We start from the raw sequence: 57,671 nt of genomic DNA on the forward strand, positions 1-57,671 counted from the left end.
AAATTTGAACAAATTTACAACCAAAATGAATTATTAATCCTGCAAAGTAAACTGTCCGTCTAAAATGGACCACCTCAAGCCTACTATTACATTACTGCCGTTTTTGAATTCTAATTATTGTGTAGGAAGCTCCATTCCTGTATCATTTACAAGTAATTTACCCAACGGTACTACCTTTATTGTTATTCTTCGAAGTGGTAGTACAATTATTACATCAATTAAAAGTACTACAAGTCCTGTCAATTTAAGTCTCAATTTCAATAATGGTATTTCCTATGACTCCGACTTCACCATTCAAATATCGGCATTGGGAGTAAATTTTAGTAATCTTAGCCCTAACTTGAGTATTGGTAACATATCAAAAAGCCAAATAGTGGATGTAAACGAAGATTTGTTATTTTCTCCTGATTACCTTTGCGTTGGCAGCACTAAGGTATATAATGCTTTAGCTAAAGATTTATTAGATAATAGTATTACTTCAGGGCTTAAGTATCAATGGCGTAAAGATGGAGTAGATATTAGTGGGGCAGTTAATCAGAGTATGTCTGCGTCACAAAGTGGAATTTATGATGTAATCATTACACAAGCAGGATGTAAACACACAGCTTCATCTATTCAACTGATTGTTTCATCTTCACCATTCGTGATTTTAAAAAAATTTAGTGATATGGTGGCCTGTGTGGGGACTGCCCAAAAAATAGAAGCTGCTTATTATAGCAATACCGCCACTTATCAATGGCAGAAAAATGGAAACGATATTGGTGGGGCTAACAAAAGTGAGTATTTCGCCTTTGAAACTGGGCTATATAAAGTTAATATCAAAGACGGAGGTTGTGTACTGAATTCATATGAATCCAAAGTAGTATTTAGTACAGGAATATCCGCTGACATATTTGTAAGAACGGGTGATACAACAATATGTGGTAAATTTCAGGGAAAAACTCTTGGAACATCTAACAATCCGTTTAATCCAAATCAATATGAATATCAGTGGAAAAAAGACGGAATAGATATTATAGGGGCTACTTATCCTACATATACCACATTAGAGGGCGGAGTTTTTAGTGTTACGTATAAACAAGGTAATTGTGTATCAACAAGTCGAGGAGTTACGATTTTAAACTCTAATAAAGCTCAAAAGCCAAGTATCACAGCAGGGGAAATAACTAATTTATGTAGTGGAAGTGTTATGATTAGTCAGCGTAAAAATGATGATACTTTTATTAGTTTATCCGGTATTTGGTACAAAGATGGTGTAGCAATTTCCAATATTAGTAGTACATCGTACACTGCTATTTCTTCAGGAGTCTATAAAATGGTTAATGGCATAGGAAATTGCGCTAATGAATCAAATGAGGAAAAAATCTCTATTGGCACAATTTTATCTCCGAAAATATACGTTCCATCTTCCTTTAACAGCAAAACAAATCTATGTGGCACTGGAGATTTTATTCTGCTACAAATTGACAATCGTAATTTAAGTGGAGGAACTTTTAATTATCAATGGCAGAAAAATGGATTGAATATTTTAGGGGCAACAAGTGGAGCTATGTATGTATATACTCCTGGCAATTATTCATTATTGGTAACCAATGGTAATTGTACAGCTATTTCAAATACCATTATCATTACCAATAATGCGCCTATCCTTTATATTTCGACCAGTGATAACAACCTTAGCTGTACTAATCGAGCAGTTCGCTTAGATATAAGAGGGGGAACCAGTTCTTTTACCAGTCCTATTCTTTGGAAACGTGATGGTGTAATGATTACGGGTGAGACATCAAGCTTCCTGTATACAAGTCAAAAAGGGAATTATACAGCAACTATTAATCAAAATGGGTGTATAGGAACTACCACAGGATTATTACTTAATACTGCACTATCTGTAAATTTAAGCATTCAAGCACCAAGTAGCGTTGATTATGGCCAAACGGCTACACTTACTGCCAGTAATTGTGCAGGCACTGTCAAGTGGTATGATGCTGCTACGAGCGGCAATACCTTGGGTACAGGCAGCAGTTATACTACTCCTGTACTTTCTGCAACAACCACTTATTACGCTAGTTGTACAGTCAATGATTGTGAGAGTACAACGCGTGGGAGTGCTGTAGTAACGGTCAATGGTTCGAATCCCTGTCCGCCAACCATCACGCATACGGGTAGTATCGCAAGTGGCACTTACTCAGCTTCGGGTACAATTATAAGCACGGTCAATGTTCCCAATAATACCAAATATTACGCAGGCCAATCTGTCACCCTTTCAACAGGTTTTTCAGCGGGGCCTAACGAGAATTTTGAGGTTAGGATTCAGGGGTGTAACACTACGCCTACCGCACAAACACCGCCCCCGCGTATTGATTAATAGATATCTTTCAGCCCAGCCGCGTTGGTTGGGCTGTTTTTATAAAATGAAGAAGGTATTAAAGGGATGTGAGCGGGGGAATAGCCTGAGTGATAAGCCTCAAAAAATCTTCGGCTTTGATGGTAGTAATGGGAGGAAAAGGAATTTGAGCCAAAATATCGTAGTGGCGGTCGTTGGTAACTAAATAATCTGCTCCACAAGTCACAGCACAGTCACAGAACTTGTTGCGGTCCGTCGCTACGGGCATCCGGGTCAGCCTCAATGAGTTGCCAATTATAAAAAGGCTCAATTGAGTGTACGTTGGAGAGATTGAGAAGTTTTTGAAGTTTCAGGTCTGTACGGGCAGTACCGAGTTTTTGAGCAAAGATTTCCTCGTATTCAGTCAAGATTTCGTTGCTCACAAATAAATCAAACCTTTTGTTGAGCAGTGCCTGATAAATGGGGTAGTATTTGGAGTGAGTAGGAAGCGAGACTAATAAGACATTGGTATCCAATACAATATTCATGCAATGGCTTATTGGTTAGGGTCGTTCAAAATTGCATCCATATCTTGGTCTGTCCAAGCATTGCGTTCCCAAGCTTCATCTGCTATGCTGCTCAAACGCTTGGCAAAAAAACTGCCCAATAAGGTCTTTGATTTGGATTAAGTCTTCTTCACTTACCTGATGGGCGTACAACCTCAACAATTCGATTGGAAGATTGGTAAAAGGTGTTTTTAAGGCGTTCATAGTCATATTATTTTTAGTAAATATAACGAAAATGAGACGAATTATTTCGTTCTTACTTTTTATGTAGAGGAACTTGCATAGTCAAGAGAGGGAATAAATTTTGAAGCTTTTTTATCCGTTTTCAGCCCAGCCGCGTTAGTTGGGCTTTTTTGTGGGTATCACCGAGCGTACTGCTTTTTTCGATTGTCCTGTGGGGGCGGTGTTGTTGGCTAATCCTAAAATTAGTTTTGCCATAGGTTTCAATAAAAGTAAGTACTTGAGGCTTTTGGCGAAGGTAATCTACGACAATATTAGTATCAAGCATCAAGATTTCCTTTTCCATGCTTGTTTTCTTAATTGTTTGGCAAACTCAACGGTGTCAATATCGTTCTTAAAAATAGGGGCATCGTCAATAGCCTCATCACCAAGAGGTTCATCAATAATTTTTATGTACTGTCGATAGTCCAATTTAGGTACTTCAAAAGGAAGTGTTTCAAGACTCACTTCTTCTTGAATTTTTTCGACCACAATGTCTTTGAGCATCTCTTGTACAGACTTACCAATCTTGCGCGCCTTTTCAACGATTTTCTGTTCTAGTGAGGCATCGTTAATTTCGAGTATAAGCATGGCTTTTAATGTCAATTTTGACAAATATAATACAAAATCGAATAAACCTTACTCCACCAGTCGCCGTAACTCATTGAGTTTGAGCAGGGCTTCGATGGGGGAGAGGGTGTTGATGTCGAGGGTTTTGAGCTTCGATTTAAGTTCTTCGATTTTAGGGTCTTGGGGTTCAAAAAGCGTCATTTGGTAGTTCACTTTTGGCATTTCCTTTACAGCCTTGGTGGTTTCTTGCTTGCGGTGGCTCTTTTCGAGGCTGTGCAAAATATCGTTGGCGCGCAGTACCACTTCTTGCGGCATTCCTGCCATTTGTGCCACGTGAATCCCGAAGCTGTGCTCGCTGCCACCTTCTTTGAGCTTGCGCAAGAAAATGACTTTATTCCCCATCTCTTTCACGGCCACATTGAAGTTTTTGACGCGAGGAAAATCTTCCGCCAACTGATTCAGCTCGTGGTAGTGGGTTGCAAAAAGCGTTTTGGCGCGGTGGCGCGGGTGGTTGTGTAAAAATTCGGCGATGCTCCACGCAATACTTACCCCGTCGTAGGTGCTCGTTCCGCGCCCGATTTCGTCCATAAGTACCAAACTGCGCTCGCTCAGGTTGTTGAGGATACTGGCGGTTTCGGTCATCTCGACCATGAAGGTACTTTCGCCGCGACTGAGGTTGTCGGAAGCGCCTACACGGGTAAAAATCTTATCCACCAACCCAATTTCGGCTTCCAGGGCGGGGACAAAACTGCCCATTTGTGCCATCAACACAATCAAGGCCGTTTGACGCAGCAAAGCGGATTTACCTGCCATATTCGGCCCCGTAATGATGATAATTTGTTGGGTGGTGTCGTCCAAATATAAGTCGTTGGGTACGTAGCTTTCGCCCAACGGCAACTGCTGCTCAATGACGGGGTGGCGTCCTTCCTTGATTTTGAGCGCTTTATCGTCGCTGATGACGGGTTTGTAATAGTTGTTTTTCTTGGCAATCACCGCAAACGACGACAGCGCATCCAACACCGAAATAATCCGAGCGTTTTGCTGAACGGCAGTCACATAATCGTTGGCTGTCATGACCAAATCGTTGAAGATGCGCTGCTCTATGACAAACAGTTTTTCTTCGGCACTCAAAATTTTATCCTCGTATTCTTTGAGTTCGGGCGTGATATAACGCTCGGCGTTGACGAGGGTTTGTTTGCGAATCCAGTCCGACGGAACGCGGTTTTTGTGGGAGTTGGTCACTTCGAGGTAATACCCAAAGACCTTGTTGTACGCAATTTTTAGCGACGTAATTCCCGTACGTTCAATCTCACGGTTTTGAACTTGAATCAAATAATCTTTACCAGAAAAGGCCAGTTCTTGCAAACGGTCTAACTCGGCATCAATACCCGCTTTAATCATACCTCCTTGGTTGGTCAACGTCGGAGGATCGTCGCGGAGCTCGGTTTCAATTTTTTCGAGCAAAAACTCGCAAGCGTTCAATTGGTCGGCGTATTTGCGAAGTGGCCCCAATGCGGAAGGAGCGTTTTCGTTTTCGTTCCAGGCTGCTTGCAACAACTCTTTGACGGGAGCAATGTGGCTCAGCGATTTTTTCAACTGCACCATCTCTCTTGGATTGATGCGTCGAACGGCTACCTTAGAAATAAGGCGCTCTAAATCACCAATTTGTTTGAGGTGCTGGGTGAGCGTTTCCAGCATTTCTTCGTGTTTGAGAAAATGCTCGACGGTTTGGAGGCGCTCTTCAATAGGCGCTTTGTCTTTGAGAGGCAACACCAGCCATTTGCGGAGCAAACGCGCTCCCATGGGGGTCACGGTTTGGTCAAGAATCTGAATGAGTGGAACGCCCCCTTCTTGCTGAGGATAGACCAACTCAAGGTTGCGAATCGTGAAGCGGTCGAGCCACACGTATTTTTCTTCGTCGAGGCGGGTAAGGCGCGTAATGTGCTGGATTTCGCGGTGCTCAGTATCAGCCAAGTACCTCAAAATCACCCCAGCAGCTACGATGCCTTCGGTCAGTGCTTCCACTCCAAATCCTTTCAAGGAAGCCGTATTGAAGTGCTTGGTGAGGAGTTCGTAGGCAAAATCGTGGGTGTAAGCCCAGTCCTCAAACGAAAAGGTATGAAACTTGTCGCCAAAAAACTCGGTAAACTCTTGGCGGTGTTTTTTGCAGTACAAAACCTCCGAAGGTGCAAAGCTTTGGAGAAGTTTTTCGATGTAATCTTTGGTGCCTTGGGTGGTCAAAAATTCACCCGTTGATACGTCCAAAAAGGCAATGCCGAAGACGTTGTTTTTGCCAAAATGAACCGAGGCGAGGTAATTATTGCGCCGAACGTCCAACACGTTGTCGTTGAACGAAACCCCTGGCGTGACCAATTCCGTTACACCTCTTCGGACGATTCCTTTGGCAACGGCGGGGTCTTCAAGCTGGTCGCAAATGGCCACCCGTTCCCCCGCACGAACCAGCTTGGGCAGGTAGTTGTCCAACGAATGGTGGGGGAAACCCGCAAGTTCTTCCTGCGAACCGCCGTTGTTGCGGCGCGTCAAGACAATCCCCAAAATGCGACTAGCGCGTACGGCATCTTCCCCAAACGTCTCGTAAAAGTCGCCTACTCGAAAGAGGAGCATGGCGCCTGGGTATTTCGACTTTATTTGGTTGTACTGACGGTTGAGGGGTGTTTCTTTGACTTTAACGGGTTCGGTTGCGTTTTTTGCAGTGCGGGCCATGCCTAGTTCGTAATTTGTAAGGATTGGCCGCAAAAATAGTCAAAATATCAAGAGGAAAGATGCTTCCTTTTTATTGTTTGACAACCGCAGGCTCCACACTTACGCCCATGCTCATGATGCCAGGCAGGGGGTCTTGGCGCATGTATTGACGCACTTTGAAGGAATACTTTCCTGCTTTTGGGAAACGGTAGTTTTTGAGTGCCACGATTTTATGGTCAAACAAATCGCCTAGCCCGTCGCCCATGGGTTTGCCCGTACGTTCGTCCATCAAAATCAATTCGTTGAGGGCTTCGTTGACAACTTTATTTTTGTCATTCAACAAAAAACGTTTTACGAATAAGTTGTAATACGGGTAACCAATGCTATTTCGTACCAAATAATAGACGTTGTAAGGCTGCGAAATGTCGGTGATTTCGAAGGTAAACGAAGGCTCGTTTTTGACGAACCACATGCCATCGTCGATGTCTTCGTGGTCTTTGAAAACAGCGTTAGAATCGCAAGAAAGGAAGCTAGTAACGGCTAAAAGAAGAACAAATTGAGTGATTTTTCTTGCGTAAGCGGTAAAAAACATGGCAAAATTGGTTTAGCTCAAAAACGGTATTTTTCGACGGATTTTCAAAGGTATTGATTCTCGCTCAACGAGCAAAATGCCCAATCCGTACAGCACACATAACGCTAGATGGTACGGAACCGATACCCAGAAGCTGGAGATTTTTACAAAGGTGGAGAAATAGATCAACAGTCCTGCGCTGAAAATATACCCCAGTGCCGACCCTACATTGTAGGGAACGGAATAGTATTTTTCTCCCAACAAATAACAGACCACACACATGGCAATGCTCGACACCAAAAAGGCGTAAGCGCAGCCAAGGTAGCCCATTTGAGGAATGAGCCATACGTTTAGCCCGACGGTCAAAGCAGCGCCAATGAACGTAATAAGCGTGCCAAAGTGGGTTTTATCGGTCAATTTAAACCAAAACGCCAAGTTGTAATAGACGCCAAGGAAAAGGTTGGCTAATAATAAAATGGGCACAACCTCCAGTCCCACGCGGTAGGCTTTGGAAAGCATAAAATGCCCTAAAATATCAATGTTTAAACTAACCCCGACCCAAAGCACGACGCACACAATCACAAACCATTTCATGACAAGTGCCAACAGCGCGGGAGCGTTTTTGTCTTCGGCTTTGGAGAAAAAGAAGGGGTCGGCGGCGTACTTGAACGACTGAATCGCCAACGACATAAAGACCGATAATTTATAACAACTGCCGTAAATGCCCAGGGCGTCTTCGGAGGTGAGTTTGGGATAAAAGCCTGCGGGGAGCAGGTGGCGTAAAAACCAGCGGTCGGCCATTTGGTTGACGGTCCCTGCCAAACCCAAAATTAAAATAGGGTAGGCATACACCCACATTTCGCTGAAAACAGGCCCTTTCCACGTAAACTGAAAACCTTTAAACGCCTCGCGAAGTAAAAGCAAAAAACACGCATTGGCAATCAGGTTGGCAATGAAAATATACCCTGGGCCGATTTCAGGACGGTACAAGTATGCGCCAATTGGTTGCAGCGAAGTCAGATACTTTCCCAAAGCAATGTCACGGCAAAGTACTAAGAAAAAGACGTTGAGAAGGACGTTGATGGCAATGTTGATGATTTTGACCGCCACAAATTTCTTGGCTTTTTTCTCCAACCGAAGTCGAGCAAAGGGAATCGCCACGATGGCATCAATGGCGACAATGAGGGCAAGAAAAATGATGTTAGACGATTCCCCAGGGTAATTGAGCAATCGACTGAGCGTGGGTGCCATAACAATAAGCAAGCCCGAAAAAATAAGGCTAACGACCGTAATTGCGGTCTGTGCCTGATTAAAATATTCTTGACGACGTTCGGGATTGCGGTTGGCAAAACGGAAAAAAGCCGTTTCCATCCCAAACGTAAAAATAACATTGAATAGCGCTACCCAGCTGTATAATTCGGTATTGGAAGAAAGCTCACCAGGGCGAAGAAAAACGTGGGTATGAAGAGGAACTAAAAACCAGTAAATTACCCTGCCTAAAATGCTACTCACTCCGTACAGGGCGGTTTCACCAGCTAATTTTTTGAGGACACTCATGTAGTAAATCTGAAAATTATGTAATGGTTTTGAACGAAACCAAAATCAAAGATAAATTACTTTTACGGTGGAGAAAAATGGTAATTGTATTTTTACGAGGAAAAGGGAACTGATAACTGATAGATTCTGCTTAGTTTTAAAACATTAACCAATATTGATGTCATGCCCACTCTTTTAGATTTTGTAGGAAATACTCCGTTGGTGGAGTTGAAAATGATAAATCCAAACCCCAAAGTAACTCTTTTGGCCAAACTCGAAGGTCATAACCCAGGAGGAAGTGTCAAAGACCGAGCCGCGTATAGTATGATAAAAGGAGCTGTTGAGCGCGGTGAAATCAAACCAGGGATGAAACTCATCGAAGCCACAAGCGGGAATACGGGCATCGCGTTGGCGATGATTGCCCGTTTGTACGACATTGAAATTGAGCTAACCATGCCCAAAAATTCTACCCGTGAGCGCGTGCTTACGATGGAGGCGTTTGGGGCAAAAGTGATATTGACAGACACCATCGAGTCGGCTAGAGACTATGCCGATGCCAAAGTGGCCGAAGGTGGGTATTTGATGTTGAATCAGTTTGCTAATCCTGACAACTACCTTGCGCATTATCGAAGTACGGGTCCCGAAATTTGGCGAGATACCGAAGGAAAAGTAACGCATTTTGTGTCGTCCATGGGGACGACGGGCACAATTATGGGCACGTCGCGCTATTTGAAAGAACAAAACCCTGACGTGCAGATTGTTGGCTGCCAACCTACCGATGGGTCGAGCATTCCAGGGATTCGGAAGTGGCCGCAGGAATATTTACCAAAGATTTTTGAACCAGCGCGTGTGGATAGGGTAATTGAGGTTTCGCAAGACGATGCCACGCAGCGGGCGCGCGATTTGGCAAAAGTGGAAGGTGTTTTTTCGGGCATGAGTAGCGGAGGAGCAGCTCATGCGGCGATTCAGTTGGCCAATGAACTCGAAGAAGGCGTGATTGTCTTTATTGTGTGCGACCGTGGCGACCGCTATTTATCAAGTGATTTGTTTGGGTAAAAATAAAAAACCTCCCGAAAGTTTTGAACTTTCGGGAGGTTGATTGGAACTTATAGTAGCAAAAAGTCTAGTAGCCTGGGTTTTGTTTTAACGTTGGCTGGCCTCCTTTTTGGCTGTTCAAGATTTCGTCTTGTGGAAGTGGGAAGTACAAGTTTTTAGAAGCAAAAACTTTTCCTGCCATGTACGAACGCTTGTTGAACTTACGGCCAGAAGGTTCAGTTCCTTGTACTGATTCTTCGGCAGCGTATTTGTTCAATACTTTTTCGGCGATGCCCCAGCGTACCAAATCAAAGAAACGGTGGCCTTCCATCGCAAACTCAAGGCGTTGTTCCATCCGAACGGCGTTACGTGCATAGTCAGCGCCTTTGCCTGCAAACGTACCTGTTGGATACGGTTCCACTTTGTAAGTAACCGTCGGGTCTTGTACCGAACCTGTTTTTGCCCGTACACGAATTTGGTTTACGTAACCTTCTGCTGCCGCTAAGTTACCAAGCTCTACTTCACATTCTGCCAACCACAACAATACGTGCGAAAGTTTGATAAGACGATAGTTGTTGTTTACGTTACGGCGGCTAGTTGAGTGAGTCGTGCTGTTTTCTTCGGCCAAGTAGTACATCCATTTTTTACCTGTGAATGGCCCTGCATACGCTTGGTCACGAATCCAAGTAGAACCTGGCATTGGCCCCCAGTCAAGGAAGTTTACGCCACGGCGGCCTACTGTCCAGTCTAAACGAGGGTCAACAGGGATGGTTTTGTCAAGGGTAAAAGCAGTTGCAGCGACGATACCTTGGTCACTAGGTAAATCTACTTTGTTGTATGTATCGAGCGTGCCGTCAGCGGCGGCGCCAATCATTGGCAAACCATCCTCTGTTTTGAACGCGTTAACGAGGTTATGCGAAGGTTGGTAAAATCCGCAGCAGCCACGACCTGGGGCAGTTGCCGAATAAGGCCAGTTAAGGTTGTCACCAGCGTTACCGTTGTTACCCGTTGTACCGTCGTTTACTGAGAACTGAACTTCAAAGATAGACTCCGAGTTGTTGTTAGTTACGGTACGGTAGTTGTCGTGGTAGTTGGCTACTAATTTCTTGCCTGAGTTTTTCACGACATCTTCTAACAACGTTTTTGCCGCTGCCCATTTCTTTTGGAAAATGTAAGCTTTGGCTAAGTACGATTTGGCAGCCCACTGGGTAGCTCTTCCTTTTTGAGCCTGTGTTACAGGAAGGTTTTTGGCAGCAAAGTCAAAATCAGCTTCGATGTTTGGCCAAATGTCTTTGTCGTTAGGAATCTTTGTAGAGTTTGGATCATCGCGGTTATAGACTTTTTCGTCGATAAACGGTACGTTGTTCCACATTTTCTTTGCCTCAAAATGGTAGTGGCCTCTCAAAAAGCGAGCTTCTGCAATGGCCTGCGTTTTTTCAGCATCGGTCATGTCTTTTACGTTGGCTACGATTTGGATTACTTCGTTACAACGGGCAACGCCGTCGTACGAGTGCCACCATTTTCCTAAGAAGTAAGTATTGTCTGACAACCAGTTGTATTGTTCGATAAACGACTGCTCAGGTTGGTCACCTGCATCAGTGCCTTTTACGGCGTCGTCGCTACTGATACCACCGAAAACGTAGTTCGAGATCGTTGATTGACGACCTGTGTTACCCGCACCAACCCCGTCGAGCAATGAATAAGCGCCAATCAAAAGGGCATTGATACCGTTTTTAGTAGATAATTGGTCCAAAGACGCACGTCCTTGGGGTTTGAGGTCAAAGAAGCTCTCAGAACAAGAGAAGCTTAGGCCGACCAAAAGCGTTAGTATGATTACTTTTTTCATTGTTGTTTCAAAAATGTTTTGCTTGTTGTTGACTAAGATTAGAAACCAAAGCGTAAACCTACAAGATATGACTTCGCAACAGGGTACGCACCTTCGTCGATACCCATGTGGATGTCTTGGTTGTCGTTACCTGATCTTCTCAAGTTGATATCTGGGTCAAGACCAGTGTATTTTGTAAGTGTAAAAACGTTCTGGCCTTGGATGTAAACCTGAGCAGAGCTCATTCCTAGTTTTTTCAACAAAGTGCTAGGTAAAGTATAAGTCAACTGGATGTTTTTCAAACGCAAGTATGAGCCGTCTTCCAAGAAATACGAAGAAACTTGCTGGCTTGTAGCATCCCCAGAGTTCAAACGAGGAAGTTTCGCATCGTCCCCTGGTTTTCTCCAAGAGTCGTACAACATTTCTTTTGAGCGGTTGCCTTGGAATACGTTGAAGTCTGTCCAGTAACGAACGTAGTTGAACAATTGGTTGCCTTGAACTCCTTGACCAAACATGGTCAAATCCCAGTTTTTGTAACCTAAATTGATGTTGAGACCATACGTAAATTTAGGGTGAGGGTTGCCCATGATGGTACGGTCAGCGGCAGTGATGACGCCGTCACCGTTAATGTCACGGAATTTGAATACCCCTGCTCTGGTGTATGTTCCAAACTTAGGAGCAGCAGCTGCTTCTGCATCGTCTTTGATGATACCATCTACGATATAACCATAGTAACTAGCGATTGGCAAACCAGCTTTCGTTGCCGAAATGGCAGGAAGACGCGTCGTGAAACCAAACACCGTAGCGTTCGGGTCGTCGTTCAATTTCTTCACTTCGTTTTTGTAGTGACCAAAGTTCATGCCCACTTGGTAGCGGAAGTCTCCTTTTTTGTCACGGAAGTTGATACCAAGGTCAATCCCACGGTTTTGTACCGAACCAATGTTGGTGTATGGGATAGTACCAGAACCTGCCGTACGTGGAATCGCAATCTGGGTAAGCATGTTGCTTGTTAGACGGTTGTACCAGTCCACCACCAATTCCACTTTGTTGTTCAACAACACCGCGTCAATACCGATGTTTGTAGAGGTGTTGGTTTCCCATTTACCTTGAGGGTTACCAAACTGCACAAGGTCAAAACCTCCAACGATGGACGTTCCAGTACCGTTGATGTCGTAGGCGTTGTTGGATGGGTCTGCTGCGTAAAGCGTGTAAGCGTTGTAAACGTTAGGAATTAACTGGTTTCCTGTTTTACCCCAACCTGCCCGTAATTTCAAGTCGTTGATAAACTTCACTTCTTTCATAAAACCAAGCTCGGTCATACGCATACCCACCGAGAATGCAGGGAAGATGGCGTAGCGGTTGGCTGCTGAGAAACGTGAAGAACCATCACGGCGAAGGGTGAAGTCAGCAAGGATGAAGTCTTTGTATGCGTAGTTGATTTTTCCAAACTGTGAGAACAAGGCACTGAGCGTTGCGCCACCACCTGCGTTGCTCAAACCTGAGGCCGAACCTGCATCAAGGTAGCGGTAATCCAAATCATCGAAAGCAAAAGCACTTCGACTGGCTTGGAAACCAAACGCATACGTTTTAACAGCTTCTGTACCTACAAGTACGTTGAAATTGTGGACGCCTATTGTTTTGCTGTAGTTCAAGGTGTTAAACCACGTCAACGAACGGTCGAATTGATTAATCACGTTCAAACTGTTGGCGTTACGTGCTTCGGCAGCTTCAATGTCGCGGTGGAAGTACTCTGAGCGGTTGTATTGGTTATATTCCAAACCAAGGCTTGTGCGTGCTTTCAATCCAGGAAGGATGTCTAACTCTGCAAATACGTTTCCGAATACGTGCGACCCTTTGGTAATGTTGTCTTTTTCACGGTACAAACGTGCCAATGGGTTAGGGGCATTCCCGAGGTTACTACCTCTACTTCCCGCAAAACCATTGTAAGGAGAGGTGTTGGTTCCACCCAATTCGGCAGGGCCGCCAGTGATGTCAAACACAGGGATAATCGGGTGAACACGAATGGCAAACATAATCGGGTTTGACTCGTCGTTGTTCGTAATCCCTTGTCTTTCGTCGTAAGAGAACGTAAAGTTTTCTCCGATGGTAAGTTTTCCTTTGGTAAACTCCGTGTTGGCACGGACAGAGTATCTGTCGTACTTGGTATAGCGTAAGATACCGTCTTGTTTGAAGTAGTTGGCCGAAATGGCGTATTTACCTGACTTCATACCACCCGTAGCTCCTATTTGGAAGTTGGCGATAGGAGCAGGGTCAAAAATCACATCTTGCCAGTCAGTCCCTTCTTTGTTGGCTTTCGTAATGTTGAAAGCCGTCTTACCTAAGTTAGGGTCAGCGATGTCGTTGGTATAGGTATAGTTGGAAGGCAGCGCCCCAAATACGTTAGGGTAGATGTAATCTGCAATCGTTTGCTCACCGTTAGGGCCAAATTTGTACTGTGCCGAAGGCGATGCTGCCGAAGGGTTTTTTCCCGCTCCCAACTCAGACTCGTACAAATACTGTCCAAGCTCTTGGGTGTTCAATAGCTTCAGCATTTTGCCTGGGCGTTGCGTACCGCTGTAGAAGTCAAAAGTAATGCTTGGTTCGCCCACTTTGCCTTTTTTGGTCGTGATAATCACAACCCCGTTGGCGGCACGCGCTCCGTAAATAGAAGCCGCTGAAGCATCTTTCAACACCTGCATCGACTCGATGTCGTTGGGGTTCAATTGGTTCAACGTACCTTGGGTAGGAACACCATCGATTACGTAAAGTGGGCTGTTGTTGTTAATTGAACCAAACCCGCGAATACGCACCATGGTACCACCACCAGGTGAGTTATCGTTTCCGACTACTACCCCTGATGCACGACCTTGAAGCATTTGAGTGACGCTGGCCGCAGGGGTTGCCGTAAGTTCTTTGGCACTTACCACAGTTACGGCTCCCGTAATGTCTTTTTTACGCTGAGAAGCGTAGCCCGTTACAACCACTTCCGAAAGCGACTTTACATCGACGGCCAAAGCCACATCAATTGTCGTACGGTTTCCAATCGCAATTTCTTGCGTATTGTATCCAATGTAGGATACCACAAGTGTTGCGCCAGCAGATGGAGGGGTGAGTGTGAAGCGGCCTTCGCCGTCGGTGGTAACACCTGTGTTGGTTCCTTTGATGAGTACACTAACGCCGGGTAGTGGATTCCCATCATTTGAGTCAGTAACGCGGCCAGTGAGGCGGCTTTGTGCCCATGTTGTTAGTACAACAAGCCACAGCAACGCAGCTAGGTAGAGCTGTTTTTTCATGTGTTAAAAAAAAAGTTAGATAGATAGAATGAGCAATAACAAAGAACAGTAAACCATTCTTACCGTAAAACTAGGAAAAATGTCATTTTTACTTTAAAAATTCAAAAAAAATATTTTTCAGAAAAATATGATTTGGTCGAAATTAGTGACCTGTATGTCGATAAATAAGGTGGGGATGGCAGATTTTGGTATAAAAAAATAGCACAAAGGGCCTAAATGGCAAGGGAGCCTATCCATTTTAAGAATAGGCTCCCTTGTGCAAGACATGCTTGAAGGCTGTTATTTAATCAGGAACTGTACCCGACGGTTGCGTTGGCGATTCTCTTCCGAATCATTGGGAGCAATGGGTTTGCTTTGGCCTTCGCCACGGTGGGCTATGTTGGCTTCGGTCGCACCTTGATTGATAAGGTAGTTGGCGATTACTTTGGCGCGTTGCTCCGAAAGGGTTTGATTGAGCCTAGGGTCGCCTATATTGTCCGTATGGCCTACGATTTCGATTTTAATGTCAGCATTTTTTGCCATAATCGCTGCTAGGCGGTTTAGTTGGCCGTAAGCTTCTGGCCGTAAGATATAGCTACTTTGGTCAAAGTAAACATTATCTTCAATCGTCAGCGTTTGGCCTGCTTTGATGTTGTCAAAGATTTTTTCGTTTACAACAGGTTTGCCCTTAGCGGCAGCTTTTTTGTGAGAAATCAACGAAACATTGGTCAAGTATTCGCCTCTTTTTGCCCAATCACCCGCGTCGATACGCATGGAGTACATTTCGTAGCCGTCGGCCTCGGCTTCCACCAAATAGGCTTGGTCGAGGAAAAGTTGGGTGGTCACAAAGGCATATCTCACCTTGGCAGGAATCGCTTTCTGAGTGGCAATACTGGTGACGCGAAAACGGAGATTAGGGATACTTCGTCGCGATTGGGCATCTAACACTTTAAACGTGAATACATGTGAAGGCGAGGCGGCAGGTTTGGCCGCGTTGGGTGTAAGTTTGGCTTCGTACGAAAACACTTGACCTACCTTCATTTCTTCGGCATCAAGGTCGTGGGTAACCGATTGATAACCATTTGAAACAACTTCAATTTTATAAATATCAGGTTCTTTTATTTTATGTTTGGCAATGGTTGAGGTTGTTCCTCTTACTTCCGTCGTTTGTTCGGTGAGGGAGGCCGTAATTTTAAAAATGGCTGGGATACGTTGTCCTGTGTTGGCGTCAGTTGCGGTGAGGCTGAGGTAAGTATCGTCGATTTTAGCCAGTTTGACGGTTAAGTCGCTTGTTTCAGTAAGGAGTGGGAGTACTTTATCCAGCGGTTGTTGGTACGACATAAAACCCTTGGCTTCTGCTTCAATAATGTATTGACGACCAGGGCTAATGGGTGTGACAGCTTGTCCTTCTGGTGTTCCTTTAATGTTCAGAATGGCACGTTTATCGGCTTGGTCAATCACCCGTAAGTTGGCCACGATTGGCTGTCCAGATTGTTCTTCAATGATTTTAATTTTTAGGATAACATCTACTTTTGAGAGCTTAATTACTTGTGGAGTAGCGGGCGCGGAGGAGGTGGTTGTAATCGAAAGTTTTGATTCGTAACGTCGGTAACCGCTGGCAGTAACTGACAGATTATAAGGTTGTTTTTGAACGACTACGGTGGGGTTAAACAGTTCTCCATCTGCTTTGGTGGTCCCTGTATAGCTTTCTTTTATTTCGTCCGAAAGCTTAAATTGTGCCGCTACAGGTTTATTGGTAAGGGCGTCAATGGCAACAAATTTTAGCTCTTGTTTGGGGATTCGATTAAGAACCACTTCCGTGGCTTCCCCTGCTTTAATTTTTAGCGAGCTCTTGTAAGTTTCATACTCGGGAGCGCTGACTTCGAGGGTATATTGCTCAGTATCTTTTAATTCAGCCAGCCAGCTACCCCCAACGTTAGGATTCTTTTTGGCGGTAATAAATTGTCCACTTCGTTCGTCTTTGATGGTGACTACCGCTTTGGCAACGACAGAGCGCTGTGCTTTGTCAATTACTAAGATGGTATGCCCAGCATTGGTAGTTGTGGCCACCGCAAATGTTTTTGGGGGATTGAGTGGTTCGAGGTCAATCACAAAAGGAAAATAGCCTGTGGAGGAAGGAGCACCTGCCTCAAACGTGTGCGTTTGGCGGTAGGTTTTGTACTCTTGAAAAGCAACAAATACTTGATATTGAGTACCTGGATTTACTTTGACAACGTAAGCATCATTGACCATTTGGCCTGGTAATTCGGATTCGGTATTGACGGCCAAAACCGAGACAATCGGCACAAGCGGACGCTTGGTGTATTTGTCTCGAACTTCGACGCCAAGACGGAATTCTGTTTGTCCCCAGAGGGAGGAGGAATACAAACTTGCCAAAAAAACTAAAAAACTGACTGTAAGACGCATAGGTTAGGGGAAATAGGAGAATAGGCAAATTTAAGTACTTTCCCTTAAAAAATGATAAAGCTGCCGTAAAACCCTATGTTTTTAATGGAGAATACCCTTGTAATAAAAAATGGAATGCTCTTTTGAAGAACATTCCATTGGACGGAAACCTTTAAAATAAAGTAGCTAAACGACGTGAGCTTACTCTTGCTTCGTGTCTTTTGCGTCTTTTTTCTTTTCAACCTTTTTGCCTACCAACGTACCTGCTTTAAGGCGTTTGGAGACTTCGATAAACGGCCCAGAAATGATTTCTTCTCCTTCTTTAAGCCCTGAAATAATTTCAATGTTTTCAAAATCACTGATGCCAGTTACTACCTCACGCGTAGCCGCTTTGCCTTTGTCGTTGATGAAAACTAGCTCTTTCAACTTCTCTTCTTTCTTCGCTTTGGATTCGTTGTTGTTTGACGAAGCAGGAGCTTCCTCACCTTCTTTTTTCTCGCCGTTTTCATCTTCTTTTCCACGGGTTGTGACGGCCGAAATTGGTACTGATAAAACGCCCAACTTACGTTCCGTAATGATTTCAACGGCGGCAGTCATTCCTGGTTTGAAAGGGTATGATTTTTTGGCACGTTTAGCCATCAAATCACGATACGATGAGTTCAGAATCTTGATTTTTACTTCAAATTCAGTGACGGCATCCGCAGAGTTAGAAGCGGCCGTGGCCGTTCCGACGCCGTTGGCTGTGTTGGCAATTTCAGTGACCATCCCCTTAAACTTACGGTCAGCGTAGGAATCAACTTCAATCTCAACGGTATCGCCCAAATTGACTCGCACGATGTCGTTTTCGTTAACATCCACGCGAACTTCCATGTTGTTGAGGTTGGCAATACGCATCATTTCGGTACCTGCCATTTGGGAGGTTCCTACGACACGGTCGCCTAGTTCTACGTTTAGTTTTGAAACAGTTCCGCTTTGGGGGGCGTAAATGGTGGTTTTGCGCAAGTTTTCTGCCGCATCGCGGAGTGCTGCTTCGGCACTTTGTACGTTAAACTTTGATGCTTCAACGGCAGCTTTAGCCGCTTCTACGTTTTGTTGTGCCACACGATAGTCGGCCTCACTGCGCTGAAAATCAGCTTCTGCTACCACTTTGTCAGCTAGTAGTTTCTGATTACGTTCATATTCTGTTTTAGCACGAATCAGCTGCGCATTCGACTGAGCAAGCGATGCTTTTGAACGTTCTACTTCGGCCTTACTTGAGTTGACCGACGCCTGCGAACGTGCCAAAAGCGCTTCGTAGTTGTCGGGGCGAATTTTGGCTAACAATTGGCCTTTTACGACCGAATCGCCTTCTTCGACGTACAAGCCAATGATTTCTCCAGGAACGTCAGGGCTGATTTTTACTTCTATTTCTGGCTGAACTTTTCCCGACGCACTTACGCGTTCAATGATGTCAGAGCGTTTTACTTTGGTAAATTCTACTTCGGTGGGCTTTACTTTGCCAATCCATCCAGCTTGTTTGGCAATAAACAGTCCTGCACCGAGGGCAACGACAACGCCTCCGAGTATCCACCATATTTTTGAAGAAGATTTTTGTGCCATGGCCTACGATAAAGTTTTGATTTTAGTCAGTTCGGTTTCGGTTGATGCGGTTAGGAAAAGAGGGGATTTACTACTCAAGTGACAATGGTTTGTTTTGGTAGAAATCCAAAATCTTTGTACGGAAAATGTACTCGTATTTGGCCTGAACAAGGCTTGCCCGTGAGCGGTCGAGGTTGTTTTTTGAAATGTTGTATTCAACGGCGTTGATGGCTCCTGCATTGAGGCGTGCCTCGGCGGCTTTGAACGACAACTCCAACGATTCGATTTGCTTGGCCGTAGCCTCGTAGCGTTTGGCGGCGTTGAGCATGGTATAGTATGCCTGTTCTATGGTTTGGCGTACTTGGTTACGTACGATTTCGGATTGATATTCGGCATTTTTCTGCTGAATTTGGGCATTCGCAATGCGGTACCTTACTTGATAAGCGTTGAAAATCGGTACACGAAGCGATAGCGACAACGAAGCGTTGCGGTTGAAATTTAACTGGTCGAGGTACCCAAAGTTTTGAATTGACCCGCTCGGGATGGTTGTTTTTTCAATCACAGGAACGGTAAATCCAGCATAAGAAACGTACTTGGTTGTCGAAGGAACATCCACGACCCTAGAAGCCCCACCGTCGCCTACAAAACGTTGTTTAGGGGCTGCACTTGAAAAAGACGAACTTAAACCTCCACCGAGCGACAACGAGGGCAGTTTGGCACCGCGCGCAATCTCAATGCCTGTTTTGGCACTTTCAATCCGAAGCGTGGCTGCTTCCATATCAGGTAGGTATTTGATGGCGGCATTATAGACTTGCTCCAACGTTGCATCATAAGGCGCTGACGTTGAGGGAAGCGGTAGGTTAATAGGGATAAGGTCAAAATTTTCGCTGGCAGGCAAATTGAGGTACTGCTTGAGGGTCAATTTCGCAATTTCGATGCTGTTTTGCGCATTGACAATCGACAACTCATCATTGGCCAATTGCGACCGAATATCGTATAGGTTGATTTCGGGCAACGAACCTGCTTTTACCAATTTCTCGGTACGTTCCAACTGAAACCGCGTTGTTTCGGCTTGGCGACGGGCAAACTCCAATTGCTCTTGGTTATTAAGTACGTTGAGATACGACGTAGCCACGTTCAAAATAAGTGCGTTGCGATTGCTTTCAACGTCTTTTTGTAGCGCCTGAAGGTTTTGTTGGTTTTGCTTAATGGTATTTTTAAGTTGGTACCCATTAAACAGATTGACACCTGTATTTAACTGGAAGCTTGAAAAATTGACCGTTTGCTCCACAAATTGGTTGGTAAAAGGGTCGATGTTACGTCCCGATTGTAAACCTTGGTTGGCGCTTAAATTGAGGGTAGGGAATTTCTGCCACTTCGATTGGTCGAGGGTATTTTGGCCAGATTGCACCTGAAGTCCCTGTTGTTTCAGTTGCAAGTTGTTTTCCAACGCTATACCAACGCACTGTTGGAGGGTATATTTTTGTTGAGCCTGGGTATATGCACTAAAACCCAGCGCAAAGGCGAGTAACCATTTTTTCATCGCTGTATCGGGATTTTCAGTTCAAGGTTACAAAACAATGTTTGCTCGCTCTACGAAAATTGGATAAACGGTGAAATAAATGGATTAGTAGGAGGATATAAAGGATGCAGGCAGTGAGCTACTTAGCGGGGGGAGATACTTTTTTAAACTCAATATCACCCGCGTTGGCTATCCCAACAACCATACGGTCGATGGCTCCTTGTGAGTCGATTTTAAACTCAAACTTGCTTTGGTCAAACGTGCCCGTTCCTTCAAAAACATCGTAATGATAATGTTGCAAACGAAATGATAATCCATGAAATGCCCCTACGTAGTCGCTTTCTCCGCGGGCTTCGAGCGTGATGCTGCCGTAGGCAGGGTGTGTATAAACGCCGCTATATGCTTCCGCAGGGTGAGAAGGACGGGTGTCGGTTTTGCGTTTGGCGGCGTTGTCAGCTTTCGCTTTATCAGTTTTTGCCTTGGCTTCGGCTTGGGCTGTTTTTAAACGCGGCGACCAGTCGATAATCGAAAGCCCTAACCATTGGTCAGAAACATAGTTACTAATGGCATTGACAAAATAATAATCCGCAAATCCTGTATTGGTCAAGACCACTACGCCGAGGTTGTTATTGGGAAAAAAGGTCATCTGTGAGCGATACCCTTCGATGGAGCCATTGTGGGCCAATCGCAAATGACCACGATAGGTGTTGATACTCCAGCCCATGCCGTAGCTTGCGTACCCAAGTTCGCTAAATGTAACTTCGGCGGGTGCAACGATGGTTTGGGGGGTATGATTTTCTTTGAGATTGGCGGCGGATACGATTTGCTTTTCCCCAAAACTTCCCTTGTTTAATTGCATCAAAAGCCAATTGGCCATCTCTGTAGCACTCGACTTGATAGAGCCCGCTGGACCAATCGCATCGACGTTACTACCAAAACCTTGCTCGACCCATTGACCGTTGTTATCGCGGTACGACAACGAATAGTCTTTGCTCGTAAAAAGCTCAGGGTAGGTCAATACCGTTTGATTCATTTCTAAAGGCGTCAGGATTTTTTCGCGGACAAAATCTTCCCAGCTTTTTCCCGAAAGGCGTTCGACCAAAATACCCGCCGTCATGTACATGAGGTTGTTGTATTGGTATTGGGCAAAAACGGGTTTTGACAAGGGCAAAAACTTGAGACGTTGGTAAAGCGCTTGTCGGTCGAGGTTGGCATACAACCACGTCCAATCGTGGCGAGGCAATCCCGTACGGTGTGATACCAATTCTCGGGCAGTGATGGTTCGGGTGGCGTATTCGTCGGCCAGTTGAAAATCGGGCAAATACTCTTTGATGGGTTTGTTCCAGTCAAGCTTTCCTTCATCGGCCAGAATCGCCAATGCCGCCGAAGTGAACGATTTGCTGCACGAGGCAATGGGAAAGAGCGTGTTTTCAGTAACTGGTAAGTTATTTTTAACGTCCTTGAGGCCGTATCCCTTGGCATACAGCAATTTGCCATCTTTCACAATCGCCACCGAGGCCCCTGGCACTCTCCATTCGGTCAGCATCCGATTCACAAACCCATCGAAACTTTCAAACGGGGTGGGCGCGGGTACTTTCGACGTTTTCTTTTGGGCAAAAAGAACGTTGGTAACAACCAACAAGAGCAAAAACAGGGAACGGAATTTCATACAAGGTGGGGAGGGAATGACGAGTTGATGAATGACGATTTAGGAATGCCAAATATAGTAATTTTAGCCCTCTTTCCTGCCTCAGCGAGGCATAACCTTTGTCGATATTCGGTAAAAACGAATCGTCAGGAAAACCGCCGAGAAAGTTAACCCCGCCGATAACGACACCCAAACCCCTTCTACGTCCATTTTGAACGTAAACGCAAGGAAATAACTCAGCGGCAATGAAATGACCCAATACGCAATGAGCGTGATAACCGTTGGCACATTGACGTCTGTCAGCCCCCGTAGCGCCCCCAAAGCCGTTACTTGTACGCCGTCCGACAACTGGAAAAAGCCCGCGTAAATCATCAACGTGGCTGCGATGGTTGTTACCTCAGGACTATCTTTGAGATAGAGCGAAACTAAAAACTCGTTGCAAGTAAGGAACGTAACGCACCAAACACCCATAAAAGCGATGGTAAGAAGCAGGGCTGCTGTACCCGCTTGTTTGACCTTGAACGGATTTTTTTCGCCATAAGCCCTCCCCACGCGGATAGCACCTGCGGAGGCAATGCCCGTTGCCATCATGTACGTCGTAGAGGCCATGTTGATGGCGATTTGGTGGGCGGCAAGTTGGTTTTCACCCAGCCAGCCAATAATGACTACCGCCAAGGAGAAAGCGGCAATTTCAAAGAAAAACTGAAACCCAACGGGAATCCCCAGTTGAAAAACTTTTTTTATCAATTTTCCTAGTGCCTGCTGATGGGAAGCCGTGAGGTATGGCGTGAAGTTTTTGCTTTTATAAATATAAACCAAAATAGCGACCGCCATGTAAATACGCGACAAAAGCGTTGCGAAAGCAGCGCCGTTGAGCCCCATTTTTGGAAAAAAACCAATGCCATTAATGAATATCCAATTGAAAAAAGCGTTGAAAATCAGGGCAGAAACGGTAACTGCCATAGCCACCCGCGTGAGCGAAAGCCCGTCGGCCAACTGACGCGCAGCGACAAATACGAGCAGTGGAAGTGTGGAGGCGCTTAAAATGTACAAAAATGGCTTGGTAAGGCGGGTTACTTCGGGGGTTTGACCAAAAAGGTGTAATTCGATGCCTATGAGCATACCCGCTAGTCCCAGCCCTATTCCAAGAATGAGGGAAACGATAAGACCTGCTCTGAAAAGCTTTCCAATTTCGGCGGTGTTGTGTTGACCTTTGGCCTGAGAAATCAATGCCGCCACTACGCCCAAACCACCAACGCCAATACTTGACATCAAAAATGATAACGAATTGGCCAAGCCCGCCGCCCCAAGTGGTACGGCGCCAAGATAGCGGCCTACCATTAGGTTGTCGGTCATTCCCATGAGCGTTACTCCAAGTTGGGCAATAATAATAGGGATACTTAACTTAATGGTTTCACTGATTTCCTTGCGCATTCTATTCTGATTTTGGCTATTTGTCGGCTGATGATCGTCTAAACAAGACGGCAAAGGTAGAAGATGCAAGCTGAATTGTTTGAATTAAATAGTAATTTTGAGGCTTCAAGCTTCCTTATTGAATGGCACATAATCTCAAACTTAGAAAACCTTTGGCGTTTTTCGATTTAGAAACAACAGGGGTAAATATCCAAAAAGACCGCATTGTGGAAATCAGTGTGGTGAAAGCGCTCATCAACGGTGAGATAGAAAGCAAAACCTTTCTAGTCAATCCTGGCGTCCCAATTCCGCTCGAATCAAGCCTTATTCACGGGATTTATGACGAAGACGTGAAGGACTGTCCAACCTTTAAAAACTTTGCCAAAACGCTCGCGCAGTTTTTGCAGGGCTGCGATTTGGCAGGATTTAATTCCAATCGCTTTGATGTGCCGATGTTGGTGGAAGAATTTTTGCGTGCCGACGTCGAATTTGACATCAAAAACCGCCGATTGGTGGATGCACAGCGCATTTTCCACATGATGGAACCCAGAAACCTTGCGGCAGCCTATAAGTTTTATTGTGGCAAAGACCTCGAAAATGCCCATAGTGCGCACGCTGATACGGTGGCTACGTTTGAGGTGTTGTGCGCTCAAGTGGAGCGATATGCTGGGGTGAAAATCAAGAACGACAAAGGGGAGCTGTATGAGCCTGTACAAAATGATGTAGAGGCATTGCATAACCTGACAGCGGCAAAAATTGTAGATTTTGCCAATCGAATGGCCTATAACTCAAAAGGCGAAGAGGTTATCAACTTTGGAAAGCACAATGGGAAACGAGTAGTAGATGTGTTGGCGCAAGAGCCTAGTTACTACGATTGGATGATGAAAGGTGACTTTACGTTGGATACCAAACGGAAATTGACCGAGATAAAAATGCGAGCTGCCTTTGGGAAAAAATAGGTAGTGGTTAGTCCATGGTTGGTGGTTGATAGTCCACAGAATGCTATTAAGAGGGAGACATTCCAAGTTTTTGAAACTTGGAATGTCTTTTTTTTATTGACCATAGACCATGGACCATGGACTATCGACCATTGACTATGTTTTCAACTTCTTCTTTTTGGCTGCTGGGAACAAAATGTTGTTCAAAATCAGACGGTACCCTGCTGAGTTAGGGTGTAAGTTTAAATCCGTAGGTTCTTCATTGATTTCGTGGCGGTAATCTTCGGGGTCGTGGCCACCGTAGAACGTAAAAAATCCTTTGGCATACGTACTGTGAATGTAACGTGCTTCACCCGCTGCACGATTTTCGGCCAAAATAATCACTTCTGGTTTGATGTACTGCTTTTTGAAAGCGGTGGTTTGACCCATAAACCCTTTGATGATTTGTTGGTGGTTTTGTGTCAACATGGTAGGAACGGGATCCCATTTAGCCGAAAACTGAAACAACGTAAAATAGTCGTTGGCTTCGGTCATACCCCGTTCGTTGGGTTGGCTATCGACCGACGAAAACTCAATTTCGTACGGATTGGTCACAACTTGAAAGTTTTGGAAGGCAAACGTCTGGCTAAAATCTAGCTTCTTTTGGGCAGTGGGGTCAGTAGGGTCCCCGTCATAAATCACGTCTGCAATGTCGGTATTTTGAGTAGCCAAAGCTACATCGTACGTGTCGGTGGCATTGCACATGGCAAACATATATCCGCCACCTGCTACGTACTCTTGTACTTTTTTAGCCACGGCCAGTTTAAGTTTAGATACCTTAGAAAATCCCCATTTTGCCGCAATATCCTCAGCTTCTCGCTTTTGCGCGCGGTACCAAGGGTAGTCGCGGAAGTGGAAAAACTTACCGTACTGTCCCGTAAAATCTTCGTGGTGAAGGTGTAGCCAATCGTATTCCGACAGTTTGCCCTCCATAAGGTCGTCGTCATAGACAATGTCGTAGGGGATTTCGGCGTAAGACATCACCAGGGTGACGGCGTCGTCCCAAGGTTGTTTGGTTTTAGGCGAATACACGGCCACTTTGGGCGCTTTGTGGAGCTTTACATTGTCCATGTTGGCATCAGGTTGGGCAATTTCGCTTAAAATACCGCTTCCTTGCGCGTCAGAAATCACCTCGTACGAGATCCCGCGGACGACCATTTCGTTGATGATTCGCTGGTTCCAATCCATCATAAAACTGCCTCCTCGGTAGTTGAGAAGCCAGTCAATTTCAGTATCGTAGGTGCGCAAGACCCAGTACGCCAGTCCGTACGATTTAAGGTGGTTTTTTTGGGATTCATCCATCGGAATCAGAATCTTAGAGGCCCAAGCCCCGTGTACTACGCCCAAAAAAATGATAAGTGGTAGGATGAACCGCTTCATCGGTTTGTGGATTTAAATTTTCAGAATGACTTTTGTAATAACGAATATATTGCAAAAATCGTGCAGAATCAACCATTGCCATGAACCTTATTGAGAACTTTCGTGAAGGACTTCGCTCTATTCAATCAAACATGCTTCGGACTGTCCTGACGGCGCTGATTATTGCCATTGGTATTACATCGCTGGTGGGGATTCTGACGGCCATTGATGGAATGCAAAGTTCGGTGAATAATAGTTTCGCCGATTTGGGCGCCAACACCTTTGACATCCGAGGGCCGCAGCCTTTTCGCCGAAGAAACGGAGGAATGCGCTCTAAAGATTATCCCTCGATTACCTACCGTCAGGCTAATCAGTACAAACGAGAAATCAAAGACACGTATAATGCCCAAGTGTCGATTTCGTCGAATATTAGCGGTGCTGTACAAGTCAAATACAAATCCATCAAAACCAACCCCAATACGCGCGTCGTTGGCATTGATGATAACTATATGGCGATTAAGGGCTATAAGCTTGTGAATGGCCGTAATTTCTCCCCAACCGACTTAGACAATGGCCTTAATGTGATCATTATTGGTTCGGAAATAGCTCAAAAACTGTTTGAGGGAAAAATAAGTCCAATCAACGAAGAAATTATCGTTCGAGGGAATCAATATAAAGTAGTAGGCGTACTGGACAAAAAAGGGTCATTGACGGGAGGAGGAGATGACCGTGTGCTGCTGGTCCCTCTTGAAAACGGCCGAGCTTTGGCTGCAAACCGCGAATTGACTTTTGATATTACGACATCTGTTAACAGCATGGAAGACCAAGAACTCATCATGGGAGAGGCTAGGGGAATCATGCGGCGAGTTCGGAAAGACCTAATTGGGAAGCCTGATTCGTTTGAAATAGAAAGCGCCGATGCACTGGCTAAAAACTTTGAAGAAATATCGGGTTACTTGCGCATGGGAGGCTTTGGAATCGGCATCATTACGTTATTGGGAGCGGCCATTGCGTTGATGAATATCATGCTCGTATCGGTAACAGAAAGAACGCGCGAAATAGGTATCCGAAAGTCGCTAGGGGCAACTCCACGGCTGATTCGCTTGCAGTTTTTGATGGAAGCCATTGTGGTGTGTATTTTGGGGGGAATCGGTGGACTTATCTTAGGAATTATCGTCGGAAATATCATTGCCAAGGTCATCAGCCAGAATGCAAGTTTCATTGTGCCGTGGTTTTGGATGATGATGGGGATATTGGTGTGCGTTGTAGTCGGAATTCTTTCAGGAATTTATCCAGCGATAAAAGCCTCACGCTTAGACCCTATCGAAGCTTTACGCTATGAATAATGAAAATTTTTGCACTTTTTTTGGTGTAAAAATTTGGAATTAAAATCTCAACTGCTACCTTTGCAGTCCCGTTTACACAACGACTTGCCCAGATGGCGGAATCGGTAGACGCGTTGGTCTCAAACACCAATGAGGTTACACTCGTGCCGGTTCGACTCCGGCTCTGGGTACTCGGGTAAAACTCGAAGCGAAAGCTTCGAGTTTTTTGCTTTTATAGGCTTGCTAAAAGAGCGCGCTCGGGGGGGAGGCCATAAAAAAACGGCTCAGAAATTGCTCTGAACCGTTTTTTTGTTTGGATATAAAACAAGGTTTATTCTTAGTCTTCGCTATCGACATGGGAAGCGCTAGGTGCCTTAATAATCCCACGCTCTGAACTGCGAATGAAGTTGACAATAAGGTCGCGCTCAGACGAAGCAGGAAGGTCTTGCTCAATATGCTCTAAAGCCTCAGAGTTATTAAAGCCTTTGAGATAGATATAACGATACACCTCTTGAATGTCGTTAATCTGCTCATTGGTAAAACCACGACGACGTAAACCAATCGAGTTTACTCCCGCGTAACACAGGGGTTCTCTAGCTGCTTTGGTAAAGGGTGGAACATCTTTCCGAACCAGTGAGCCGCCCGCTACCATGGCATGTGCACCAATCTTTACAAACTGCCGTACCGAACTTGAGCCCGCAATAATCGCCCAATCTCCCATGTGGACGTGCCCTGCCATTTGCACGTTATTGACGATAATGCAATTGTTCCCGATACGACAATCGTGGGCTACGTGCGAGTAGGCCATGATGAGACAATCGCTACCAATTTCGGTTTTCCAGTGTTCTTCCGTTCCCCGACTGATGGTAGCGTATTCACGAATAATCGTATTGTCGCCAATATAAGTGAGGGTATATTCTCCCTTGAATTTTAAATCTTGGGGGGTAGAAGAAATTACTGCGCCAGGATAGATTTGGCAGTTTTTGCCAATTCGAGCACCATCATTGATGACGGCATGTGAACCTATCCAAGTGCCTTCGCCAATTTCTACATCTTTGTGAATCATGGCAAATGGCTCAATCACAACATTTGGGGCGATTTTTGCCTCTGGGTGTATGTATGCTAACGGTTGAATCATGTTGGGTTGATAGTTTCCAAAGCACCGTTCTCAGAAAGAAGTACTTTCATCTGAACTTGCTTTGTTTACCATTACTTTTTTCTAACTAGGCTTGCGGTCATGTCAGCTTCACATACAAGTTGTCCTGCCACGTACCCTGCGCCGTGCATTTTTACAATTCCTCGTTTGATAGGTGCTGTAAACTCACATTTGAAGATAACGGTATCTCCAGGAACGACGTTGCGACGAAAACGGCAGTTTTCGATGGCAGCCAAGAAAGGCCAATAGTTCTCAGGATCTGGTTGCGAACTTAAAGCAAGAATAGCTCCTGTTTGTGCCATGGCTTCCATTTGTAAAACTCCTGGCATGACAGGATTGTTTGGAAAGTGTCCCGTAAAGAAGGGCTCGTTCATGGTAACATTTTTGAGTCCTGCCACGCTGTTTTCGTCCATATAAACGATTTTGTCAATCATCAAGAATGGATAGCGGTGGGGGAGAAGCTCACAAATACGCTTCAGGTCCATCACAGGAGGCATTTTGGGGTCGAAGTGAGGCACTGGGCTCTTCGACGACTCCATCAGCTTTTTGATTTTTTTCGCCAAAGCAACGTTGGCAGCGTGGCCAGGGCGTGCTGCCAAAATTTGACCTTTGATAGGGCGTCCCACGAGTGCTAAGTCACCTACGACATCTAGTAGTTTGTGGCGGGCCATTTCATTGGGATAGTGCAGTTCTAAGTTGTTCAGAATCCCTACTTTTTTGTTGACTCCAATGGTAGGTTTGTTGAGCAACTGAGAAAGATAATCTAGTTCGCCTTCTTCCACATCACGGTCAACGATTACAATGGCATTGGTCAAGTCGCCACCTTTGATGAGGTTGGCTTTGTAAAGCGCCTCAAGCTCGTGCAAGAAACAGAAAGTTCGGCACGAAGCAATCTCACGTGAGAAGGTAGTGAGGTCGTTGAGCGAAGCGTGTTGGCTGCTGATTACTTGTGAGTTGTAATCTACCATCACCGTGAGGCGGTAGTCGTTGAGGGGTAAAGCTACCATCTCAATGTCTTTTTCCGCGTTTATGTAGCGTACAGGTTCTGAAATTTCGAAGTAGTTGCGCGAGGCATTTTGTTCAATAATTCCAGCTTCTTTTAGCGCTTCTACAAACTTGATAGAGCTGCCGTCCATGATAGGAGGCTCAGGGCCATCAAGCTGAATCAGTACGTTGTCAATTTGTAACCCAACAAGTGCGGCGAGGGTGTGCTCAACCGTGTAAACACGGGCTCCGTTTTGTTCGAGGGTAGTCCCTCGTGAAACATCTACCACATTGTCCACGTCAGCATCAACGATAGGCTGACCTTCCAAGTCAATACGTTGAAATTTATAACCGTGATTGATAGGGGCGGGCACAAAAGTCATGGTAGCCGAGACACCAGTATGCAACCCTACACCCGATACCGACACCGATTTTTCGATGGTTTGTTGTTTAATGTTCAACATTCCTAGTGTTTATCTTCTTTGTTTTGTTTCTCTAATTCGTGTACTCTTTTTTCCAAGAGCGGTAATTTACGGAAAATCGCCGCCGAACGTAAACTGTCTTTGAGTTCGAGGGCAGGAGTTCCGTTAAGGGAAAGTCCTTCTTCTTCCCATGTTCGGGTAACGCCCGCTTGGCCACCCACTTTGGTTCCTTTGGGCACCGTAATGTGCCCGTTAAAACCAGCTTGTCCGCCTATGACGCAATTTTCTCCGATTTTGGTCGAGCCCGCTATGCCTGCTTGGGCAGCAATGACGGTATTTTTACCAATTTCGACATTATGCCCTACCTGTACTAAGTTGTCCAGTTTTACTCCTTGGCGAATAACAGTCGAGCCCATTGTGGCGCAGTCGATTGTGGCTCCTGCACCTATACTTACGTTGTCTTCGATGACGACGTTGCCTAGTTGGGGAATTGTTTTGTACGTTCCGTCGGGAAGTGGGGCAAAACCAAATCCATCGCTTCCGATAACGGCATTGGCAAAAAAGGTACAATTTTGACCAATAATGGTATTGTTATAAATTCGGACGCCCGAATGAATCACCGTACCATCGCCAATTTTGACGTTATCGCCCACGTAAGCATGGGGATAAATTTTTACATTTTTCCCAATCTTACAATTTGTTCCAACGTAAGCAAAAGCACCTAAATAGGGATTTTCGCCCAGTTCAGTGCCTTGTCCAAGGTAAGAAGGTTGCTCAATTCCTCGTTTGTCGCCCTTGATGATTCGTTCGTATTGTTGTAGAAGTTGAGTAAACGCTGTATAGGAGCTTTCTACCCGAATAAGGGTAGTTTTAAACGCTTTTTTAGGTTCAAAGCTTTTATCTACAATTACTGCCGAAGCCTCGGTTGTGTATAAATAAGGCTCGTATTTTGGATTGGATAAAAAAGAAATACTACCAGAGATACCCTCCTCAATTTTTGATAACTGACTGATTTTTAGGTTCTCTTCGCCTTCTATTTCTCCTCCGAGCAGTCCAGCAATCTGCTTGACGGTAAATTCCATACGGTCACAATTAAGACTGCAAAGTTAGGGGTTTCATCCAACAAACATAATACTTTCGGACAATATTACTCAGTGCCTTAATTGTCGGTAAATCAGAGGCATCAGCAATATCGCATACGCTGCCATCTTTCATTTTGATAAGAATGCGTTCTTTGCTCGAAACATAGGCCGCATTGCTCGATTCGCCCAGCACCAAAAAATAGTCATGCCAACTGTCCGAAATGCCTTGTTGGCGCAGTTGTTCGTGGATTTCTTGCAACTGATTTTGGTCAAATGGCGTGCTTGAAAACTGTATTTTGTACAATTTTCGGTCAAGTAAATGTTGACAAATCATGGAAAGTACGCGGTCATTGTGAGCAGCCCATACTTTCAAACAACCCCAGACGTCGTAATCGTCGATGTTGGTAAAAGATTGCAAGCACTGAGGGTTTTCTTTGAATTGTTGCAAGGTAATGTTCTGACGAAGAAATAGCCCAAAATCCTTGGGCGCAAAGATGTCTTCGCCACTTCTGGCCAACTCGCGTGCGCGCCTGATGGCCTGAATTAACATGGTTTCGGCACAAATGGATGTTTTGTGAAGATACACTTGCCAATACATGAGACGCCGCGCATTTAGAAAATTTTCGATGCTTAATATGCCTTTGGACTCTACAACGAGTTGGTCGTCAACCACATCCAGCATTTTGATAATGCGCTCGGTACCGATGGCACCTTCAGCTACGCCCGTAAAAAAACAGTCGCGGTTGAGGTAATCCATACGATCCATGTCCAATTGGCTGGAAATCAGTTGGTGAAAAAACTGCCGTGGATAGCTACCCTCAAACATCTGAATGGCCATTTCGAGCCGCCCGTCCAGCTGGCGGTTAAGTTCTTTCATAATTTCCAGCGAAAGGTATTCGTGGTGGACGTCGTTTAAAATGGTTTTTTCCAACACGTGAGAAAACGGCCCGTGCCCGATGTCATGCAGCAAAATCGCGATTTGGGCGGCTTCCCATTCGGCTTCCCAAATCAGGTGGCCTTTGGTGCGTAAGGTGGAGAGGGCTTGCCCCATGAGGTGCATGGCGCCAAGGGCATGGTGAAAACGGGTATGCAGTGCGCCAGGATAGACCAGTTCGGCCATCCCTAGTTGCCGAATGCGCCGAAGCCGCTGGAAAAAAGGGTGTTGGATAAGGTCAAAGACCAAATCAGACGGAATGCTGATGAATCCATAAACGGGGTCGTTAAAAATCTTTCGTTTGTTCACGTCTGAGTAAATTTGGGAAACGGAATTTTTGAGTGCAATTTCGTGAAAAAATACCTCCATTACCTAATGAAACACGTTGCTCTTTCCTTTTTCGTCGTCTTGAGTACGGTGGCTTTTGCTCAAAAAAAAACCAAAAAAGCCGAAGTGGTCACAATTCACACCTCGTTTGGTGACATGGCAGCCATTTTGCACGAGCAGACGCCGCTTCACAAGGCCAATTTTTTAAAATTAGCCAAAGAACACTTTTACGATAGCTTGCTTTTTCACCGCATCATCGAAAATTTTATGATTCAGGGGGGAGACCCTAATTCTAAAAACGCCAAACCAGGCGACCGCTTGGGTGGGGGCGGGGGCAATATGGAGCGAATTCCTGCGGAGTTTCGTCCCGATTTGTTTCATAAGAAGGGGGCGTTGGCAGCCGCAAGGGATAATAACCCCGAAAAAAAGTCATCGGCTTGCCAGTTTTATATTGTCCAGGGAAAAGTATATAACGATACCGAACTCGATGCTCAGTTACGTCGGGCGGTAGGGACACGACAAGCAACACCTGCGCAGCGAGAAGTGTATAAAACAATAGGTGGTACGCCGCATTTGGACGGGAATTATACTGTTTTTGGGCAAGTGATAAGTGGTATATCGGTGCTCGATAGCATTGCTCATCAACGCCGCGATGGCTCCGACCGACCATTAAAAGATGTGCGGATGAGCATGAGCGTAGAGAAAATGAAAAAGAAAAAAATTGCCAAACGCTACGGGTATCGGTTTGAATAAGACCTTCATACTGGGTGCAGTTATCTGTTAGCGGTTATCCGTTACTCGTTCTGATCAGGGCTAAAGCCCTAAGTTGTACTTTTGCTTAGACCCCAGCCTAAAGGCGAGGGGTTTAAGGAGTCACAGATTATTGACAACATCTAGTTTGATTTTGTATGATTGCTTAGAAAGCCCCATGGGGGTGACCTCTTTCACCGAGTATTGGCCGCCCCGATGGGGCTTTGTGGAGGGGGGTATTTACATTTTCTACAAATGTTTCGCATCTCCGAGGCTGTTTCTTTAAATGCGTTTAACCTGTTATTCGTTTGAAGTTTTCTAAATTGTTGGAAAAGTAACTTTCTTTCGCGTTATTTTCCCGATGGGTTTACTAACTTTGCCCATTAACTTATTTCTACGACTGATGGCAAAAATCCTGATTGTGGATGACGAGAAAAGTATCCGTGCTGCCCTGCGTGATATTTTAGAATACGAAGATTATGAGGTTGAAGAGGCCAAAGATGGAGAAGAAGGTCTCTATATGATTCTCAATAATCATTACGATGTGGCGCTCTGCGATATTAAAATGCCAAAACTGGAGGGCCTTGAGGTGCTTCTAAAAGCTGGTGAAGCAGGCCGAGCGACGCAATTTATTATGATTTCGGCTTTTGGTAGTGTCGAAAATGCCGTAGAGGCTACCAAGCGTGGTGCGTATGATTTTATCACCAAACCACCTGATTTGAATCGCCTGCTGGTTTCGGTTCGTAATGCCATTGAGAAAGCCAAATTGGTCGCGGAAACCGTTGATCTCAGAAAACGTATTTTCAAAATCAACGAAATCGTGGGTGAGTCGGCCCCGATTCGTAAGGTCAAAGAAACCATTAGCCGCGTGGCACCTACCGAAGCGCGTGTGCTCATTACTGGAGCCAACGGTTCGGGGAAAGAAATGGTAGCCAAGCAAATTCACGAGCGGAGCAACCGCGTTAATAAACCTTTGATTGAGGTAAACTGTGCCGCAATTCCGAGCGAATTGATTGAAAGTGAGCTTTTTGGCTATGAGAAAGGGGCGTTTACGGGGGCTGTAAAACAACGTATCGGAAAGTTTGAACAAGCCGATGGTGGAACACTCTTTTTGGACGAGATTGGTGATATGAGCTTGTCGGCGCAGGCCAAAGTGTTGAGAGCGTTGCAGGAAAGTAAAATAACCCGCGTGGGTGGAGATAAAGAAATCAAAATTAATGTTCGGGTGATTGCGGCGACCAACAAAGACCTCAAACGTGAGATTGCAGAAGGAGGTTTCCGCGAAGACTTATACCACCGACTGAACGTTATCCCGATTCACGTACCGCCGTTGGCCGAACGCCGCGAAGATATTCCTTTGTTGGCCGAAAAATTCTTGTACGATATTTCGCAAGAATATGGTGGTGTGCCCAAAGAAATTATGGAAGATGCCATGACCCACCTAAAATCCTTGCCATGGACGGGTAACGTCCGTGAATTGCGCAACGTCATTGAGCGTTTGGTGATTATGTGCGGCGACGAAATCTTGCTCGAAGACGTCCGTTTGTATGCAAGCTTTGGGAGTTAGTCTAACTTATTAAACGTTTTTTAGTAACTGGTGCTTTGGCACACATGATAATGGAAATCAATTTTTCAAAATCTCCCGACGGTTTGGTTCCTGCCGTTGTTCAAGATGAAGAAACGGGGAAAGTACTCATGGTTGGGTATATGAACGCGGAAGCATTGGCTAAAACCGAAGCCGAAAAAGTAGTCACGTTTTTTAGCCGTTCTAAGCAAAGACTTTGGACCAAAGGTGAAACATCAGGTCATTTTTTACAAGTAAAAACAGTTTTGGTGGACTGCGACCAAGACACGATTTTGGTAAAAGCACATCCAATTGGCCCTACTTGCCATACGGGTGCGGATACTTGTTTTTTTGAGAAAAATGAAGGCAAAGCTTCGTTTTTGAATTACCTACAAAAGCAAATCATTCGCGACCGTAAAAATAATCCCTCGGACGCGTCATATACGAGTAAACTTTTTGCCCGTGGAGTCAATAAAATTGCCCAAAAAGTGGGCGAAGAAGCCGTGGAATTGGTGATTGAAGCCAAAGATTCTAACGATGACTTGTTTAAAGGGGAAGCAGCCGATTTGTTATTCCATTACCTGATTCTTCTCGAACAACGTGGGTTGGATTTGGACGATATTGTGGACGTATTAAAAACGAGACACAAATAAAAACATTTTGTGCATCAGGGTACTCATACCCTGATGCACAAAATGTACAAAAATCACGTATTGCTACCGTAAAATTCTCAGCTTCGCAAAACTCAGTAGTAGGGTTTTTTCTCCTGTTGTATCAAAATGAATAATGGCTTTGCGGTCGGTGCCGTTGACGTCCATTTTCTTCACCGTTCCTTTCCCAAATTTCGGGTGTTCTACTCGATTGCCTTCTTCCAAAGTTGAAGTATCACTTGCCACAAAAGGCTCGCTCGATGTATTGGCGCCGTTGGTCGTTGGGGGAGGAGTCGGCACCTTGGGACTGGATACTCCAGCTGAACTTTTAACCGTTTCGGTCGCTCCTTTTGGAGTTTGAGAAGTACGGTTGGCTATCTGACGAATCAAATTCATCGACGACGGTTCCGCATTGTTACGGTAGTCGTCCATGCCCCCCGAACGACGCCCTTTCGTCATCATCAAAAAGCGCTGGTCAACTTCAAACAAAAAGCGGCTAGGTTCGCACATATTGAGGCGGCCCCAGTTGTAGCGACTTTCGGCGTACGAAAACGTGAGTTTGGTTTCGGCGCGGGTGATGGCCACGTAAAATAGCCGCCGTTCTTCTTCCAAATCCTCGCGCTTTTCGAGCATCATTTGGCTTGGGAACAGCCCTTCTTCCAACCCTACGACATATACATTTTTAAATTCAAGTCCCTTCGCACCGTGAATTGTCATCAAAGTTACGCGGTCGGTATCGCCATCGTCGTCGGTTTCGTCGGCGGTGGTCAACAGTGATACCGTTTGTAAAAACGAACTCAAGGTTTTGTCCTCATTGTCGGGGTTATCGACAAACTCTTTGATGGCGTTCAGCAATTCTTGCACGTTTTCGTAGCGGCTCAAGCCTTCCACGGTTTTGTCTTCGTACAATTCCCGCAAAATTCCCGAGGCTTTGGCCACGTGAGAGGCAACAGCGTAAGCATCTTTGCCTTCTTCCAGCAAAATTTTGAAACTCTTTATCAAGGTAGCGAAGCTCTCAATGGGCAAGGTAGCACGCCCCGCCACGTACCGCGAGATATTAGAAACTACTTCCCAAATCGGCACGCGGTGTTCGGCGGCAGAGACGGAAATTTTGGCCACTGTCGTATCTCCAATGCCGCGTTTGGGCAAGTTGATAATCCGCTTAAAAGCTTCCTCGTCGTTTTGGTTCACGATAAAACGCAAGTACGCCAACAAGTCCTTGATTTCTTTACGTTGGTAGAACGACAATCCTCCAATGATTCGGTACTTGATATTGAGTCGGCGGAGGGCTTCTTCAAAAGCCCGTGATTGGGCATTGGTGCGGTACAAAATCGCGAAATCGGTGTTGCGTAAGCCTTTGTTTACTTTTTCTTCAAAAATCGCCGTCGCAATCAATCGCCCTTCTTCGTTGTCCGAACTCGCTTTCACCACGTCAATCAATCCACCTTCCTCGTTGGTGGTAAACACGTTCTTTTTGAACTGCGCTTTGTTTCTGGCAATCACCGAGTTGGCTGCGTTCACAATGGTTTGGGTCGAACGGTAATTTTGCTCCAACTTCACCACCCGTACTTCGGGAAAATCGCGTTCAAAATTGAGAATATTCTGAATGTTAGCTCCACGGAAGGCGTAGATACTTTGGGCATCGTCGCCTACCACGGCAATGTTCCGATGTACCGCCGACAACTTTTTGGTAATCAGGTACTGCGCCACGTTGGTATCCTGAAACTCATCGACCATCACGTACTGAAACTTGTGCTGGTATTTGTTCAAAATTTCAGGAAAATCGCGAAAAAGCACGTTGGTATTGAACAACAAATCGTCAAAATCCATCGCATTGGCCTGAAAACAGCGCGTGGTGTAGGCTTTGTACAAACGGCCGATTTCGGGCAATTTTGCGGCTTCGTCGTCGGCCCGAAACAACGGGTTTGCCAAGTAGTCATCGGCCGAAATAAGGTTATTCTTTGCCCCCGAAATACGGTTAAAAACGACGTTGGCTTTGTAGGTTTTGTCGTCGAGGTTAAGCTCTTTGACAATGCTCTTAATCAGCGATTTAGAGTCGTCGGTATCATAAATGGAAAAATCGGAAGTATAGCCCAAAAAACGTGCTTCGATGCGGAGGATTTTGGCAAATACCGCGTGAAACGTTCCCATCCAGATGTTCCGCGCTTCGTACCCGACCACTTTCTCGATACGCGCGCGCATTTCGCCCGCGGCTTTGTTGGTAAACGTTAGCGATAAAATCCGAAATGGATCCACGCCATTTTCAATCAAATGGGCAATTCTGAAGGTCAGCACTCGTGTCTTGCCCGAACCCGCACCCGCAATAATCATCAACGGCCCTGGGCCGTGCGTTACGGCTTGGGCTTGGGGTTCGTTGAGGCCACTTAAATAATCAATCATTTACGTCATTTTTTTACACTACCACAAAGTTAGAGGAAAAGTTTGGGAGTCGCGTACAAATCAATAACTGCTGTCGTCCAAGCGCACTTTTCCTCGAAAAGTCCAAAACACAAAAGCGGTATAAGTCGCAACCAAAGGTACTCCAATAGCGGCAATAAGCAGGAGTGTTTTCAAGGTTTTGGGAGAAGAAGCACCGTTAAAAACCGTTAGATGAAAACGGGCATCAAGCGTCGAAAGCATGATGTTTGGGTACAAACCTACGGCTACCAGTAACATCAGCGATGCCGTGACCAAGGTAGAGGAAACAAACGCCCAACGATAGCGACGTGCCGAAATCTGGCGCGTGATGTTGGCCGTAGCCACTATCGCCAGCAACGGAACGCCGAACATGTACGGTATTTCTTTGTAACGTGCTACCATGTGGGGTACAAATAGTAGCGTCACCACCGACGTAAGGGCAAACATGAGTACGAAGAAAATGGTGGTATTTTTAACCAAAATCGTGAGTTTGGCGTACAGTCGATTTTCGGTTTTCATGACCAAGTAAATCGCCCCGTGCATCATAAAAAGTGCCAAAGTGGTCACCGCTACTAGCAACGAATAGGGGTTGAAAAAGTCGAGCAACGTTCCGCGATAGGCATAGCTTTGATCCACAGCAATTCCCTGAATAACGTTGCCGAGTACCAAACCCAGCGCCAAGGCAATGGCAATCGACGCAAAACTATAACTAATATCCCAAAGCTGACGCCACCATTTCATGGGTTCTTTAGAACGAAATTCTATCGAAATGGCCCGTAAAATAAGCATGACCAAAAACACCATAAATAGCTCATAGAAAGCCGAGAAAACGGTGGCATAAACCACTGGAAAACCCGCAAATAAGGCTCCACCACCAATCACCAACCAGACTTCGTTGCCATCCCACACGGGGCCAATGGCATTGAGTGCGATTCGGCGGCTTTCTTCTTTCTTGAAAAACAAATGCAACGCCCCTGCTCCTAAATCAAAGCCATCTAAAATAGCGTAACCGCTAAAAACACCTCCAACGACCAAAAACCACCAAGTTGGGAGGTCGATTCCTAAAATTGTTTCCATGATTTTAAGCGTAAGGATTAGAGAATGGGATTATCACGTTTTGAGTACAATGGCACTTCTTCTACATGGTGCGCGTCGTCAACGGGGCCGTGTTTGATTTTTTTGTTGAGCAAATACAAAAATAGTGCAAACAACAGCGCATACACCACCGTAAATAGAATGAGCGAAAAGAGCACTTGCTCGGCGCGTAATGCTTGCGACAACGCATCCGAAGTACGCAATAGCCCATACACCACCCACGGTTGACGCCCTACCTCGGCCGCGTACCAGCCCATTTGGTTGGCGATTTGGGGCAGTAACACCGACCACGCAAACACCTGCAACAACCACCGATGGTCAAAGAGTTTGCCGCGCCACCATAAAAAAGAAGCCAACAGTGTCAGGCCAATCAACGCCATACCGATGCTTACCATGATGTGGTACGTCTGAAACACAAAATTAACGGCACTCGGGCGGTCGTTGGGCGCAAAAGATTTTAATCCTTTGACGGGCGTAGTAAAGTCACCGTGAATCAAATACGTAAGTCCTTTGGGAATACTGACTCCCGAAATCGTTTCTTTACGCGCATCGACCCAACCCAATAAGTACATATCGGCGACGGCCAACGAATCGTAATGTCCTTCAAAAGCGGCTAGTTTGGCAGGTTGATTTTTGGCCACGCCATCGGCCGAACGGTGTCCCGTAAATAATTGCATCAATCCAGCGACGGTTGCAACCACCAATGCTATTTTAAAACCTGCTTTGGCGATGGCTTCGTGGCGTTTTTTGAGAAGATAATAGGCATTGACGCTCAACACCAAAAACGAACCTGCCAGCAACGACCCCACCAAAACGTGCGCCAGGCGCTCCATGCTCGAAGGGTTAAAAACCATCTCCCAAAAATCGGTCACGACGGCACGAGCGTTCAGACCCGTTCCTTCGATCTTAAACCCTGCGGGAGTTTGTTGCCAAGAGTTGGCTACTACAATCCAGATGGCCGAAAACATCGAGCCTAATGCCACCATGATGGTAGAAAAGAAGTGGACTTTGGGGCTAACCCGATTCCATCCAAACAATAAAATCCCTAAAAACCCTGATTCTAAGGCAAAGGCGAAAATGCCTTCGGCGGCGAGCGCACTCCCAAAAATATCGCCCACATAACGGGAATAAACGGCCCAATTGGTGCCAAATTCAAATTCCATCACAATGCCCGTAGCTACGCCTATTCCGAAAATAAGCGCAAAAATACGAATCCAAAAGCGGGTCATTTGTTCGTAGATGCGCTCGCCTGTACGCAGGTAAAGCCCTTCCATAATGACCAAAACCACGCCCAAACCAATACTTAACGGAGGATAGATGTAATGAAAAGCGACGGTAAATGCGAATTGAATCCGCGAAAGTAATACAGCATCCATACGCGCGAGAAATTGATAAAACCATTCTTTCTTTGGTAACACAAAAAAAGGTACTTTCCTCAGAGCTTTGGCGTTTTTTTGTGCTTATTTTTTTGGGAGAAGTTTTTTTCTTGATTGAGCGAGCAATTATATGGTAGATTTTGGTAAAATTGAATTCACTGTTAACGCATACGCCCCCAGTTATGTAAATCAAAAGTCACAATAACCCTTGATTAGAATGGCAAAATCAAGCAATTTTGATACTTTCTGAGTGCTCAAGGCACTTTTAGAAAATGTTTTTTAACCACTTTTAAATATAAATCATCATTAAAATGTCGACATTAGACCTAAAACAACGACTAATTAATAGTAGGAAGTTTGAAAAAGAAAGTGATTATCAAGTTGTTGAAGAAATATATAGATTGTATAATAGTAGTTTCTTCAATGAAAAAAATGTAGAAATTTTAATGTATAGACTAGATGATAATAGCGAGGACTTAGAAAGTACCAATAGCTTAATTGAAATTATATTCAGTATGTCAGAGAAAGGTGCCGTTTCTGAGCTATTGTCTTTAATAGTGCTTTCAAATATAACCGCTTGTATGCCACATACAAAATTACATTTAAAAAGGATTATAGGAATTGTTATTTCACAGGAAAATATTGAAAATTTTCTAGCACTAATACCTATTTGTCAAGAAAAAACCATTTTGAATAGCATTTTACAAGATTTAAACGAAGATGAAAATTTTAATACAAGTTGGATATTTCGAAAAAATTTGATAAAATCAATCTTTAAAATAACGGCATAGGTATTTAATAATCAGTGGTTTAAAAAATAACATTCCTCGTTTTAATAAGTTTCAACCATAAAATATTCAACAGTGAGTACAATAAAATATATTTCTTTAAAAAAACGGCTAATTGTTTCGAGAAAATTATCAAAAGACAGTGATTTTGAAGTTTACGAAGACGTTTTTGAATTCGAAAATACTTATAACACGCTCAGGTTAGTAGAAGTTTTATTTCATGGATTCGATGATAATACCGAAAATTATGAAATACAAAATTCCTTACTTAATTACATAATAAGAATACTAAAAAACTATTCAATAAATGAACAACTACAGGTAATAGTAACAAATAGAATCTGTTTTTACCCACATGCTAAGAAATGGTTTTTGTCGTTTCTCTGTAAATATATCTTAGAGAAAGATAACTTATCAAATGTATTCGATATATTTCAAAAATATATCTCAATTAAAGAAACAATTGAAATATTAAACGATTTAAAAATATTTACAGACGATTTGCCGTTTGAAGAGATAAAATATAATTTACAATATTTAATTGAAGAAATGAATACAAAAATATCTAATTACAATTTATAAATTCCTTTTAACAAATACTATCTTCGATAGCACGCGCAGCTCGTTCTGATATTTTTAGACCTCGAACCTAGTTGCTAGAAACCTAGAAATAAACATCATGAGCCTCAACCTCCCCTAACTAATTCGACTCCAGTTAGTTTCCTCCTTTCGAAGTGAGTCAATGTGGCTGCGGATGGGTTCGTTTTTAGGGAGTATCAAATCGGGGTCTTCTTGCAAAATCTCGTCGGCAGCTTCGCGGGCGGCTTTTAATACAGCACCGTCTTTGGCCAAATCGGCCAACAACAAATCCATCAAACCGCTTTGCTGCGTACCCGTTAGGTCGCCTGGGCCGCGTAATTTTAAGTCCACGTCGGCAATGTCGAAACCATTGTTGGTCGCGCAGAGCGTATCAATCCGAATGCGGGTATCTTTGCTGAGTTTTACGCCCGTCATCAGATAGCAATAGCTCTGCTCGGCCCCACGACCCACGCGTCCACGCAACTGATGCAACTGTGATAACCCAAAACGCTCGGCACTTTCGATGACCATCACCGACGCATTCGGGACGTTTACCCCTACTTCAATCACCGTCGTGGCCACCATAATTTGCGTTTCTCCTTTCACAAAGCGCTGCATTTCAAAGTCTTTCTCGTAAGGAAACAGCTTGCCGTGTACCATGCTAATATGGTACTCAGGAAATGTCCGCTGAATACTTTCGTAGCCTTCCATCAGGTTGTTGTAATCCAGCTTTTCGGATTCTTCGATGAGTGGATACACGATATACACCTGACGACCCTTGCGGATTTCCTCCTTTACCCGCCCAAACATCGCGAGGCGTTTTGTCTCAAAATAATGAACCGTCTCAATCGGCTTACGGCCTGCGGGAAGCTCGTCGATGATACTCAAATCCAAATCCCCGTAGAGGGTCATGGCCAACGTGCGCGGAATCGGCGTGGCGGTCATCACCAAAATATGCGGGTGAATGGTTTCGTTTTTAGCCCACATTTTGGCCCGCTGCGCCACCCCAAAACGGTGTTGCTCGTCGATGATACACAGCCCCAAGTTTTTGAACTGTACCGTATCTTCCAAGAGCGCGTGCGTACCTACTGCAATGTGGATGCTGCCATCTTGCAAGCCTGGTAAGACGATTTTGCGGCCTTTTTTGGTGGTAGAACCCGTCAAAAGCGAAATGTTTATCCCCAGCGCGTCACAAAAAGGCTTTAGGCCACGGTAATGCTGGTCGGCCAAAATTTCGGTGGGAGCCATGAGGCAGGCTTGCGCACCGTTGTCGATGGCCATCAACATCGAAATAAACGCCACAATCGTTTTACCGCTTCCCACGTCCCCTTGCAAAAGGCGATTCATTTGCTTGCCCGACTTAAAATCGTCGTGGATTTCACGCAAAACGCGTTTTTGGGCGTTGGTAAGTCCAAACGGCAAGTGCTGTTGGTAAAACGTTTTTAGCATATCAAGGTTGCCAAAAACCTGCCCAGGGTACTCGCGTTTTTGCAGGAGTTTGTTTTTGAGCAACCGCAATTGGTTGTAAAACAACTCCTCAAATTTCAATCGACGCAGGGCTTGCGTGAGGGCGTATTGGCTATCGGGCAAATGAATGCCCCACATAGCCTCGGCTTTGGGTAAAAGGCGGTATTTTTGTACCAACTCTTGCGGCAGCGTTTCGCGAAAATGAGGCGTCGCTTGTTCCAACAAACTCCGCATGATTTTACTCAAAAACCGACTGTCGAGGTATTTCTTACGGAGTGTTTCCGTTAGGTTATAAACGGGTTGAAAATAGCCACCTCCTTCGTTTTCAGGATTGATGGTTTCGAGGTCGGGATGGCTAAAATTGAAGCGCTGCCCAAACCGTTGGGGTTTGCCGTAGGCAATGTACTCACCGCCTTCTTTGAGGTGTTTGAGGTGCCAGTCAATGCTTTGGAAAAAGACAAACTCAACGATGCCTGTGCCGTCGGTAAACTCCACGGTAAGCCGCCGTTTGTGGCCTTCGCCTATGACGGTCATGCTCCTAATGCGGCCTTTCAACTGCGCCGCCGACATCGTGTCATTCAGCTCGCTAATGCGTTGAAACGACGTTCTGTCTTCGTGGCGAAACGGGTAATATTGTACTAAATCACCAAAGGTAAATAGCTTCAGTTCTTTGTTGAGAGTAACCGCCCGAGTGGGGCCGACTCCCTTCAAAAACTCAATTTTAGTATCGAAAAACTGGGTATTGATTCGTTGGCTCATAAGTGCAAACGCACGTTTTAAAGGTCTTCCATGTAGTCAGTAGAGCTTGGGTTCCGCCGCTCATGAAGAATATCCAGAATAATAATACGCTCAGTTTCTACATAAAAATATACTTTGTAGCTTTTCATTATTCTAGCGTACCGAAATATTTTCTTTGTCTGTGCTATTCTCGCTACGGAATGATAAGTAGGTCGCTCACAAATATCTTGAACTACATCCACAATGTCTTTTTGGAGCTTTTGACTACTTTGGTATGAATTTGCTTTCAGGAACTCATATATCTCTTTGAAATGGTCGCGAAACCTTTCTGTTACCTCAACTGGATAAGGATTTACTTCCATTCGACCATTTCTTTTTTAAAATCCTCAAATGATATGCGTTTATCTGTCAGAGCATCTTCTAAGTACGCTTCTAGCTCTTGAGGAGACATGGCATTCCCTCCAATAAATTCATCTTCCGAAATTTCAATTTTTTCGACGTGGAGCCTCTTGGCTAACTGAACGACAAGTTCCACATCTTCTTTACTCAGAATTTCTAATCTCACGACTGTCATGGTCTTGTTTTTTTAGTAAAAGTAACCTTTAAAGAGTATTTTTCCAACAATTCTTCGCTTTTGGTACTAACGTCCAAGCTCCTCCGTTTTCTATGAATCGTCGCGATGCCCTCCGCCAAACGGCGCTCCTAAGTGCCACATATTTCACGGCTCCTTTTGACCACCTTACTGACCAACTCCGACGTGGTTATCCGCTGGGTGCTTGCGATTGGTCTTTGCAACGGGCCTGTAATCCAGCCGTTTTTGCGTATGCCAAAAAGATAGGACTGGATGGTGTACAACTCAGTTATAATTCTCGCTCCGACGAAAGTTATCTTCTACGCCCCGAAAACCAACAGGCCATGCGGGAGGCTTCCCAAAATGCAGGGGTTAAGATGGCGAGTTTAGCCATTGGCGAACTCAATCGCGTTCCGCTCAAATCAGAAGCACGTACCGTTGACTGGATTAGTGGGAGTATCGACGCCGCCAAAGCGCTGGAGGTCAAGGTGGTGCTATTGGCTTTTTTTTCACAGGGTGATTTACGAAACGACGAGGCAGGGAAAAAGGTGGTCATCGAACGCCTCAAAAGCCTTGCTCCTAAAGCCGAAAAAGAGGGAATTACGCTCGCCATTGAGTCGTACCTAAGTGCGCAAGAGCACCTCGACATCATTGAGGCTGTGGGTTCGCCCAACCTAAAGGTGTATTACGACCCGCGCAACGCCGCTGATGCAGGCCATGACCCTTACACCGAAATTCCTTTACTGGGTCAACAAAAACTCATCTGCGAAGTCCATCTCAAAGAAAATGGCGCGCTGCTTGGACAGGGCTCGATTGACTGGCCGAGGATTCGTCAATTGCTCCGACAGATTCGCTTCAAAGGATGGGCGCACATTGAGGGTGCAATGCCACAAGGCAAAACGTTGGACGAAGCCTATCCCCAAAATGTGCAGTATGCGCGTAAGATTGTTGGGTAAAACTTTTTTTACCTCTAAAATAGACCATAATCGTTCATAAAACATTACTACTATCAACATGAATCGTCGTCAATTTATCGGAACCACGCTCGTTGGAAGTACCCTTGCTCCGTCGGCTTTTAGTTCGGTGGGAGTGCCCGTGGTGGCTTCGCCCAAAATCTTTGTTTTCTCCAAAATGTTCCAATGGATTGAGGACTACAACCAACTGGCCGAAACGATTGCGGGGATTGGCTTCGACGGGCTCGACCTTACCGTTCGCCCTGGGGGACACGTCTTGCCCGAGCGCGTAGAGGAAGATTTGCCCAAAGCAGTCGCTGCGTTCAAAAAGCATAAACTTGAAATTCCGATGATGGTGACCACGATTTTGGACGCCGATGCGCAATCGGAACGTATCCTCAAAACGGCCAAGTCGCTTGGAATCAAGCACTATCGCATGGGGTGGTACCCTTACGACCTCAAAAAAGACATTGCTTCCCAAAGCGTCGCCATTGGCCAACGAATCAAAGCCGTGGCAGCGCTCAACGAAAAATACGGCGTGGTAGGTCATTATCAAAACCACTCGGGCAACTATTTTGGGGCGTCGTTATGGGATTTTCATCAACAATTGCAGGGAATTACATCCCAAGCTATTGGTTGCCAGTACGACATCAACCACGCGACCGCCGAGGCGGGTGGGTCGTGGGAAACAGGGCTGCATTTGATTGCTCCCCACATCAAATCGTTGGCTATCAAGGATTTTTACTGGAGAAAAAACAATGACAAATGGGGTAAACTCGGTTGCCCGCTGGGCGAAGGAGTGGTCAACTGGAAACGCTATTTTGAAATTTGGAAGCAGTACAACTTTCAAGTACCCATCACGATGCACTACGAGTACCCGCTCGGTGGAGCAGAAAATGGGGCAAAAAAACTCAGCATTCCGTCGCAAGACCTCATCAGTGCGATGAAGAAAGACTTGGTATTATTTAAAGAATGGGTCGCAAAGGTCTAGGCATTGGCTTTTTAACTTCGGTAAAGTTTTAGACCTTTGCCGAAGTTTTTGGCTTATCTTACTTTTCATGCACCTTCTCATCGACCAACTTGGCAAGCGTTTCAACCGCGAATGGATTTTTAGAAACTTCAGCCACACCCTTCAAAGTGGCAAAAGTTATACGTTTGTGGGACCCAACGGCAGCGGAAAATCGACACTTCTCCAAGTACTTTCGGGCGCTACTCCTTCTAGCGAAGGAAAAATAAACTACATTATTGACAATCAAACGATTGAAGAAGATAAGTGGTACAAGCAGTTGGTCATTGCCGCGCCTTACCTCGAACTCATCGAAGAGTTTACGCTTACCGAACTCCTGAACTTTCACGCGGGGTTTAAGCCCTTCAAACCGTCGATTTCGCAAGCCCAAATCATCGAGCAACTGGAGCTGACGGCGTCGAAAGACAAAGCCATCAAGTATTTTTCGTCGGGAATGAAGCAACGTCTGAAACTTGCATTGGCCTTTTATTCGGACGTGCCCGTGGTCATGCTTGACGAGCCCACTTCTAACCTTGACGCGCGCTGGTCGGCTTGGTATTTGGAGCAAGTACAACAGCTTTCGTCCAATCAACTAGTGCTTATTTGCTCCAACGTTCCTGCTGAATACGATTTTTGCGACGAAGTCATCAACGTGGCTGATTATAAGTCCTAAGTGCCCGTGGATTCTGCAATCCACGGAAGAGGTTTCTCAAAACCTCGTTAAAGTTACCGCGCTTGGTTTTGAGAAACCAAGCGGGGTGGTTAGGAGTAACCACCCGCACAAAAACACCCACACAAAGCGTGCCCGTGGATTCTCAAATCCACGGAAGAGGTTTCTCAAAACCTCGTTAAAGTTACCGCGCTTGGTTTTGAGAAACCCCATGCACGTATCCAAAAAGTAAAAAATCACTCCGTTAGGCTTTGATGAGAAACATTCATCTACTACAAGCCTATGAACCAAAAAGATAGCAAAAACGTCGCTCGCCGCGAGTTTTTGAAAGGTAGCGCAGTAGCAGCCGCCAGTTTCATGATTGTGCCTCGGCACGTATTAGGCAAAGGGTACACCGCCCCCAGCGACAAGCTCAATATTGCGGCCATAGGCTGTGGTGGAAAAGCTGATTACAACATCCAACAAGCCTACAACAACGGCTCGGACAACATCGTGGCGCTTTGCGACGTAGATGACCGTCAAGCCAAAAAATACCGCGAGAAATTCCCCAGTGCACCTTATTACAAAGATTACCGCAAGATGTTGGACAAAGAAGCCAAAAACATCGACGCGGTGATTGTCACAACCCCCGACCACATGCACTACGTCATTGGTAGTGCGGCGATGCAATTGGGCAAACATATTTACCTCGAAAAACCCCTCACCCACGACATTTGGGAGGCACGGATGCTCACACAGCTTGCGCAAGAGAAAAAACTCGTGACCCAAATGGGAAACCAAGGAAGCAGTGGCAAAGGCACGCGCCAAACCGAAGCGATTGTACAGTCGGGGATGATTGGGGAAGTACATACCGTGGAAGTGTGGACTGACCGACCCGTTTGGCCCCAAGGAGTAAAATCGCCACGCGACAAAAAAGAAACGATGCCCATTCCTGCCGAAGTTGACTGGGATTTATGGCTCGGGACTGCTCCCTACCGCGAATACCACGAAGCCTACATGCCGTTCCGTTGGCGCGGCTACTGGGATTTTGGTACAGGGGCATTGGGCGATATGGGCTGTCACTTTATGGATGTGCCGTTCCGAACCCTAAAATTAGGGTACCCGACATCAGTGGAATGTTCGGCGAGCTCGGTGTATAGCGACTTTTTCCGCGAAGCATTTTTTGAAGACATTGGGCCGCAAGCCACTTCGGTTCACCTCAAGTTCCCGCATCCAAGCGCTAAGAAGTTTTCAGAATTGAGCCTTTCTTGGTACGATGGGGGCATCAAACCCAAACTCCCCGAGGGCTGCGATTACGAAAAAGTATTTGCCGACAACGACGGTGGCGTGATGTTTATCGGAACCAAAGGGGTATTGGCTTGTGAGCTCTTTGGCGAAAACCCTAAATTGTTTGTCAAAGGACAGCTACAAGACGTGAAATTCCCTACTCCGACCCGCCCACTTGTGGAAGGAGATACCGCAGGCCACCAACAACAGTGGGTCAAAGCGTGCAAAGCAGGCTATGGTACGTACACCAGCTCATCGTTTGCCGAGGCAGGCCCGCTTACTGAAATTGTTTTGATGGGAAATTTGGCCGTTCGTAGCTACCTCTACCGCGAAAATGGCAAGTTTACGGGTCGTAAAAAACTACTTTGGGATGGTCAAAACATGAAAATTACCAACTTCGAACCTGCTAACGCGTTTGTAAAACGTCAGTATCGGGAAGGATGGAAATAGGAATAGTGTCGAGGTGAGAGTGCAGAATGAAGAGTTTAATGTCGAGGGTAGAGTGCAGAGTGTCGAATTGAATCCACTTATTCGACACTCTACATTCTCCCCTCGACACTCCCTTACACTGTCTCCACAGGCTTGACCCTGCGAGCGATGAAGATACTTAACGTGATGAGAATCATTGCCCCGTAGCCTACCCAGTCGTAATGCAGTAGTTTCCCGTCGGGAGCTTTCTGAATGACAATGCCAGCCAAATATACCGCTACGGCCTGCATCAATAGCTGCAACGAAGAATTAATCGCCATAAAACTCCCCCGATGTTGCGGTAACACCACCGACGACGTCATCGCTTGCGTAGGTACTAAACGTCCGTTTGAAAAAACAAAGAAGATGGCGGCCGTACCCAACACAATCACGAGGCTATTGGTCCACATGTTGGTAATGAGCCACATTGGTAAGGTCGATAACAGCGCAAACACCACAAAAACGGGGTATTTCCCTTTGCGGTCAGCAAGTTTTCCCACTTGGGGAGAAGTAAAGAGCGTCAATGCTCCGCCTACTGCGTAAATCAAGTACAGTTGGTTTTCACCAAAACCCGCATTGATGGTCAAATAGGGTGAAATAAACGGTATGATGCTGAAGTGCCCCAGCATAATCACGCTCGTTAGCAACAACGCGCGTAACTGATTGGAATCCTGTAAAATATGCGTTACCGCTTCCAACGGGTGGTGCTTCGTTTGGGTACGTTCTTTCAAATGGCCATCCAGTTGTGGTACGTACATCCATATCAATCCAATTACGGCTACTCCAAGTATTCCCACAAACCAAAAAGGGGCATGCCAGCTAAACTCCGTCGCTAGGTATAATCCCAACGGAACTCCCACGACTGATGCGACCGAAAAAGCCGTCATCACGACGCCCATCGCACTCGCACGGCGTTCGTACTCAAACACATCGCCGACAATGGACATCACTTGTGCGCCAAGTACGCCTCCAAATACGCCTGCCAGCGTTCGGGCGGCTATTAATAGCCAAAACGTGGGCGCCATGGCACAAGCCAGCGTCCCGACGACAAACCCGATGTAGGCCGTAAGCATGATTTGCTTGCGCGGGAAACGGTCGGCAATGAATGCTACCATAAAACCCGATAAGCCCGCGCTAAAACTATACGCAGATACCAACAGCGCAAACTCTTGCGGTGAGATGGAAAAATACCGCATGAGCTGTGGGCCAAGCGGCATCATTATCATAAAGTCCATGATGTGCGTGAAATTCAAACACGCCAACACAAACAGGAGCAATTTTTCTTTTTGAGACACTAGGCTGTTACGTGCTTAGGCACAGTTAATCGTTATTTGTTAATTTGTTAACCGTTAATTATACTGGTAGCTATTTACTGGCGAAATTCAATTTAACCCCACGCCCAAAGTCGGTTCGCCGATGCGGCATGGGGTTTGAGGGTGGATACACTTTAGCAATCTGTGCTTTATAATTATTCGGCCAATAGTTTGCTAATCAGTGCATTAAACTCTTCGATAAATTGGTCGTAGTACTTGCCAGTCCCAGGCCCTGAGAAACCCGTATGGATTTCACGAACGCGGCCTTTTTTATCAATAAAAATGGTGGTTGGATACCCAGCCACTTTGTTAAGTGCTGGCAATGCTTGTCCCGCGTTGGCATCGTTGGTCCCTGCCAATACGAGCGGATAGGGTACGCCAAAACGCTTGGCCATAAAGTCGATTTTGGGGCCTGACACTTTCATGTCGGGGGAGCGTTCAAACATCAATCCTAAAATTTCGACCCCGCGCGAGGCGTTCTTTTTGTACCAAGGTACCATAAACTTCGTTTCGTCCATGCAGTTGGGGCACCACGTTCCCGACAGTTGCAGTACCACTACTTTGCCTTTGTATTTCTCGTCTTTGAGGGAGATTTTATTCCCTTTGGTATCAGGAAATGAAAAATCGAGGGTTTCGTACCCAGGTTTTAGGTACGTAAGTGCCGTTGGGGGAGGCAAAGCCGCCTTGTCGTCGCGGGTAGAGGTAAACGGCTGATACCCCGAAATACCCGACCACATTCCACCACGGATTTTACCATTAGGCAAAATGGCTGCCCGAAACAAGAAAGCGTGCGAACCATCGTAGCACGACATAAACAAGCTATCGCCCACAATGTCGCCCGCCAAATAGCGATAATCACCAGTAGGGGTCAAAAACGTTCCCGCTAATTTGCTCCCTTTTTGTTCTAAAATTCCTACCGCAAATGATGAATCCTTGCGTTCAGGGCGTTGGAAATAAGTAGCGTATTTGCCCGATACGTTGTGCGAAGTCGCTTGTGGTTTTTTGGCAAAATGATACATTTCTCCTTTATCGGCTTTGAAAGGCAACACCGACACCCACACGCCATTTCGGTTTTTCTTCCACGAACCTTTCATTTGATTACCAGCCACTTTTACCACCAAATCCGAATCAAAGATGAGCATCGGAATGTGCAACGAATCGCCTTCTAAATAGGCTTCGTCCATTGGTAGGCGTTCGGCTCCGTTGATAACAACGGCCTCGTAGCGGCCATTGGATTTGGGCGTGATTTCTAGGCCAAATACCACTTCGTTGTGTCCTCGAAGTAGCGCTGCCCGCCACGTACTTTTAGGAATGGAGGTTTGTGAAAAGCTGGAAAGTGCGAGAAAAAAGGCAAAAAGGCCAACTACTGTTTTTTTCATTGTATGAAGCTTGTTAATGTGGGTGTTATAGGGAGGCAACAAATTTCTAATTCAAAAAGTTGTGCTCAAGAAAAACCCCGCCCCAAAAATTATTTTTGAAGCGGGGTGTCGTGGTTTTCTTCTGGTTGTGAGCAACCAGAAGCACAAGTGCCTGAGGTTGCTCACAACCTCAGTTGAACAGAGTTTTCTTAGTTCTGTTTAATCACTTTTTGTGTTTCAGTGCCTTCGTTGGTTTTGATGTGCAACAAATACGTGCCTTGTGAGAATTGACTCATGTCCACCTGAGCATTATTGCTACGCGGTGTTTGATTGAGCAGGGTCATTCCGTTGGTGGTTGTCATCCGAATGTCCTCAATGACGACATTGCTAGGCACTTTTATCGTCAACAAATTCATCGTTGGGTTCGGATATGCTATGACTTGTGTTGTGGTCGTAGGTACCGATAAAATTACGGGGGCGGGGTTTACGCGGAACGAAATAGTGATATTGGGCGCTGCATAAAATGCCGAATTTCCCGTTTGGTAGGCCACAATCTGCACGGTTCCCGTTGTTCCTGTCAATGTCACCGTACTTCCCGAAAGCTCCGCAGGCCCCGACACCAAGCTAAACCCGACGGGTAGTTGAGAGGTCGCCGTCGCGCTGATACCAAACGGCGTATCTTTGGTCGTCCTATCAGCTACCGACGAAACATTGATTGTCTGGTTTTGTTTTTTCGGTAAAGTACGCGTTCCTACGCCATACCACACCATCCATTTGGCATTTCTGACAAAGGAGGTAGAACTTCCTTTTGGGCTAATTTTGTCGGTATTTAAGTCAATAATTCCCACATCGTCGCGCCCGCTAGTGAGGGTATTAAATATCATTTTGACGTCGGTTTTAGAGTATTCAGGATACCCAATGGTATTATTTTCGACGATACCCGCAAGTTCACCACGGTCGATGTTCGCTCCAATGATGTAATTATTGCCGTCGGGGTCAATGTAGTCAAACGCGACAATGTTTGGGCTATTTTTAGCAAACGTCGGATTGCCGATGCTTTCCCCTTTCTCGAGGTTAGAAATAAGCTTATTGATGGTTCCTGGGCCAAAATCGCTTTTGGCATTGTCCCACACTTTGATAATTCCTACGTCCCAATAGCCAATTTTTCCGCTGTTGGTGCCCGCCGCGATACCCGCCGTGGCGAGTTCGTTGTAGGCATCGTAAATGATGTATTCGCCCGTGGCGTCCCACTCAAACGAATCAGCGTATTTTACTTGTGAACTTTGGACGTTTTGGGCGGAAGTGGGGTTGTAAAGAGTGAATTTCTTCCACGCTTTTTTGGTATAGCTGTATATCCAAAGGGATTTGTCTTGGTTGACCGTAATGGCGGCCAATGCTTCTCCATTTTTGGAAACGGCTACGTTTTCCCAAATTGCCTCGTTCGAAATCACCGTTTCTGTTACGGTTCCCTGTAAATTAATGGCTTTAATAAACTTATCGTTGGTGGTTACGTAGTAAGCAAACTTCCCATCGTCGGTTACGCTTGGTTTGTGGGCAATGGCTGCTGTTACCAAAGGAGTAAATTTCGATAAATTGACGGGTGCGTTGTACAGTTTTTTATCGCCCGTAGCATACATCAACAAAAAGTCTTCCCCTGGGTTGGTGGGAAGCGTTTGGTTGGTTGGCGTCGATGAATTACTACCAGCATCGATAATTCCTACTGCATCAAACGCAGCTTTGGCGGCCGAGACTTCCGCGCTAGAGGCGCCGTACAAATCGGTAGCCGCCTTGACCACCGCCAGACGTAAATCAATAAAACGTGACAAACGAGTCAGGTAGAGCGTGAGGGCACGGTAATAAACCTGTTCAGCTTTTTCGCGTGAGGTAGCGGAGGCAAATTTGAAAAAGGCCCAGTTGGGAATCCCCGAGTTGATGTGTACGCCGCCGTTGTCTTCCGTGCCTGTGTAGTACTCGTTCATGTTTTTGGGCTGGTAGCCGTTGTCACGCGTTCCGCCTTGGTTGGGGTTGGCCAAATCGCGTAAAGCACCTGAGGTATAAACGGTTGTCCGCACTACGTCCTCCCCAATCGTCCAGTTGCGGCGATCCACCATCGTGGCAAATACATCGGCCATCGACTCATTGATTGCTCCTGATTGCGACTCGTATTCCAAATTGGCTGAGTTTTGAATCACGCCGTGCGTCATTTCGTGCGCCGCTACGTCAAGTCCGCCCGCCAATGGTTTAAACGCCGATTTTCCATTTCCGTACACCATCAGTTTATCACTCCAAAAGGCATTGTCCATGGCGCCTTTTTCGTCGTTCATGTTGATGATAGAAATAATCGTCCCGCCTTTTCCGTCAATAGAATTTCGTTTATGAACCGTCTTAAAATACTCAAACGCCGTAGCGGCATTGAAATGCGCCGATATTGCCGTTTTATTATTCCACGAATTGTTGGAAGAAGTAATGTGAGCTAAGTTGAGGTTTTCATTATCGATGGATGAGTTTTGCGCGTCGATGGTCAATATACCTCCAATCGGACTGTCGGGCAAGGACGAAAGTGAGGCTTTAAACATGGCTTTACCGTCGGGACTAATCCGACTTGCATCCAATAAATAATAACGGTTTTGGTGCAAATATGCATCAATCGACCGACTGACGTTATTAAGGTCAGAAGCAGTCGCTTTTACGGGGCCATCAAGCGAGCACAGGTTATTGTATTTTTTCAAGACTTCTCCCGTGTGCGCATCTACAAAACACACCCAATGTTCTAAGAAGTTGGGGTGGATTTCAATGCGGTAGGTGAGGTGTGTTGTTTGGTCCGAATGATGATAGACAAAAAGCTCAGTTTTGGGCTTGTCGTACTGCAATAGCTTTTTCTCGCCAAAGGTCATGGTGCGCACTACCGTTGTTTTGGCTAGTTCGTCCAAAGCCACTTTTTCGGCGGCTTGCAGGGTTAGGTTTGCCACGGTATTTGCCAAGGTAGGTGTTGGAAAAAACTTACCGTTGAGCGTCGTTACTTCGTCGCGGTTGGTATGAAGCACTACCTCGCCGCCATATACAGGCACGCCTTTGTGAAATTGTTGTAAACGAAGGTGGCTTTGTCCCAACTCATCGGTATCAATTTGTTTTAATTCAAATTGTTGGTCAGGATTTTCTATGCGCAATAATCCTTTGACCGACGACAAATAATCAAACGCTTTGGCTTCGGCCGATGTGCTTGCCTTTCGAGCCGATTTCAGCATCGTTTTCGGGCGGCCTTCGATATAAATGGGCAAACCCGTTGCAGGGTCTTTGACTACCCGAATTCCTTCACGTAGTGCCGTGAACTCATTTAATTGGCTTGCACTACCGTCGATGACCGCCTTTTCGATGGGGTTAGTATTTCGTAAATACATCGAATTGTCCACATCTTGGGCACCTAGCTTACGCGCCAGCTCGTCGGTGGTTGTCACAGAAGTTCGTGACGGTTGTTTTAAGTTCGTTTGGGCGCTTGCCGAAAAAATCAGCCCTCCCAAACAAGCGAACGTGCATAGATATTTTTTCATGGGGTACGAAGTTTAGGTCGTTTTTATGAGCTGATTATAGAAGCGTTGTACATAGGTTGAAACTTTGCGTTTGGAATCTCCCCACGTCACTTTTTCTTTCAACCTCTTTTTGGGGTTATTGTACTCAATAAAGTAGTAAACATTGCCAGGGCTATTGAACTTATACTTGTCCAACTGGAGCTGGTCAGCCGACTGGAAAAATTGTTTTGTTTGTTTGTCGCTGAGGGTCTTGTGCAATTTGAGCGAATCAGTGGCCCGTTCACGCACCCATAAATCTCCGTTTTCGTGCAGGACGAAGCTGCGCGTTGTTCCCGCAAATCCGCCCCCTGTCCCAAACGTTACCTGACGTTTAAACAAAGTAGAAGGACTCGGAAGACTTTGGGCGGAAGTCTGAACTAAAAGCCCCACAATGAGGCCAAGCGTAGCGACACCCGTGGTAAAAATACGTATCATAAAGCTGGTAGAGAAAGTATTTATATTTACTCAAACTTACTTCATAAGTCGCACAAAACCAAAAACGTAAATTAAACTATCATTCGACAAAAACGACGGTTGGTAACTGTTTTTTTACCATTTACGTAGTAGTTAGTCTGTTTACCCAATTAGATAAGATACCTTTGTGTTTTGTTTCAACAGCCGTTATCTCTATCTATGTATTTCCAAAAATCTACTCTTTATCTCGCAGCTATTCTTCTTTCAAGTTTTGCTAGTAATGCCCAAGAAAAATCCACGGCCATCGGCGGTGCTGCGTATCAAGAAAAATACCAGCACGTCATCCGTAAAGCCAAAGGGGAAATAAAAATCGACGGTGATTTATCAGATCCTGCGTGGCAAGGGCTAGAAATTTCCAAAAATTTTGCCCCTCATTGGCCCCAAGACAACGTCCCTATCAAGCGCGACACCGAGGTACGAATGACTTTTGATGACAAGTTTTTGTACGTGGCGGCCGTCTGTCGCGATACCAATAAGCACGTCATTCAAACCCTCAAACGCGACGGTGACTACTGGAGCTCCGATGCTTTTGGTATCATTTTAGATCCCATCAATGAGCGCACCAACGGGTTCTTTTTTGGGGTAAGTGTAGCCAATGCGCAGTTTGAAGACTTATTGGCGTTTCAAACGGATGAAATGACGGGAAGCTGGGACAATAAATGGTATTCGCAAACCAAAGTCTATCCTACCTACTGGACGGTCGAAATGGCGATTCCTTTCAAAACCCTTCGCTACGACCCTAAAAAGACCAAATGGGGCGTCAATTTTGAGCGTAATGACCTTAAAAACAACCAATTTTCGACTTGGACGTTTATTCCCGTCAATTTCAACGGATACGATTTAGGCTATACGGCGGCGCTTAATTGGGAAACACCTCCGCCTGCGGTCAAAGGTAATGCGTCGATTGTGCCCTACATTACGGGTGGTACTTCCCACGACCACGTGGCAGGCACGCCCACCAAATGTACTTTCAACGGCGGTTTGGATGCCAAGTTGTCGGTGACGCCTTCGCTCAATCTTGATTTGACGGTCAATCCTGATTTTTCGCAAGTAGAAGTCGATCGCCAAGTCACAAATTTGACGCGTTTCAACATTTTCTTTCCCGAACGACGGACGTTTTTTCTCGAAAATGCCGACCTTTTTGGCAACTACGGTATTCCTCCCTTTCGGCCTTTTTTTTCGCGTGCCATCGGGCTCGACCGCAACGCCCAGCCATTGCCGATATTGGCTGGAGCGCGTTTGAGTGGCAATTTGGATAAAAACTGGCGCGTTGGCCTTATGTCGATGCAAACGGCGGCTAAAGGGGAAGACCCCGCCCAAAATTTCACGGCTTTTTCGTTCAACCGAAAAGTACTAAAACGCTCACTGGTCAAGGGCTACGTGTTGAACCGTCAGGGTTTTATGACCGAAAACGAGCGCTTGCAAAACCCGATGGGGGAGTATGGGCGAAATCAAGGGTTGGAATTTAATTACTCCAATACCAAAGGTGATTTGAACGTGTGGACGGGCTACCATTGGTCGCAGAAACCCACCGTTACGAACGACAACACGGCCAAGCAATTTGGGGCAGGATATTTTGGGCGTACGGTTAGTTTTTTTGTCGATTATTTTGGCATTGGGAGCAATTACTACGCCGACATGGGTTTTATCAATCGCCTCGAAAACCCGACTTATATTGTTGACCGCTTTGGAAAAATCCAGTCAGACACGACCATTCGTTTAGGGTTTCACCAAGTGTATAGCGAAACGCAGTTTAATATTCGTCCCAAAGACAGCAAAGTCAATAATCACGCATTTGGGGCTGAAAATTTCTTTGTGTGGAACCCCAACGGAACGCTCAACGAATACACTTTGGGCTTAACTTACGACGTTCAGTTTCAGAATGCGAGTTCGTTTGGTTTACGTTTTGACCACAACGACGTACGGGCGCTTTTCCCGTTTTCATTTACCGACAGCGACCACGCGCTGCCGTCGAGTAGGTACGTATTTAATCAGGTCAATGCCACCTACAGCTCCGATTATCGGAAGAAGTTCTACTTTACGGCGGCGGTACGCGCGGGAGGGTTTTACAACGGCACGCTCCAGCAGTATTCGCTCGAAATGACGTACCGCGCCCAGCCTTGGGGGAATTTTTCGATGAATTTTGAGCAAAACGACATCAAATTGCCCACGTTATACGGTAGCGACCGTTTGTTATTGGTTAGCCCAAGGGTGGAAATCAATTTCTCTACGAAACTGTTTTGGACAACGTTTTTACAGTTTAACACCCAACGCAACAACTTCAACGTCAACAGTCGTTTGCAGTGGCGCTACAAACCCATGTCCGACTTTTTCTTGGTTTACACCGACAACTACTACACCGACCCGCTTTTCAAAAATAAGAGCCGAGCCATTGTGTTTAAGCTTAATTATTGGCTAACGCTTTAGGAGGGAAGCCTGAGCCAGTTTAGGCTAGGCTATCCCCTCAGCATTCCACCCAACGGCCTTCTTTCAAGCTCCGAAGGGCGGCAAAAGAGGCTTGGGTAGTATTGACAATTTCGTCGAAAGGAATCAGGGGGGCACCGCCGCTCTGAATTCGTTCCATCAATGCTTGAAACTGCGCTTTGTGCCCTTTGTCTTGCGTAGTTTTGAGTTTTGAAAAGCCTTTAAAGCCGTATCCTTCCAACGTACGAAAGTTGTCCAAAACCAGCGTCCGTTCCTGCGAATACACCTCTACTCGCTCTTTAGAGTAGGCTTTGTTACCATTGGAAAAATAATTGATGACGCCCGTTGAGCCATTTTCGTACCTCAATAAAATACTGGCGCTATCAGTTGTTTCAGTTGGGTTTGTTCCCATCGCGTTCATACA

46 protein-coding genes and 1 tRNA gene (1 of these 47 running past the window's edge) are annotated in these 57,671 nt (G+C 45.6%); 15 read left to right on the top strand and 32 right to left on the bottom strand.

Annotated elements, in window-relative coordinates; genetic code table 11:
* Positions 1-64 precede the first annotated feature (64 nt).
* Positions 65-2,365: an immunoglobulin domain-containing protein gene (locus tag AC23N5_RS28410; RefSeq protein WP_487758116.1), complete on the top strand. Its 2,301-nt coding sequence runs from the start codon at positions 65-67 to the stop codon at positions 2,363-2,365.
* A gap of 58 nt (positions 2,366-2,423) precedes the next feature.
* On the opposite strand, the gene AC23N5_RS28415 is transcribed toward AC23N5_RS28410, so the two are convergent.
* The 9 genes from AC23N5_RS28415 to AC23N5_RS28455 form a co-directional block, all read right to left on the bottom strand.
* Positions 2,424-2,612, bottom strand: a complete 189-nt coding sequence (locus tag AC23N5_RS28415; RefSeq protein ID WP_487758153.1) for a hypothetical protein — start codon at positions 2,610-2,612, stop codon at positions 2,424-2,426.
* Positions 2,578-2,871 (bottom strand): PIN domain-containing protein, encoded by a 294-nt coding sequence (locus AC23N5_RS28420; protein ID WP_487758117.1) that lies wholly within the window; start codon positions 2,869-2,871, stop codon positions 2,578-2,580. The genes AC23N5_RS28415 and AC23N5_RS28420 overlap by 35 nt, the downstream gene beginning before the upstream one ends.
* An 8-nt stretch (positions 2,872-2,879) precedes the next feature.
* Positions 2,880-2,990 carry a hypothetical protein gene (locus AC23N5_RS28425; RefSeq protein ID WP_487758118.1) on the bottom strand — a complete coding sequence of 37 codons (111 nt, stop codon included), beginning with the start codon at positions 2,988-2,990 and terminating at the stop codon, positions 2,880-2,882.
* Positions 2,947-3,093 carry a hypothetical protein gene (locus AC23N5_RS28430; RefSeq protein ID WP_487758119.1) on the bottom strand — a complete coding sequence of 49 codons (147 nt, stop codon included), beginning with the start codon at positions 3,091-3,093 and terminating at the stop codon, positions 2,947-2,949. The genes AC23N5_RS28425 and AC23N5_RS28430 overlap by 44 nt, the downstream gene beginning before the upstream one ends.
* A 121-nt stretch (positions 3,094-3,214) precedes the next feature.
* Positions 3,215-3,415, bottom strand: a complete 201-nt coding sequence (locus AC23N5_RS28435) for a hypothetical protein (protein WP_487758120.1) — start codon at positions 3,413-3,415, stop codon at positions 3,215-3,217.
* Entirely contained in the window at positions 3,397-3,699 is a 303-nt protein-coding gene (locus tag AC23N5_RS28440; protein WP_487758121.1) for a hypothetical protein, read from the bottom strand. The genes AC23N5_RS28435 and AC23N5_RS28440 overlap by 19 nt, the downstream gene beginning before the upstream one ends.
* A 48-nt stretch (positions 3,700-3,747) precedes the next feature.
* Positions 3,748-6,402: a DNA mismatch repair protein MutS gene (gene mutS / locus AC23N5_RS28445; protein WP_487758122.1), complete on the bottom strand. Its 2,655-nt coding sequence runs from the start codon at positions 6,400-6,402 to the stop codon at positions 3,748-3,750.
* A gap of 70 nt (positions 6,403-6,472) precedes the next feature.
* On the bottom strand, positions 6,473-6,973 hold the full coding sequence (locus tag AC23N5_RS28450) for a gliding motility lipoprotein GldH (RefSeq protein WP_183971958.1): 501 nt from the start codon (positions 6,971-6,973) through the stop codon (positions 6,473-6,475).
* 12 nt (positions 6,974-6,985) lie between these two features.
* A complete protein-coding gene (locus tag AC23N5_RS28455) occupies positions 6,986-8,509 on the bottom strand; it encodes a lipopolysaccharide biosynthesis protein (RefSeq protein WP_487758123.1) in 1,524 nt (507 codons plus the stop codon).
* A gap of 162 nt (positions 8,510-8,671) precedes the next feature.
* Here AC23N5_RS28455 and cysM point away from each other — a divergent pair, with 162 nt between their 5' ends.
* Positions 8,672-9,544 carry a cysteine synthase CysM gene (cysM, locus tag AC23N5_RS28460; protein ID WP_183971956.1) on the top strand — a complete coding sequence of 291 codons (873 nt, stop codon included), beginning with the start codon at positions 8,672-8,674 and terminating at the stop codon, positions 9,542-9,544.
* A 67-nt stretch (positions 9,545-9,611) separates the two neighbouring features.
* On the opposite strand, the gene AC23N5_RS28465 is transcribed toward cysM, so the two are convergent.
* The 7 genes from AC23N5_RS28465 to AC23N5_RS28495 all read right to left on the bottom strand — a co-directional run bounded on the left by AC23N5_RS28465 (position 9,612) and on the right by AC23N5_RS28495 (position 23,208).
* Positions 9,612-11,369, bottom strand: coding sequence for a RagB/SusD family nutrient uptake outer membrane protein (locus tag AC23N5_RS28465; RefSeq protein ID WP_487758124.1), 1,758 nt, complete (start codon positions 11,367-11,369; stop codon positions 9,612-9,614).
* 38 nt (positions 11,370-11,407) lie between these two features.
* Positions 11,408-14,641 carry a SusC/RagA family TonB-linked outer membrane protein gene (locus AC23N5_RS28470; RefSeq protein ID WP_183971954.1) on the bottom strand — a complete coding sequence of 1,078 codons (3,234 nt, stop codon included), beginning with the start codon at positions 14,639-14,641 and terminating at the stop codon, positions 11,408-11,410.
* Between the two features lie 279 nt (positions 14,642-14,920).
* Positions 14,921-17,047, bottom strand: a complete 2,127-nt coding sequence (locus AC23N5_RS28475) for an OmpA family protein (protein ID WP_487758125.1) — start codon at positions 17,045-17,047, stop codon at positions 14,921-14,923.
* A 180-nt stretch (positions 17,048-17,227) separates the two neighbouring features.
* Positions 17,228-18,625 (bottom strand): efflux RND transporter periplasmic adaptor subunit, encoded by a 1,398-nt coding sequence (locus AC23N5_RS28480; protein ID WP_183971952.1) that lies wholly within the window; start codon positions 18,623-18,625, stop codon positions 17,228-17,230.
* A gap of 70 nt (positions 18,626-18,695) precedes the next feature.
* The gene (locus AC23N5_RS28485) at positions 18,696-20,147 is read right to left on the bottom strand and encodes a TolC family protein (RefSeq protein ID WP_487758126.1); all 1,452 of its coding nucleotides are present in this window, start codon (positions 20,145-20,147) and stop codon (positions 18,696-18,698) included.
* A 118-nt stretch (positions 20,148-20,265) separates the two neighbouring features.
* Complete coding sequence (locus AC23N5_RS28490; protein ID WP_487758127.1) at positions 20,266-21,795, bottom strand: serine hydrolase; 1,530 nt, start codon at positions 21,793-21,795, stop codon at positions 20,266-20,268.
* A gap of 81 nt (positions 21,796-21,876) precedes the next feature.
* Positions 21,877-23,208: an MATE family efflux transporter gene (locus tag AC23N5_RS28495; RefSeq protein ID WP_487758128.1), complete on the bottom strand. Its 1,332-nt coding sequence runs from the start codon at positions 23,206-23,208 to the stop codon at positions 21,877-21,879.
* 122 nt (positions 23,209-23,330) lie between these two features.
* Here AC23N5_RS28495 and AC23N5_RS28500 point away from each other — a divergent pair, with 122 nt between their 5' ends.
* A complete protein-coding gene (locus AC23N5_RS28500) occupies positions 23,331-24,146 on the top strand; it encodes an exonuclease domain-containing protein (RefSeq protein ID WP_472492854.1) in 816 nt (271 codons plus the stop codon).
* Positions 24,147-24,281: 135 nt separating this feature from the next.
* Here AC23N5_RS28500 and AC23N5_RS28505 read toward each other — a convergent pair whose 3' ends face one another.
* On the bottom strand, positions 24,282-25,544 hold the full coding sequence (locus tag AC23N5_RS28505; protein WP_183971947.1) for an asparagine synthetase B: 1,263 nt from the start codon (positions 25,542-25,544) through the stop codon (positions 24,282-24,284).
* Between the two features lie 80 nt (positions 25,545-25,624).
* On the opposite strand from AC23N5_RS28505, the gene AC23N5_RS28510 reads away from it, so the two are divergent.
* A complete protein-coding gene (locus AC23N5_RS28510; RefSeq protein WP_183971946.1) occupies positions 25,625-26,869 on the top strand; it encodes an ABC transporter permease in 1,245 nt (414 codons plus the stop codon).
* 86 nt (positions 26,870-26,955) lie between these two features.
* Positions 26,956-27,039 (top strand) — tRNA-Leu (locus tag AC23N5_RS28515).
* A 146-nt stretch (positions 27,040-27,185) separates the two neighbouring features.
* Here the strand turns inward: AC23N5_RS28515 and lpxA are convergent.
* The 4 genes from lpxA to AC23N5_RS28535 form a co-directional block, all read right to left on the bottom strand.
* Positions 27,186-27,986 carry an acyl-ACP--UDP-N-acetylglucosamine O-acyltransferase gene (gene lpxA, locus AC23N5_RS28520; protein WP_183971945.1) on the bottom strand — a complete coding sequence of 267 codons (801 nt, stop codon included), beginning with the start codon at positions 27,984-27,986 and terminating at the stop codon, positions 27,186-27,188.
* Positions 27,987-28,057: 71 nt separating this feature from the next.
* The gene (locus AC23N5_RS28525; RefSeq protein WP_028524310.1) at positions 28,058-29,449 is read right to left on the bottom strand and encodes a bifunctional UDP-3-O-[3-hydroxymyristoyl] N-acetylglucosamine deacetylase/3-hydroxyacyl-ACP dehydratase; all 1,392 of its coding nucleotides are present in this window, start codon (positions 29,447-29,449) and stop codon (positions 28,058-28,060) included.
* 5 nt (positions 29,450-29,454) lie between these two features.
* The gene (gene lpxD, locus AC23N5_RS28530) at positions 29,455-30,492 is read right to left on the bottom strand and encodes a UDP-3-O-(3-hydroxymyristoyl)glucosamine N-acyltransferase (protein ID WP_183971944.1); all 1,038 of its coding nucleotides are present in this window, start codon (positions 30,490-30,492) and stop codon (positions 29,455-29,457) included.
* Positions 30,493-30,502: 10 nt separating this feature from the next.
* Positions 30,503-31,735 (bottom strand): HD domain-containing protein, encoded by a 1,233-nt coding sequence (locus AC23N5_RS28535; RefSeq protein ID WP_310586973.1) that lies wholly within the window; start codon positions 31,733-31,735, stop codon positions 30,503-30,505.
* 66 nt (positions 31,736-31,801) lie between these two features.
* Between AC23N5_RS28535 and AC23N5_RS28540 the strand changes: the two genes are divergently transcribed.
* The 3 genes from AC23N5_RS28540 to hisIE all read left to right on the top strand — a co-directional run bounded on the left by AC23N5_RS28540 (position 31,802) and on the right by hisIE (position 34,720).
* Complete coding sequence (locus AC23N5_RS28540; RefSeq protein ID WP_183971942.1) at positions 31,802-32,506, top strand: peptidylprolyl isomerase; 705 nt, start codon at positions 31,802-31,804, stop codon at positions 32,504-32,506.
* A gap of 400 nt (positions 32,507-32,906) precedes the next feature.
* Positions 32,907-34,070 carry a sigma-54-dependent transcriptional regulator gene (locus AC23N5_RS28545; RefSeq protein ID WP_183971941.1) on the top strand — a complete coding sequence of 388 codons (1,164 nt, stop codon included), beginning with the start codon at positions 32,907-32,909 and terminating at the stop codon, positions 34,068-34,070.
* 44 nt (positions 34,071-34,114) lie between these two features.
* Complete coding sequence (gene hisIE, locus AC23N5_RS28550; protein WP_183971940.1) at positions 34,115-34,720, top strand: bifunctional phosphoribosyl-AMP cyclohydrolase/phosphoribosyl-ATP diphosphatase HisIE; 606 nt, start codon at positions 34,115-34,117, stop codon at positions 34,718-34,720.
* A gap of 63 nt (positions 34,721-34,783) precedes the next feature.
* Here hisIE and AC23N5_RS28555 read toward each other — a convergent pair whose 3' ends face one another.
* From AC23N5_RS28555 to AC23N5_RS28565, 3 genes are read right to left on the bottom strand one after another with little or no spacing between them, the layout of a single operon-like run.
* The gene (locus tag AC23N5_RS28555) at positions 34,784-37,117 is read right to left on the bottom strand and encodes an ATP-dependent helicase (RefSeq protein WP_487758129.1); all 2,334 of its coding nucleotides are present in this window, start codon (positions 37,115-37,117) and stop codon (positions 34,784-34,786) included.
* A 60-nt stretch (positions 37,118-37,177) separates the two neighbouring features.
* Positions 37,178-38,212 (bottom strand): cytochrome d ubiquinol oxidase subunit II, encoded by a 1,035-nt coding sequence (cydB, locus tag AC23N5_RS28560; RefSeq protein WP_183971938.1) that lies wholly within the window; start codon positions 38,210-38,212, stop codon positions 37,178-37,180.
* A 17-nt stretch (positions 38,213-38,229) separates the two neighbouring features.
* Positions 38,230-39,606, bottom strand: coding sequence for a cytochrome ubiquinol oxidase subunit I (locus tag AC23N5_RS28565; protein WP_487758130.1), 1,377 nt, complete (start codon positions 39,604-39,606; stop codon positions 38,230-38,232).
* 311 nt (positions 39,607-39,917) lie between these two features.
* Between AC23N5_RS28565 and AC23N5_RS28570 the strand changes: the two genes are divergently transcribed.
* Entirely contained in the window at positions 39,918-40,397 is a 480-nt protein-coding gene (locus tag AC23N5_RS28570) for a hypothetical protein (RefSeq protein ID WP_487758131.1), read from the top strand.
* A gap of 72 nt (positions 40,398-40,469) precedes the next feature.
* Positions 40,470-40,976, top strand: a complete 507-nt coding sequence (locus AC23N5_RS28575; protein ID WP_487758132.1) for an Imm30 family immunity protein — start codon at positions 40,470-40,472, stop codon at positions 40,974-40,976.
* A gap of 114 nt (positions 40,977-41,090) precedes the next feature.
* Here AC23N5_RS28575 and recG read toward each other — a convergent pair whose 3' ends face one another.
* From recG to AC23N5_RS28590, 3 genes are read right to left on the bottom strand one after another with little or no spacing between them, the layout of a single operon-like run.
* Positions 41,091-43,199 carry an ATP-dependent DNA helicase RecG gene (gene recG, locus AC23N5_RS28580; protein WP_183971934.1) on the bottom strand — a complete coding sequence of 703 codons (2,109 nt, stop codon included), beginning with the start codon at positions 43,197-43,199 and terminating at the stop codon, positions 41,091-41,093.
* A 17-nt stretch (positions 43,200-43,216) separates the two neighbouring features.
* Positions 43,217-43,540: a type II toxin-antitoxin system RelE/ParE family toxin gene (locus AC23N5_RS28585; protein ID WP_487758133.1), complete on the bottom strand. Its 324-nt coding sequence runs from the start codon at positions 43,538-43,540 to the stop codon at positions 43,217-43,219.
* On the bottom strand, positions 43,531-43,752 hold the full coding sequence (locus tag AC23N5_RS28590; protein WP_487758134.1) for a hypothetical protein: 222 nt from the start codon (positions 43,750-43,752) through the stop codon (positions 43,531-43,533). Before AC23N5_RS28590 ends, AC23N5_RS28585 begins: the two co-directional genes overlap by 10 nt.
* 92 nt (positions 43,753-43,844) lie before the next feature.
* Between AC23N5_RS28590 and AC23N5_RS28595 the strand changes: the two genes are divergently transcribed.
* From AC23N5_RS28595 to AC23N5_RS28610, 4 genes are all read left to right on the top strand, one after another.
* The gene (locus tag AC23N5_RS28595; protein WP_487758135.1) at positions 43,845-44,705 is read left to right on the top strand and encodes a sugar phosphate isomerase/epimerase family protein; all 861 of its coding nucleotides are present in this window, start codon (positions 43,845-43,847) and stop codon (positions 44,703-44,705) included.
* 58 nt (positions 44,706-44,763) lie between these two features.
* Entirely contained in the window at positions 44,764-45,693 is a 930-nt protein-coding gene (locus tag AC23N5_RS28600) for a sugar phosphate isomerase/epimerase family protein (protein ID WP_487758136.1), read from the top strand.
* Between the two features lie 67 nt (positions 45,694-45,760).
* Positions 45,761-46,381 (top strand): ABC transporter ATP-binding protein, encoded by a 621-nt coding sequence (locus AC23N5_RS28605; protein ID WP_487758137.1) that lies wholly within the window; start codon positions 45,761-45,763, stop codon positions 46,379-46,381.
* Positions 46,382-46,660: 279 nt separating this feature from the next.
* Positions 46,661-48,094, top strand: a complete 1,434-nt coding sequence (locus tag AC23N5_RS28610) for a Gfo/Idh/MocA family protein (RefSeq protein WP_487758138.1) — start codon at positions 46,661-46,663, stop codon at positions 48,092-48,094.
* Between the two features lie 113 nt (positions 48,095-48,207).
* On the opposite strand, the gene AC23N5_RS28615 is transcribed toward AC23N5_RS28610, so the two are convergent.
* From AC23N5_RS28615 to AC23N5_RS28630, 4 genes are all read right to left on the bottom strand, one after another.
* Positions 48,208-49,407, bottom strand: coding sequence for an MFS transporter (locus AC23N5_RS28615; RefSeq protein WP_487758139.1), 1,200 nt, complete (start codon positions 49,405-49,407; stop codon positions 48,208-48,210).
* Positions 49,408-49,580: 173 nt separating this feature from the next.
* Positions 49,581-50,804 carry a peroxiredoxin family protein gene (locus tag AC23N5_RS28620; protein WP_183971927.1) on the bottom strand — a complete coding sequence of 408 codons (1,224 nt, stop codon included), beginning with the start codon at positions 50,802-50,804 and terminating at the stop codon, positions 49,581-49,583.
* A gap of 188 nt (positions 50,805-50,992) precedes the next feature.
* Positions 50,993-54,331, bottom strand: a complete 3,339-nt coding sequence (locus AC23N5_RS28625; protein ID WP_487758140.1) for a M4 family metallopeptidase — start codon at positions 54,329-54,331, stop codon at positions 50,993-50,995.
* Positions 54,332-54,343: 12 nt separating this feature from the next.
* Positions 54,344-54,784 (bottom strand): hypothetical protein, encoded by a 441-nt coding sequence (locus AC23N5_RS28630; RefSeq protein WP_028524328.1) that lies wholly within the window; start codon positions 54,782-54,784, stop codon positions 54,344-54,346.
* A gap of 198 nt (positions 54,785-54,982) precedes the next feature.
* Here AC23N5_RS28630 and AC23N5_RS28635 point away from each other — a divergent pair, with 198 nt between their 5' ends.
* Positions 54,983-57,250: a carbohydrate binding family 9 domain-containing protein gene (locus AC23N5_RS28635; protein WP_487758141.1), complete on the top strand. Its 2,268-nt coding sequence runs from the start codon at positions 54,983-54,985 to the stop codon at positions 57,248-57,250.
* 37 nt (positions 57,251-57,287) lie between these two features.
* Here AC23N5_RS28635 and AC23N5_RS28640 read toward each other — a convergent pair whose 3' ends face one another.
* Positions 57,288-57,671 carry the 3' end of a bi-domain-containing oxidoreductase gene (locus AC23N5_RS28640; protein WP_487758142.1) on the bottom strand. It continues 1,740 nt past the right edge of the window, so the window shows 384 of its 2,124 coding nt (coding positions 1,741-2,124); the start codon falls outside the window, past its right edge; its stop codon occupies positions 57,288-57,290.

The sequence above is a fragment of the Runella sp. R5_40 genome, assembly GCF_057652295.1.

What these genes read in the sequence shown, in the direction of transcription:
- AC23N5_RS28410 (WP_487758116.1), top strand. Translation starts at nt 65, where the DNA reads ATGGACCACCTCAAGCCTACTATTACATTACTGCCGTTTTTGAATTCT.
- AC23N5_RS28415 (WP_487758153.1), bottom strand. Translation starts at nt 2,612, where the DNA reads ATGCCCGTAGCGACGGACCGCAACAAGTTCTGTGACTGTGCTGTGACT.
- AC23N5_RS28420 (WP_487758117.1), bottom strand. Translation starts at nt 2,871, where the DNA reads ATGAATATTGTATTGGATACCAATGTCTTATTAGTCTCGCTTCCTACT.
- AC23N5_RS28430 (WP_487758119.1), bottom strand. Translation starts at nt 3,093, where the DNA reads ATGAACGCCTTAAAAACACCTTTTACCAATCTTCCAATCGAATTGTTG.
- AC23N5_RS28435 (WP_487758120.1), bottom strand. Translation starts at nt 3,415, where the DNA reads ATGGAAAAGGAAATCTTGATGCTTGATACTAATATTGTCGTAGATTAC.
- AC23N5_RS28440 (WP_487758121.1), bottom strand. Translation starts at nt 3,699, where the DNA reads ATGCTTATACTCGAAATTAACGATGCCTCACTAGAACAGAAAATCGTT.
- mutS (WP_487758122.1), bottom strand. Translation starts at nt 6,402, where the DNA reads ATGGCCCGCACTGCAAAAAACGCAACCGAACCCGTTAAAGTCAAAGAA.
- AC23N5_RS28450 (WP_183971958.1), bottom strand. Translation starts at nt 6,973, where the DNA reads ATGTTTTTTACCGCTTACGCAAGAAAAATCACTCAATTTGTTCTTCTT.
- AC23N5_RS28455 (WP_487758123.1), bottom strand. Translation starts at nt 8,509, where the DNA reads ATGAGTGTCCTCAAAAAATTAGCTGGTGAAACCGCCCTGTACGGAGTG.
- cysM (WP_183971956.1), top strand. Translation starts at nt 8,672, where the DNA reads ATGCCCACTCTTTTAGATTTTGTAGGAAATACTCCGTTGGTGGAGTTG.
- AC23N5_RS28465 (WP_487758124.1), bottom strand. Translation starts at nt 11,369, where the DNA reads ATGAAAAAAGTAATCATACTAACGCTTTTGGTCGGCCTAAGCTTCTCT.
- AC23N5_RS28470 (WP_183971954.1), bottom strand. Translation starts at nt 14,641, where the DNA reads ATGAAAAAACAGCTCTACCTAGCTGCGTTGCTGTGGCTTGTTGTACTA.
- AC23N5_RS28475 (WP_487758125.1), bottom strand. Translation starts at nt 17,047, where the DNA reads ATGCGTCTTACAGTCAGTTTTTTAGTTTTTTTGGCAAGTTTGTATTCC.
- AC23N5_RS28480 (WP_183971952.1), bottom strand. Translation starts at nt 18,625, where the DNA reads ATGGCACAAAAATCTTCTTCAAAAATATGGTGGATACTCGGAGGCGTT.
- AC23N5_RS28485 (WP_487758126.1), bottom strand. Translation starts at nt 20,147, where the DNA reads ATGAAAAAATGGTTACTCGCCTTTGCGCTGGGTTTTAGTGCATATACC.
- AC23N5_RS28490 (WP_487758127.1), bottom strand. Translation starts at nt 21,795, where the DNA reads ATGAAATTCCGTTCCCTGTTTTTGCTCTTGTTGGTTGTTACCAACGTT.
- AC23N5_RS28495 (WP_487758128.1), bottom strand. Translation starts at nt 23,208, where the DNA reads ATGCGCAAGGAAATCAGTGAAACCATTAAGTTAAGTATCCCTATTATT.
- AC23N5_RS28500 (WP_472492854.1), top strand. Translation starts at nt 23,331, where the DNA reads ATGGCACATAATCTCAAACTTAGAAAACCTTTGGCGTTTTTCGATTTA.
- AC23N5_RS28505 (WP_183971947.1), bottom strand. Translation starts at nt 25,544, where the DNA reads ATGAAGCGGTTCATCCTACCACTTATCATTTTTTTGGGCGTAGTACAC.
- AC23N5_RS28510 (WP_183971946.1), top strand. Translation starts at nt 25,625, where the DNA reads ATGAACCTTATTGAGAACTTTCGTGAAGGACTTCGCTCTATTCAATCA.
- lpxA (WP_183971945.1), bottom strand. Translation starts at nt 27,986, where the DNA reads ATGATTCAACCGTTAGCATACATACACCCAGAGGCAAAAATCGCCCCA.
- lpxD (WP_183971944.1), bottom strand. Translation starts at nt 30,492, where the DNA reads ATGGAATTTACCGTCAAGCAGATTGCTGGACTGCTCGGAGGAGAAATA.
- AC23N5_RS28540 (WP_183971942.1), top strand. Translation starts at nt 31,802, where the DNA reads ATGAAACACGTTGCTCTTTCCTTTTTCGTCGTCTTGAGTACGGTGGCT.
- AC23N5_RS28545 (WP_183971941.1), top strand. Translation starts at nt 32,907, where the DNA reads ATGGCAAAAATCCTGATTGTGGATGACGAGAAAAGTATCCGTGCTGCC.
- hisIE (WP_183971940.1), top strand. Translation starts at nt 34,115, where the DNA reads ATGATAATGGAAATCAATTTTTCAAAATCTCCCGACGGTTTGGTTCCT.
- AC23N5_RS28555 (WP_487758129.1), bottom strand. Translation starts at nt 37,117, where the DNA reads ATGATTGATTATTTAAGTGGCCTCAACGAACCCCAAGCCCAAGCCGTA.
- cydB (WP_183971938.1), bottom strand. Translation starts at nt 38,212, where the DNA reads ATGGAAACAATTTTAGGAATCGACCTCCCAACTTGGTGGTTTTTGGTC.
- AC23N5_RS28565 (WP_487758130.1), bottom strand. Translation starts at nt 39,606, where the DNA reads ATGGATGCTGTATTACTTTCGCGGATTCAATTCGCATTTACCGTCGCT.
- AC23N5_RS28570 (WP_487758131.1), top strand. Translation starts at nt 39,918, where the DNA reads ATGTCGACATTAGACCTAAAACAACGACTAATTAATAGTAGGAAGTTT.
- recG (WP_183971934.1), bottom strand. Translation starts at nt 43,199, where the DNA reads ATGAGCCAACGAATCAATACCCAGTTTTTCGATACTAAAATTGAGTTT.
- AC23N5_RS28585 (WP_487758133.1), bottom strand. Translation starts at nt 43,540, where the DNA reads ATGGAAGTAAATCCTTATCCAGTTGAGGTAACAGAAAGGTTTCGCGAC.
- AC23N5_RS28590 (WP_487758134.1), bottom strand. Translation starts at nt 43,752, where the DNA reads ATGACAGTCGTGAGATTAGAAATTCTGAGTAAAGAAGATGTGGAACTT.
- AC23N5_RS28595 (WP_487758135.1), top strand. Translation starts at nt 43,845, where the DNA reads ATGAATCGTCGCGATGCCCTCCGCCAAACGGCGCTCCTAAGTGCCACA.
- AC23N5_RS28600 (WP_487758136.1), top strand. Translation starts at nt 44,764, where the DNA reads ATGAATCGTCGTCAATTTATCGGAACCACGCTCGTTGGAAGTACCCTT.
- AC23N5_RS28605 (WP_487758137.1), top strand. Translation starts at nt 45,761, where the DNA reads ATGCACCTTCTCATCGACCAACTTGGCAAGCGTTTCAACCGCGAATGG.
- AC23N5_RS28610 (WP_487758138.1), top strand. Translation starts at nt 46,661, where the DNA reads ATGAACCAAAAAGATAGCAAAAACGTCGCTCGCCGCGAGTTTTTGAAA.
- AC23N5_RS28620 (WP_183971927.1), bottom strand. Translation starts at nt 50,804, where the DNA reads ATGAAAAAAACAGTAGTTGGCCTTTTTGCCTTTTTTCTCGCACTTTCC.
- AC23N5_RS28625 (WP_487758140.1), bottom strand. Translation starts at nt 54,331, where the DNA reads ATGAAAAAATATCTATGCACGTTCGCTTGTTTGGGAGGGCTGATTTTT.
- AC23N5_RS28630 (WP_028524328.1), bottom strand. Translation starts at nt 54,784, where the DNA reads ATGATACGTATTTTTACCACGGGTGTCGCTACGCTTGGCCTCATTGTG.
- AC23N5_RS28635 (WP_487758141.1), top strand. Translation starts at nt 54,983, where the DNA reads ATGTATTTCCAAAAATCTACTCTTTATCTCGCAGCTATTCTTCTTTCA.